This is a genomic window from Streptomyces sp. NPDC013157 (assembly GCF_042899865.1).
Classification (GTDB): Bacteria; Actinomycetota; Actinomycetes; order Streptomycetales; family Streptomycetaceae; genus Streptomyces.
Window position 1 is genome coordinate 191356 of record NZ_JBIBAK010000021.1, and the last position, 51084, is coordinate 242439.

Annotated in this window: 40 protein-coding genes and 2 pseudogenes (1 of these 42 only partly in view); 24 read left to right on the forward strand and 18 right to left on the reverse strand. The window is 68.8% G+C overall.

What is annotated here, in order from left to right; genetic code table 11:
• Positions 1-57: the end of a long-chain fatty acid--CoA ligase gene (locus ACFY6U_RS44490; RefSeq protein ID WP_390047740.1), read on the forward strand. The gene continues 1446 nt to the left of window position 1, outside the view; only the last 57 of its 1503 coding nucleotides appear in the window; its start codon lies off the left edge, out of view; its stop codon occupies positions 55-57.
• Positions 58-104: 47 nt separating this feature from the next.
• Here the strand turns inward: ACFY6U_RS44490 and ACFY6U_RS44495 are convergent, their stop codons facing one another.
• Positions 105-1370, reverse strand: coding sequence for a PucR family transcriptional regulator (locus tag ACFY6U_RS44495; protein WP_390047741.1), 1266 nt, complete (start codon positions 1368-1370; stop codon positions 105-107).
• 328 nt (positions 1371-1698) lie between these two features.
• On the opposite strand from ACFY6U_RS44495, the gene ACFY6U_RS44500 reads away from it, so the two are divergent.
• The 6 genes and pseudogenes from ACFY6U_RS44500 (at position 1699) to ACFY6U_RS44525 (ending at position 6925) form a co-directional block, all read left to right on the forward strand.
• The gene (locus tag ACFY6U_RS44500; RefSeq protein ID WP_390047743.1) at positions 1699-2910 is read left to right on the forward strand and encodes an acyl-CoA dehydrogenase family protein; all 1212 of its coding nucleotides are present in this window, start codon (positions 1699-1701) and stop codon (positions 2908-2910) included.
• Positions 2911-3093: 183 nt separating this feature from the next.
• A complete protein-coding gene (locus ACFY6U_RS44505; RefSeq protein WP_390047745.1) occupies positions 3094-4314 on the forward strand; it encodes a CaiB/BaiF CoA transferase family protein in 1221 nt (406 codons plus the stop codon).
• A 100-nt stretch (positions 4315-4414) separates the two neighbouring features.
• A complete protein-coding gene (locus ACFY6U_RS44510; RefSeq protein ID WP_390047747.1) occupies positions 4415-5200 on the forward strand; it encodes a crotonase/enoyl-CoA hydratase family protein in 786 nt (261 codons plus the stop codon).
• A gap of 64 nt (positions 5201-5264) precedes the next feature.
• The gene (locus ACFY6U_RS44515; protein WP_390047749.1) at positions 5265-5534 is read left to right on the forward strand and encodes a hypothetical protein; all 270 of its coding nucleotides are present in this window, start codon (positions 5265-5267) and stop codon (positions 5532-5534) included.
• Between the two features lie 305 nt (positions 5535-5839).
• A pseudogene (locus ACFY6U_RS44520) lies at positions 5840-5978 on the forward strand (HNH endonuclease); the annotation flags it as partial.
• A gap of 596 nt (positions 5979-6574) precedes the next feature.
• Positions 6575-6925, forward strand: coding sequence for a hypothetical protein (locus tag ACFY6U_RS44525; protein ID WP_390047751.1), 351 nt, complete (start codon positions 6575-6577; stop codon positions 6923-6925).
• Positions 6926-7177: 252 nt separating this feature from the next.
• On the opposite strand, the gene ACFY6U_RS44530 is transcribed toward ACFY6U_RS44525, so the two are convergent.
• The 3 genes from ACFY6U_RS44530 to ACFY6U_RS44540 form a co-directional block, all read right to left on the reverse strand.
• Positions 7178-7708, reverse strand: a complete 531-nt coding sequence (locus ACFY6U_RS44530; RefSeq protein WP_390047753.1) for a hypothetical protein — start codon at positions 7706-7708, stop codon at positions 7178-7180.
• Positions 7687-13944 (reverse strand): DNRLRE domain-containing protein, encoded by a 6258-nt coding sequence (locus ACFY6U_RS44535; protein WP_390047817.1) that lies wholly within the window; start codon positions 13942-13944, stop codon positions 7687-7689. The genes ACFY6U_RS44530 and ACFY6U_RS44535 overlap by 22 nt, the downstream gene beginning before the upstream one ends.
• 770 nt (positions 13945-14714) lie before the next feature.
• On the reverse strand, positions 14715-16586 hold the full coding sequence (locus ACFY6U_RS44540) for a hypothetical protein (RefSeq protein WP_390047755.1): 1872 nt from the start codon (positions 16584-16586) through the stop codon (positions 14715-14717).
• Positions 16587-17367: 781 nt separating this feature from the next.
• On the opposite strand from ACFY6U_RS44540, the gene ACFY6U_RS44545 reads away from it, so the two are divergent.
• On the forward strand, positions 17368-18744 hold the full coding sequence (locus tag ACFY6U_RS44545; RefSeq protein WP_390047757.1) for a DUF4041 domain-containing protein: 1377 nt from the start codon (positions 17368-17370) through the stop codon (positions 18742-18744).
• A gap of 31 nt (positions 18745-18775) precedes the next feature.
• Complete coding sequence (locus tag ACFY6U_RS44550) at positions 18776-19669, forward strand: phosphorothioated DNA-binding restriction endonuclease (protein ID WP_390047759.1); 894 nt, start codon at positions 18776-18778, stop codon at positions 19667-19669.
• A gap of 118 nt (positions 19670-19787) precedes the next feature.
• Here ACFY6U_RS44550 and ACFY6U_RS44555 read toward each other — a convergent pair whose 3' ends face one another.
• From ACFY6U_RS44555 to ACFY6U_RS44565, 3 genes are all read right to left on the reverse strand, one after another.
• Complete coding sequence (locus tag ACFY6U_RS44555) at positions 19788-21305, reverse strand: LacI family DNA-binding transcriptional regulator (protein WP_390047761.1); 1518 nt, start codon at positions 21303-21305, stop codon at positions 19788-19790.
• A gap of 48 nt (positions 21306-21353) precedes the next feature.
• Positions 21354-21719, reverse strand: a complete 366-nt coding sequence (locus ACFY6U_RS44560; protein ID WP_390047819.1) for a helix-turn-helix domain-containing protein — start codon at positions 21717-21719, stop codon at positions 21354-21356.
• Between the two features lie 90 nt (positions 21720-21809).
• Positions 21810-22067: a helix-turn-helix domain-containing protein gene (locus ACFY6U_RS44565; RefSeq protein WP_390047763.1), complete on the reverse strand. Its 258-nt coding sequence runs from the start codon at positions 22065-22067 to the stop codon at positions 21810-21812.
• A gap of 496 nt (positions 22068-22563) precedes the next feature.
• Between ACFY6U_RS44565 and ACFY6U_RS44570 the strand changes: the two genes are divergently transcribed.
• The 10 genes from ACFY6U_RS44570 to haaN all read left to right on the forward strand — a co-directional run bounded on the left by ACFY6U_RS44570 (position 22564) and on the right by haaN (position 36554).
• Positions 22564-23487: a hypothetical protein gene (locus ACFY6U_RS44570; protein WP_390047765.1), complete on the forward strand. Its 924-nt coding sequence runs from the start codon at positions 22564-22566 to the stop codon at positions 23485-23487.
• Positions 23484-24179, forward strand: a complete 696-nt coding sequence (locus ACFY6U_RS44575) for an ATP-binding protein (protein WP_390047821.1) — start codon at positions 23484-23486, stop codon at positions 24177-24179. Before ACFY6U_RS44570 ends, ACFY6U_RS44575 begins: the two co-directional genes overlap by 4 nt.
• A 90-nt stretch (positions 24180-24269) precedes the next feature.
• On the forward strand, positions 24270-25592 hold the full coding sequence (locus ACFY6U_RS44580; protein WP_390047767.1) for a hypothetical protein: 1323 nt from the start codon (positions 24270-24272) through the stop codon (positions 25590-25592).
• Between the two features lie 32 nt (positions 25593-25624).
• Complete coding sequence (locus ACFY6U_RS44585) at positions 25625-26287, forward strand: MobC family plasmid mobilization relaxosome protein (protein ID WP_390047768.1); 663 nt, start codon at positions 25625-25627, stop codon at positions 26285-26287.
• Positions 26284-27978 (forward strand): relaxase/mobilization nuclease domain-containing protein, encoded by a 1695-nt coding sequence (locus ACFY6U_RS44590; protein ID WP_390047770.1) that lies wholly within the window; start codon positions 26284-26286, stop codon positions 27976-27978. The genes ACFY6U_RS44585 and ACFY6U_RS44590 overlap by 4 nt, the downstream gene beginning before the upstream one ends.
• 762 nt (positions 27979-28740) lie before the next feature.
• On the forward strand, positions 28741-31257 hold the full coding sequence (locus tag ACFY6U_RS44595; protein WP_390047772.1) for a hypothetical protein: 2517 nt from the start codon (positions 28741-28743) through the stop codon (positions 31255-31257).
• A 451-nt stretch (positions 31258-31708) separates the two neighbouring features.
• Positions 31709-34477 (forward strand): cyclophane-containing RiPP biosynthesis TPR protein HaaT, encoded by a 2769-nt coding sequence (gene haaT / locus ACFY6U_RS44600; RefSeq protein WP_390047774.1) that lies wholly within the window; start codon positions 31709-31711, stop codon positions 34475-34477.
• A 127-nt stretch (positions 34478-34604) separates the two neighbouring features.
• Positions 34605-34808, forward strand: coding sequence for a HaaA family cyclophane-containing RiPP peptide (haaA, locus tag ACFY6U_RS44605; RefSeq protein WP_365800280.1), 204 nt, complete (start codon positions 34605-34607; stop codon positions 34806-34808).
• Positions 34809-34821: 13 nt separating this feature from the next.
• On the forward strand, positions 34822-35982 hold the full coding sequence (locus tag ACFY6U_RS44610; RefSeq protein ID WP_390047776.1) for an FxsB family cyclophane-forming radical SAM/SPASM peptide maturase: 1161 nt from the start codon (positions 34822-34824) through the stop codon (positions 35980-35982).
• Between the two features lie 92 nt (positions 35983-36074).
• A complete protein-coding gene (gene haaN / locus ACFY6U_RS44615; RefSeq protein WP_390047778.1) occupies positions 36075-36554 on the forward strand; it encodes a cyclophane-containing RiPP N-acetyltransferase HaaN in 480 nt (159 codons plus the stop codon).
• Between the two features lie 474 nt (positions 36555-37028).
• Here the strand turns inward: haaN and fxlM are convergent, their stop codons facing one another.
• From fxlM to ACFY6U_RS44645, 6 genes are all read right to left on the reverse strand, one after another.
• The gene (gene fxlM, locus ACFY6U_RS44620) at positions 37029-38297 is read right to left on the reverse strand and encodes a methyltransferase, FxLD system (RefSeq protein ID WP_390047823.1); all 1269 of its coding nucleotides are present in this window, start codon (positions 38295-38297) and stop codon (positions 37029-37031) included.
• Positions 38298-38339: 42 nt separating this feature from the next.
• Positions 38340-39515 carry a lanthionine synthetase C family protein gene (locus ACFY6U_RS44625; protein WP_390047780.1) on the reverse strand — a complete coding sequence of 392 codons (1176 nt, stop codon included), beginning with the start codon at positions 39513-39515 and terminating at the stop codon, positions 38340-38342.
• Positions 39512-42571, reverse strand: coding sequence for a lantibiotic dehydratase (locus tag ACFY6U_RS44630; protein WP_390047782.1), 3060 nt, complete (start codon positions 42569-42571; stop codon positions 39512-39514). The genes ACFY6U_RS44625 and ACFY6U_RS44630 overlap by 4 nt, the downstream gene beginning before the upstream one ends.
• Before the next feature lie 81 nt (positions 42572-42652).
• The gene (locus tag ACFY6U_RS44635) at positions 42653-42871 is read right to left on the reverse strand and encodes an FxLD family lanthipeptide (RefSeq protein ID WP_390047783.1); all 219 of its coding nucleotides are present in this window, start codon (positions 42869-42871) and stop codon (positions 42653-42655) included.
• Between the two features lie 196 nt (positions 42872-43067).
• Positions 43068-43247, reverse strand: coding sequence for a hypothetical protein (locus ACFY6U_RS44640; protein ID WP_390047785.1), 180 nt, complete (start codon positions 43245-43247; stop codon positions 43068-43070).
• Entirely contained in the window at positions 43244-43651 is a 408-nt protein-coding gene (locus tag ACFY6U_RS44645; RefSeq protein WP_390047787.1) for a hypothetical protein, read from the reverse strand. The genes ACFY6U_RS44640 and ACFY6U_RS44645 overlap by 4 nt, the downstream gene beginning before the upstream one ends.
• Before the next feature lie 212 nt (positions 43652-43863).
• On the opposite strand from ACFY6U_RS44645, the gene ACFY6U_RS44650 reads away from it, so the two are divergent.
• Positions 43864-44424, forward strand: a complete 561-nt coding sequence (locus ACFY6U_RS44650) for an ATP-binding protein (RefSeq protein WP_390047789.1) — start codon at positions 43864-43866, stop codon at positions 44422-44424.
• Here the strand turns inward: ACFY6U_RS44650 and ACFY6U_RS44655 are convergent.
• Positions 44305-45009, reverse strand: coding sequence for a 2'-5' RNA ligase family protein (locus ACFY6U_RS44655; protein WP_390047791.1), 705 nt, complete (start codon positions 45007-45009; stop codon positions 44305-44307). The two genes, ACFY6U_RS44650 and ACFY6U_RS44655, sit on opposite strands and share 120 nt — an antisense overlap.
• Positions 45010-45064: 55 nt before the next feature.
• Positions 45065-46405: a hypothetical protein gene (locus ACFY6U_RS44660; protein ID WP_390047793.1), complete on the reverse strand. Its 1341-nt coding sequence runs from the start codon at positions 46403-46405 to the stop codon at positions 45065-45067.
• A gap of 224 nt (positions 46406-46629) precedes the next feature.
• On the opposite strand from ACFY6U_RS44660, the gene ACFY6U_RS44665 reads away from it, so the two are divergent.
• From ACFY6U_RS44665 to ACFY6U_RS44675, 3 genes are all read left to right on the forward strand, one after another.
• Positions 46630-47511 (forward strand): Scr1 family TA system antitoxin-like transcriptional regulator, encoded by an 882-nt coding sequence (locus ACFY6U_RS44665; RefSeq protein WP_390047795.1) that lies wholly within the window; start codon positions 46630-46632, stop codon positions 47509-47511.
• On the forward strand, positions 47508-47759 hold the full coding sequence (locus tag ACFY6U_RS44670; protein WP_390047797.1) for a DUF397 domain-containing protein: 252 nt from the start codon (positions 47508-47510) through the stop codon (positions 47757-47759). The genes ACFY6U_RS44665 and ACFY6U_RS44670 overlap by 4 nt, the downstream gene beginning before the upstream one ends.
• Before the next feature lie 137 nt (positions 47760-47896).
• On the forward strand, positions 47897-48793 hold the full coding sequence (locus tag ACFY6U_RS44675; protein ID WP_390047799.1) for a hypothetical protein: 897 nt from the start codon (positions 47897-47899) through the stop codon (positions 48791-48793).
• 21 nt (positions 48794-48814) lie between these two features.
• Here the strand turns inward: ACFY6U_RS44675 and ACFY6U_RS44680 are convergent, their stop codons facing one another.
• On the reverse strand, positions 48815-49111 hold the full coding sequence (locus ACFY6U_RS44680; protein ID WP_390047801.1) for a hypothetical protein: 297 nt from the start codon (positions 49109-49111) through the stop codon (positions 48815-48817).
• 493 nt (positions 49112-49604) lie between these two features.
• Positions 49605-50636, reverse strand: a complete 1032-nt coding sequence (locus tag ACFY6U_RS44685) for a helix-turn-helix domain-containing protein (protein ID WP_390047802.1) — start codon at positions 50634-50636, stop codon at positions 49605-49607.
• A gap of 197 nt (positions 50637-50833) precedes the next feature.
• Here ACFY6U_RS44685 and ACFY6U_RS44690 point away from each other — a divergent pair, with 197 nt between their 5' ends.
• Positions 50834-50992: a hypothetical protein gene (locus tag ACFY6U_RS44690; RefSeq protein ID WP_390047803.1), complete on the forward strand. Its 159-nt coding sequence runs from the start codon at positions 50834-50836 to the stop codon at positions 50990-50992.
• A gap of 6 nt (positions 50993-50998) precedes the next feature.
• On the opposite strand, the pseudogene ACFY6U_RS44695 reads toward ACFY6U_RS44690, so the two are convergent.
• Positions 50999-51084, reverse strand: a pseudogene (locus ACFY6U_RS44695) (IS5/IS1182 family transposase); the annotation flags it as partial.

A 51084-nucleotide genomic window follows, 5' to 3' on the forward strand; every position in this document is an offset into this window, starting at 1 on the left:
ACCGGCAAGATCCTCAAGCGGGAGATCGTCCCGCCGGCCGCGTTGGGCAGGCCATGAGCGGACTTCGCGTTCACCACGACCACGAGGATCGCCGAGGTGCGCGGTCAGGACGGGTCAGGGTCGGTGCGCAGGAACGACGAGCCGAGGTACTGGACGGCGAGCAGCGCCATCTCCAGGTCCCGGCGCCCTTCCTGCAACGGACGCCCCAGGGCGTCCTCGGCTTTTCGGATGCGGTACTGCACGGTGTTCTTGTGCAGGATCTGGCGACTGGCGGTGGCAGTGTAGCTGCAGCCCGTGGCGAGGAAGATCCGCAGGGTCTCCCTCAGTCGTGCGCAGTGCTCGTCGTCGACGGCCAGAACACCGAGCACGCTCCACACCCAGGCACGGGTGTCCTCGATGTTTGTGCACATCAATGCGATCGGCGCCACCCTCGCGTAGACGGTGACCCGGGCTTCCGGCCCCGCCGCCATGGCCAGTTCCTGTGCGCGAACAGCCTGGCGATGAGTACGGCGGAAACCCTCGACGCCGGGTTCCACGTCCCCCACGGCCGCCCTCGCGGTGGGATCGCCGTCCTCGACCGCGTTCGCCAGCCTGTCCCAGGAAAGGTCACAGGACGAGCCGAAGGGCAGCCAGACCCAGGCCAGGGTCTCGTCCTGGGCGGCGAACAGCGGTCTGGAAGAGCAGCCGAGTTCTTCGCCGATCCGGCTTGTCAGCCGGTCGAGCCGGTCGAGCCCCTCACCGCCGAGGGGGGCCTCGGGCAGCCAGAGAAGCATCCCCACGTGACGGGTTTGGCGTAGGCGATAACGAAGGGCCGATTCCGCCGAGTCGGGATCGATGTGCTTCCCTGCAAGGATCTCCTGCACACGTACGGCGTGTACGCCGGTCTGGCCCAGCAGCCAACGGTCCCGTTCCAGTTGGTAGACCTCGATCACTCGTTCGCTGACGCGGTCGATGTATCCGAAGCTCAACTCCAGCATGAGGCGCGCGGTGGCCGCGCAGACATCCTCATCGGGTCCGTGACGACGGAGTTCGTCCATGCACCACCGCAGGAAACGGCAGTGGCCGAGCCGGTAGGCCCTGATGAGCGAGCCGACGGGAACATTGCGCTGGGCCAGTCGCCGTGCATAATCCAATGCGGCCGCAGGTCCTTCGACGTCGGCCAGCGGCATATCGTTCTCAAAACCGTGCAGCATTGTGGCGATATTCTCCTCGACGCTCGCCTTGAGCGTGTTGAGAATTATTCCGTCGCCTCTCAGCTGCGGTATTTCGGCAATAACGAACTCCCACACGTCCTGGCTGACTTCCGGCATGTACACAGCGACCCTCGACGCCACGACGGAAAGGCACTTTCCCGCTTCGACGCTGCCCACGGCCATATCGTCACGCTATCGCGACGGTCCCGGCAGCGCCATCCAGCACACCCCGGCAAGCCCTCCAACAGCCCATTTCCCCGGCGCGGGCGTCTTTCTGTGCGGAGGCAGTCACACCGAGTTCATCGGGTCACGGGCACGAATTCCTTCGGGGAGTTCGTGCTCCGCGTCCGATGGTTTCTCCGCGGCCGGCCCGTAGCCTCCTTTTCATGGGGGAGAACGGACCCAGGTCGACCCAAAAGGGAGCGCCGGACGGATGAACGCGAAGCGCCAGGACACGATAATGCCTGTCGACGTCACCACAGTCGGCTCCGGGAACGGTCAGCCAGTGGTGCAGCCGCCCGTGCTGGGCGGTCCCGAGCATACGGACTACTACCTGCTGAACGAGTTGCTCACGGACGATCAGCAGGCACTGCGACAGCGCGTACGTGAGTTCATGGACCAGGAAGTCATCCCCGTCATCAACCCCTACTGGGAGCGCGCGGAGTTTCCGCATGAGCTGGTGCCCAAGCTGGCGGAGTTGGGCATCGCGGGTTTCCAGATTCCCGGACACGGCTCGCCCGGGATGAGCAACGTGACGGCCGGTGTAGTGATCATGGAGCTGGCCCGCGGTGATCTGAGCATGTCCACTTTCATGGGGGTGCACTCCGCGCTGGCCATGATGTCGATCGACCTGCTGGGCTCGGAGGAGCAGAAGCAGCGCTTCCTGCCGCAGATGGCGCGTCTGGAGAAGATCGGCGCCTTCGGTCTGACCGAGCCCGCTCACGGAACGGACGTGGTCAAGCTGGAGACCACGGCGCACCGGGACGGCGACTCCTACGTACTCAACGGCCACAAGCGGTGGATCGGCAACGCGACCTTCGCCGACTACGTCATCATCTGGGCTCGCGGCGACGACGGTCATGTCGGCGGGTACATCGTGGAGAAGGGCACCACCGGGTTCGATCCCGAGTTCATCGGGGGCAAGACGGCCCTGCGCTGCGTACAGAACGCACAGATCTCCCTGAAGGACGTACGGGTGCCCGCCGAGAACCGGCTGACCGAGTGCCACACCTTCCGCGACACCGAGAAGGTCCTGCTGGCCTCGCGATTCTGTGTGGCCTGGGAGTCCGTCGGCGCCGCGATCGCCGGCTACGAGACCGCCCTCGCCTACGCCAAGCAGCGCAAGCAGTTCGGCGTACCGCTGGCGTCCTTCCAGCTCATCCAGTACCGGCTGGCCCGGATGCTGGCGGATGTCACCGACATGGTGTGCATGAACTACCGGCTCAGCCAGCTCATGGACGAGGGCAAGATGTCGATGCCACGGGTCGCGCTGGCCAAGATGCACTACACGGAACGCGCCCGGGCCATCCTCGCCGACGCCCGCGACATGCTCGGCGGCAACGGAATCCTGCTGGACTACCACGTTGCCCGGCATCTGTGCGACATCGAGGCCATCGACACCTACGAAGGCACCGACACCGTGCAGGCGCTGATCGTCGGCCGCGACATCACCGGATACAACGCCTTCGTGCCCATGGCCCCCAACGGCCGGCACTAGCACCGGCGCGCGATCGCACCCCGCGCACACGGCCTGGCCCTGCGCCTGCACAACCGGCCACGCCGGTACCCGCTTCGCCGAGCCGCCCGCCGTACGCATCCCCTGGCGGCCCGCGCGCAGGCGGCGCCGGCGACGAGGACACCTCCACGTCCGCCGGACAACCCCGCGGAAGAGGAACCTGCTATGGAGAACACGCCCTTGCTGGAGGGACTGCACGTCGTCGATATCGCCAGCTTCATCGCCGGACCGGCCGCGGCCACGATGCTCGGCGACTTCGGCGCCGACGTCGTCAAGGTGGAACCACCGCACACCGGCGACAGCTACCGCGGCCTCAGCCGGATGCCTCCCAACCCCCAGGTCGAAGGGGTCAACTACCCCTGGCAGCTGGACAACCGGAACAAGCGCAGCATCGAGCTCAACCTGAAGTCGTCCGACGCCCGGTCCGTACTCGAACGACTGGTGCGATGGGCCGATGTCCTGGTCACCAACTTCCCGCCCCGCACCCGGGACAAGCTCGGCCTGGACTACGACGATCTCGCTTCCATCAACCCCCGGCTGGTCTATGCCGATGTCACCGGGTTCGGCGAGGAAGGCCCGGACGCACACCTGCCCGGCTTCGACGTCACGGCCTTCTGGGCACGCAGCGGCCTGATGGACTTCACCCGCCAGCGCGACGCGGCCCCTGCCATCAACGCGTTCGGCTCCGGCGATCACCCCACCGCAATCACCCTGTTCGCCGGGATCATGACCGCCCTGTACCGACGCGAGAAGACCGGCCAGGGCGCACGCGTCAGCGCGTCACTGGTCGCCGAGGGTGCCTGGGCTGCGGGAATGTGGCTGCAGGCCGCCCTGCTCGGCGGGAAGCCTCCCCGGCCCGTCGACCGCTCCGACCCGCCCAACGCCCTGGCCAACGTGTACCGCACCGCGGACGACCGCTGGATCCTCCTGGCCTTCGCCAACGAGGACAAGCAGGTCCCTCTCTTCCTCAAGGCCATCGGCCAGACCGAGGCCGCCGAGGACCCCCGGTTCCACGACACCGCAAGCCGCCGCGCCCACGCCGCCGACATCGTCACTCTGCTGGACAGGCGGTTCGCCACCCGTCCCCTGGCCGAATGGCGCGAGATCCTCGACGCCGCCGGCCTCACCTACGGGGTCGTCCAGACACTGGAGGAATTCGCCCACGACCCCCAGCTCCTGGCCAACCAGATCGTGGTGCCGATCGATGACGGCAGCAGCGAACCACACCTGACCGTCAACAGTCCCGTGCATCTGGACCAGGAGTCGAAGGTTCCGCCACGCCCAGCTCCCGACCTGGGCGAACACACCGAGGAGGTCCTCACGGAACTCGGATTCGGTGCCGACGACATCGAGTCCCTGCGTACCGGCGGAGCGATCCCCGGCTAGCAGTGGCCCGAAGACAACACCCCGGCACCGCCCCCCCGAGGAGTCCTCCGCCGTCAACGGCAGACGACCCACACCGCGGGAAAGACTAGGAAACCCCACCATGACCGACAATCCCATCGCGGATGCGCCCACCGTGCGCACCGAAGAAGACGACGGCGTCCTCGTGATCAGCATTGACCGGCCCAAGGTACGCAACGCCATCGACGGTGCCACCGCGCGAGCGCTGGCCGAAGCCTTCGACCAACTCGACGCCCGGGACGACCTGTTGGTCGGTGTACTCACTGGCACCGGAGGCATCTTCAGCGCAGGGATGGACCTCAAGGCATTCGCGAAGGGAGACACCCCGGTCATCCTCGGACGGGGCTTCGCCGGCCTCACCCGAACCCAGCTCCACACCCCGCTCATCGCCGCCGTCGAGGGCTGGGCCCTGGGCGGCGGCACCGAGATGGCGCTCGCCTGCGATCTGATCGTGGCCGCCCAGAACGCCACCTTCGGCCTCACCGAGGTGACGTTCGGCCTGGTTCCCCCCGAAGGAGGAATCGTACGGCTGCCCGAACGCATCCCCCGCAACATGGCCTTGGAAATTCTCCTCACCGGCGACCCCCTGCCCGCCGAACGCGCTCATCAGCTCGGCCTCGTCAACCACCTCACCCCGCCCGGCGAGACGCTCACCAAGGCCGTGGAACTGGCCCACCGCATCGCGCGCAACGCCCCGCTGTCCATCGCGGCCGTCAAACGCGCGGTCAACGAGCGGACCGCATACGGCGATCAGGACGCGTTCCGCCAGCAGGACCAACTCGTCGCACCGGTCCTCGCGTCCCACGACGCGCAGGAAGGAGCCCACGCCTTCGCCGAAAAGCGCTCCCCCCACTGGGAAGGCCGCTGACTCGTCGGAGACCTCGGTGAGGCACGGGCCGTCCCGAACAACGAGATCATTGGAGGACGCCGGCATGATCACGCCTAAGGAGCTGGTCGGTCTGCTCCCGCCGACCTTCGAACCGGAATACATCGACAGCGCCGTCGTACCGTTCCTCATGAGCCGCCAGATCACAGCGGAACGGCCGGCGCTCCCCATGATCGATCTCGCGCTGAGCAAGGAGAACGCGGCCCCGCCTCACTTCTGGTGCATGCTGTACAGCGGCTGGGAGCCCAATCCGCCGCGTCATCCGCCCGGAATGTATCGACGTCCACCCACGGTGCTACGAGACGCCCGGGACTGACCCATTCCTGCAGACCGGCGTCGTCGCCTCCGAGGAACCGGACATGAATCCGGCCGGACCTGCCGGGGCCGCCGACTCGAAGGACCTCCACCTGACGAACCGCGCCGCCCAGCGCGTTCGGCCTCGCACGGTATGCCCAGTGCTCGCCAATCTCCATGTGCCTATTGAGCCAGGTCTGTTGGACCCGCCATCGGGCATTCGCCGAAGTCTTTCAAGGCCAGGCGGCTGGACCAGGACGCCACATTCCGCGAGGTCCTGCGCCCGCGCGTCCACCGGGGCGATGGCCGCTGCTTCCACCGAGGCCGACCGCCTACGAGTACCGGTGTGCCTTCTGCGGGTATGACGGCAGGCTCGGCCGCACACGTACGCTGGTGGGCCTTCGACGGACCGGACGACGTCGAGAACGGACTGTGCCCCTGCTCGCTGCACCACACCCTCTTCGACATCCGTCAAGCCGGAGACCTCAAGAGGAAAGCCAGCTGACCTGGGCTCACCTCCGACACATTGCAAACTTGCTCAAGCAATGCACCCGATGCCCGTCGCAGGACCTGCAGGCTGGCCCTCCTGGGAGAAATCTGGGAGAAGATCTTCTCCCAGATCCCCAGCGATACCACCTGAGACCCACCATGACCAACGCCTTGACCTGCGCAGATGCCCGCCTCGGCAGGTGCGCAACATGGTCGGACCTCATTCGGGACGAAGAGGTCGTGGGCTCAAATCCCGCCACCCCGACAGCCGAAACACCAGGTCAGGGGCCTGATCCGCTTCGCGGGTCGGGCCCCTGAGCGGTTTCTGGGGCCATTTTGGGAGCCGTTTGGGAGCCGACGTCGGTACCCGGCTCCCGGGACGGGCCCCAGAGAGGGCGGACTCCGGGAGTCCGCCAGCGACCTGTCCGCCTCAGAACAGGTGTCGGCCGTAGGTCCTCTTGGGCACCATGGCTTGTACGGGCTGTATCCCGCCCGCTTCCCGCCGCCGGAGAGCCCACACGATGCCGTTAGGCCGCGTTCGCCGCGCTGCGCGCCCCGGGCCCGCTGCGGGCCTTGCACCAGCGGATCGCGGCCCGGCACGGGATGCAGATCGCGATCGTCGCGGTCGCCCGGAAGATCACGGTCATCGCCTGGCACCTGGTCACCAAGGAGCAGGACTACGCCTTCGCCCGCCCGAGCTTGGTCGCCTTCAAACGCCGCAAGCTCGAGCTGACCGCCGGCGCCGAACGCCGGATCGCCCGCCGCGGGGCGGGCTACGACTACAACAACAAGCAACTGCGCCGCCACGAACGCGAGATCGCCGAACAGGCCGAACGCGCCTACGCTCTGCTGGCCGCTCAATGGCAGCCCACGCGCCCGACCGGCAGGCCCCGCCTGCCCGCCATCCCCGGCGCCGGCCCGTGACCTGCCCTCCTTGATGACTACATCCGTAATGTCCGAGGACCACCGACGCATACAGACCGCCGTCGTAGGCCACAAGGACTCTGATCTTGCGGTGATCCTGCCATGGACGCAGCAGAGCTGACTCGCTGGCGGCAACAGCACCCCCGGTACACGTATTGGTGCGGCATGCTGCTCGGCGGCTGCGCCGCCATGCCGGATGCGGGGCGCCGGATGACCGGCGCCCCGCATCGCTGGGCCGAGGAGTGGAGGGGCCTAGAGGACGAGGACTGTCATCCAGAGTGCCCACATTCCCAGGGTGAGGATCAGAACTGCGCTTTCGCTGAGCCAGCGCCTGATCCAGACGAGAGTGCTCTGCTCGGCCATCCCGGTTCGCAGGGCCCGGCGAGTCAGGGCGTGACCCAGCTGGCGTGATGCGAACAGCGCGCTGGGCACCGCGGCGACCAGAGAAAGTGCGATCCGCGCGTACTGCTCTGCCGTTGAATCACCCGGGACCAGCAGGAGATTTCCGACTCCGATCAAGACCGCGATCACGAACCACAGCCATGAGCGAAACGCCAGCACGTCGGAAGCGGGGTACCAAACGCCGTTCTCGTCCTTCCGACGGATCTTTCCCGGTCGAAGCTTGAGCAGATCCGCCACGGCCTCGTCGGTTTCAGCGGCCGCGATCGCCGCCTCCCGCCGATCCCCTCGTTCGGAAACGAGGAACACCAAGGTGGTCAGGCGGGTCTCACAGGCTCGCAGGATCCGCACTCGATTCTTGATCACCGCAGCCAACGTCGCCATCCCTGCTGTCGGTAGGAGCGGTACTCCCCGTATAGCCCGTACGCCATGGATGCTCCGCCGTACCACCTGTCGATTGCGTCCGCGCGTCGCGTGTAGCGGTGATGGTATCGGCGGTTCGCCTTGGCTGCTCTGCTGCGCATCCGCTTGTTGTACCTGCCGCGGCCGCGAGCTCCCTTCGCAAACCGGGCCATCCTGCGGCTCTTCGAGAGTCTTCCAAAGTAGCGGAATCCCTTGCCAGCACCGAACGTGGCGCCTCCGGCTATATCCATCCAGCCGCTCCGGTCGCCGTGGTAGACCTTGTAGGCCCCGCGAGCGACAGAGATCCCCGCGGAGATGGCGGAACAGGCCGCGCAACCGAACATGCCGGCTATCGCGAGTCCGGTGCCTACCCGGTCGATCCATTTGCCCCAACCGAACCGTCCGTCGAGGTCGTAACAGTTGAGCGGGTCGCTGCTGCAGTACTCGTAGGCGTTGGCGTTGCCGCCGGGGACGGGGTCGACGGACAGGAAGCGTCCGGTGGTGGGGTCGTAGAGGCGGATCCCCATGAGGGTGGCGCCGGTGACCGTCTCGCTGGAGCGTTGCTTGCCGCCGAGCCAGCTGTAGCGGCTGGTGGCAGTGCCGGACTCCGGGTTGCCGTACTCGTCGTAGGCGAGGGCGGTCGGCGCCTTGGAAGTGTCCAGGGGGAGCTGCACCGTCACGTCACCGTGGATGTCGGTGAGCTGCAGGACGGTGTCACCCGTGGCACTGGTGATCGCGTCGAGGTTGCCGCTGGTGCCCTGGACGTTGCGGGTGAGGGTGCTGCTGGTTTCCTGAATCCAGTCGGGGCTGTCGGTGTCGGAGCCGTAGTGGTTGGTCTTGGACGCGGTTTGGGTCCAGGTGCCGCTGCTGTTGGATTCGGTGGTCCAGGCGGCGAGGCGGCCGGCCGCGTCCAGACTCCAGGTCTGCCGGCTGTTGCCGGAGGTCTGCTGGCGGACGAGGTCGTCGGCGTAGTAGCCGATGGTGGCGCCGGACGCCTGGGTGGTGGTGCGGCCGAAGGCGTCGTAGACCGTGCCAGACGTGGTGAGTCGGTCTGCGCTGTCGTAGGAGTACGACGTGGTGGTGGCGCCGGTGGAGGTGCAGGCGGCGCCGACATCGCTGACGGACGTGGCGAGGGCCGTGCGGTTGGTGTTGTTGTCGAAGGTGTAGTCGCGGCGGGTGCAGGCGCCGTCCGGGTCGGTGTCGTCGGCCCGGGTGAGGCGGCCTGCCGCGTCGTAGGTGTAGGCGCGGCTGCGGCTCTGCCCGGCGGTGTCGGCGTCGGCCACGACCTGGCCCTGGACGCTTTCGTCCGTGGTGTCGGAGGCGACGACGCTGCTGTCGCTGTCCTGGGTGTAGATGCGGGAGGTCTCGGCGCCGGTCTCGTCCTGTCCGACGGTCAGGGTGTAGCCGCCGGGCAGGGACTCGGTGGTCAGGTCGCCGTCCGCGTCGTAGGTGGCGGCGAAGGTGCCGGCGACCGAGTCGGTGCGGGAGGTCTCCACACCGCGCGGGTCCTTGGCCGTGTCGTAGGTGTAGGTGGTGGTGGACGGGGCGGAGTCGGTGGTCTTCACCGGCCGGCCGAGCGCGTCGTACTGCGTGCTCGCGGTGTTGCCGGCGCCGTCGTTGTAGGTGATCTCCCGTCCGAGCTGGTCGTAGGCGTGGGTGATGGTCTGCCCGTTGGAGGTGACCGTGGCCACGTCACCGCTGTCGGTGTCGTACGTGGTGGTTGTGTCCGGCACCGCCGTGCCCACGCCGCCGCTGACGACGGTCGTCCTGAGACGGCCGGCGGCGTCGTAGGTGTTGGTGGTGGTGCGGGTGACCGAGTTCGCGGTCTCGGTCGTCTTGGCGGTGTTGCCCCAGCGGTCGTACTCGATGGTGCTGGTGGGCAGTTGGGTGGGGTTGGAGCCGCCGTTGGTGATGGTGCCGGCCGGGCCGGTGGAGCAGACCAGGTCGGCCCATTCGGGCTTGGCGTTGCAGGCTCCGGTGCCGGTGGCCGAGTAGTAGGTGGTCACTGTGGCCCCGGCGTCCGTGCCGGACGACTTCGGCAGCTGGGTCTTGGTGACCCTGCCCTGGGAGTCGTAGGAGGTCTTGGTCTCCAGTGCCAGCCCGTTCGGGTCGGTGATCGTGTCCGTGGGCAGGCCCTTGACCCAGTCGTACGCGGTGGTTGTGGTGCGTACGTCGGCGTCGGAGGGGTAGGCGTCGGCCCATGCCCCGACCTTGGCCGTTGTGACCTGGTTGGCGACGGTGGCCGTGCCGTCGGTGGGGCGGTTCTCGTCGTAGGTGTTGACGGTGTGCTGGCGGACCGGCCAGGAGGTTCCGGCGGGTACGTCGGTTCCGCCGGTTCCGGCGGAGAGGGTCGAGGTGAGGGTGGCCAGGTGCAGCGGGCCCTTCTCGTCCAGCATCCGCAGGCCGTCGCTGGAGTACGTGGAAACGGTTGACAGTAGGTCGGCGCGGTCGGCGCTCTGGTCGCCGGCGATGTGCAGCAGGGCCAGTTCGTCGTAGGCGTCGCCGCTGGTGGCCGAGGTCAGCGCCAGTTCACGGTTGCCGGCGGATAGTTCTCTGACGGCGTTGCCGAATCGGTCGTACTCGGTCGTGGCTATGTGCCCGCCGGGAGTGGCGGTGTTGACCTCACGGCCGGACGCGTCGGTGTAGGTGATGGTCGCCCGAGTGTAGGCCGAGGCCGCGAGGTCCGAGCCGGAGTTGGAGGTGGGGACCGAGTCGGCCGGGAAGACCGCGGTCGCATCCGACGGTACGTCCGTCTGTCCCCAGGCGGCGACGTCCGACGTGCCCATCGGGTTGGGCGACTTCGAGCCGGTCAGCGGAACGTCGTAGACCACGCTGGTGGTCGCGGTCGTGCCGTCGGTGGTGCTCTTCGTGCCCGCCGTCAGGTTCGGGCGAGACGCCGACAGCAGCATGCCCGCACCGGCCGTGGCCGCATTGCCCGCCGTGCCGTAGGTGAACGTCCACGGCAGCTCGCCCGGAGGTGTGAGGGTGGCGATACGGCCGGCGCTGTCGTAGGTGTAGGCGGTCTTCAGCGCGGGGCTGATCCGGGGGTCCCACTGCTCGCGCAGTCGGCCGCTGGTGTCGTACGAGTACTGCGACACGACCGTGGCGGTCGCCGCCGAGGCACCCGGGTCGGTCGCCCACTCCTTGATCTGCTTGACCTGACCGTTGTAGTCGCCGAAGGAGGAGCTGGTGGCGGTGGTGGATGTGGCGTAGACGAACTCCAGCATCCGGCAGCCCGCCGTCGACGGCGTGGTCTCGCAGGTGGAGGAGGACACAGCCGAGGTGGGCGCGATGACGTACTTCGGGCGGGCCAGGGTGCTGCCGGGGGTTGGCACCTCCGAGACCACCTTGGTGGTGGAGTTGTCGGTGGGCAGGTAGGTGCTGGAGACCTGCCAGGTCGTCGCCGCCGGGTCCACCTTCGCGAAGGTGGTGGTCGTGCCCTGGTCGTCCTTGAGCGTGAACGACCCGGTCAGTGAGCCGGTCAGGGTCAGGTCCTCCGAGCCGGGTTCGGGTTTCCAGCCGCCCGAGTTGGTGGCGGTGAACCCGGTCTCGTCGCCGTCCACGTCCACCAGTGCCACCGAGGTCGCCGTGGTCGCCGAGGTCCCGGAGGTCTTGCGGAGGTAGGCCCAGTCGGAGTCGGTGATCTCCGCCGTGGTGCCGGAGGTCCACTGCGGACCGAAGATCGCCACCTGGCCCTCCGCGTCCGCACCGGCCGTCGGGCGGCGGGAGGACGCGGTCCGCGACACGGACAGATCGAAGCCCGAGGCGTCCGTGTCGGACAGGGTGTAGTCACCGGTCAGCGCGTTCACCGAACCGGGACCGACGTCCGCACTCGGTGCGGTGCCGGCGTTGCGGTCCACGGTGATCGTGTGGGCCGAGGAGTAGGCCGTCGTCGTACCGTCGGTGAAGGCCGCCCGGATGTCGAGGGAGCCGTCCTGGGACAGGGAGTCGGTGACGTTCCACGTCAACGCCGCCGGGGCACCGCTGGACACCGCGATGGGCCAGGCCGGGATCGCCGAGCCGTCGGAGGACTTGGTGACGTCCACGAACGGGATGTCGGTCCAGGAGTCGGTCTCGCCACGCCGGTACTGGTAGGTCACGCCGGTGTAGGTGCTCTTGCCAGTGGAGGTCAGGCTGACCCGGCGGGCGGCGCTGTCGCCGTCGCCCGGGGTGAGCAGACCCGCGCCATCGCCGACGCCGAACGTGTACGAGGTGGTGGATGAAGAAAGGTTTCCGCCGGAGTCGATGGTCTTGGCGTAGAGCGTGTGCCAGTCCTCGCTTGGGGCGATCGAGATGGTCAGCGGGTCACCGCCGTTGCCATCGGTGGTGTCGTACACCGACTTCGGGGTGGTGGAGTCGTCCAGGCCCCACAGGTAGCCCTGACCGTCACTGGAGGAGGTGTCCAGCGTGCAGGTCACCGAACCCGACGCCTTCGCCGTCCAGGTGTCCTGCGTGTACTGGTCGCAGCTGATGGTCGGGGCGTTGGGCTTGGCGACGTTCGGCACGAAGTAGATGTACGACGACCACGAGCCGTAGTCCGTGCCGTCGTAACCGCGCACCCGCATCCGCAGGTGGGACGCGGCCAGCTGGCTCGCGGACGGGATGGTCAGCTTCGCGGTGCTACCGGAGGCCACCGAGGAGGACGTGCCGGTGTAGGAGTACGAGGTCTCGCCGCTGTACGACGGGTCATTGGTGATCTCGAACTGCGCCTTGACCGTGGAGCCGTCCGCGTCCGTCACCTTCGCCGACAGCGTCGGCGTGTAGGTGGTCACGTACCGCTTGCCGCTGTACGCGTTCACCGAACTCGGCGAGATCGCCAGCGAGCTGGTCGTGGCGTACGAGTTGTAGGTCACCACCAGCTTCGGCGCGTACCCGGAGGTGGTGTAGTTCGCCGAGCGGAAGCGCCGCCAGTTCGTGGAATCCGTCTCGTCCGAGCTGCGCAGCTGGATGCCGTTGTTCGCTGTGCCGTTGGCCCAGTCCTGGACCATGCCAGTCAGTGTCCAGTTCGACCAGTTCGCCGGGCACGAGGAGCTGTAGCCCCAGTGGCCGGTGTTGGTGGCCATGTTGGTCGTCGTGGTCGACGGCTGCGCGCCCCAGGTGAGGGTCGTGGTGTTCAGGGTGGAGGTCACCCGCTTGGCCTGGGTCACCGCGGTGCTGGAGCAGCTGGAGGAGTAGTACGAGTACAGCGACATCGTCGCCGACGTGATGTGCTTGCCCGTGAACTTCGACACGTCGAACTTCAGATACGAGCGCGCCGTGTCCGAGCCGGAGTCGTACGTACCCGACTTCAGCTCCTGCGAGGAGACCTGGGAGTCGGGGTAGTCCGGGTTCTGCACCCACGTGTCCGTGGTCACCGCGAGCGTCGAAGTGGGGTCGACGGTCACCGGATAGGTCGCGGTGGCCAGGAAGTCCTTGTCCGGGGTCAGGACCAGGGTCTGGGAGCCGTCGTCCGCGGTCTCGACCTTCGTCGCCACCTGCTCCTGGTGCGCGGACTCACCCGACGCAGGGTCCTTGCTCGCGTCCCACATCATCGGCGCTGGTGCCTCAGCGACCAGCTTGCCGTCGTTGTCCTTGAGCAGCAGGTGGCCGGAATCGGCCTGGGACAGCTTCAGCCCGTCCAGGTTCAGCGGAATCCGGTACGACACCGCGTCCCCGTCAGGCTGCTGCGTCAGCCTGATGTTCTCCGAGAAGCCCTGCGCCAGCGCGGTGACGGACAAGGTCTGCCCGCTGCCGAGGTCGTAGGAGGCCGTGCTGTCCTTGACGGTCGGGGTGGGCAGCTTGTCCTCCCAGCCCAGCCCGAACGACTCCGTGCCCTTGGCCACCGACGCCAGATCCGTGTCACCACCGTCGGAGACAGCGACGTCGGCGGCCGCCGCGGCCGGCGTGAGGTCGGAACCGGTGTCGGACAGCGACGTGTCGATGTCCTTCCAGATCCCGTCCTGCTTGACCCGGACCGGCCCCGCGTACGCCTCGGTCTCCAGCTCCCCGCTGGGCAGTGCATACGTCGTCGAGTCCGCCGTCCGGGCGGACAGCACCTCGATCTTCCGGTCCTGCAGGCGTGCCATGAGTACCGCCGACGCCTCGTCCTGCGCTTCCGCAGGCCCCGATGTCTTGGTGGCGTCCGACTGGGCAGATTCCACCGTTGCGCCGGAAGCCGGCGTGGCGAACGCGATGCCGGTGTCCTGCGACACCAGCGCGGCCTCGGCCGCGAACAGCATCACCACGCCAATGGCTATCTGCCGTAGCCGTCGCGCCTGGCACGCTCGGCCCCTTCTTGTTCTTGGTCTGTCATGGACCACAGGTCTGTGACGCACGATCAGCTCCCTCCCTGACACTCCGCAACGCGGAGCCAACAGAAACGGACTGATCTTCACTGGAGGTTCACAGCGCTCTCAGGGCGTAAAGCGGAAAGGTCAAATCCGGCCCTCGAAATCACCAAGGTCCATTAAGGAGTGCACGCTGCGGCCCTCGCGTTGAGGTGCCCTGATTGCATGTCTTTGCATAGATGATCCCGCTTACGCGGGACGATGTTGGTCGTAAAAAGGTTCCCGAGAGCACTTCAAAACTTTCCCAAGAAATGAAAGAAGAAGTGGATCAATCGGTAAGAACTCGGCAAGAGCCCTATTCATTCACCTCGCGCGGCCTGTATGGCTCAACATTATCGGAAATCAATAAGTCCGCCCAGGGGAAGCCCAGTTGAGCTTGGTTATGGGGAGTCAGTTTGCCGACGTCCTGGCGAGCGGGATGTCGGTCGGTGCTGACGGTTTCCACCGGCGGGACACCGCAGAGCGTCGTTGCGCGGCGTCAACGCCCTGCGCCAGTCTCCGGTGGTGCTTCTCCTGGCATCTGGGTCTTGCCGAGGGAAGACCGGTAGGCGGTCCGGCTGACCAACAAGCCCTACCAGATGCGCAGCGTCTGCGGGTGGCGGTCACTCCCTGAACTCCGCAACTGCTGGACGGTGGGCGACACGACCTGCGCCGTGTCGGGCTCACGCGATGATCGCGACCAGGGCACCAAGGCCCGTCAGCAGGAGCAGGAGGGGGCCCAGCGGCCGACCGTGGTCGCGTGGTCTGCTGGGCTCGGTGGGGCGCAGTTCCGGATGGTTGTGCAGTGCGGTGAGTTCCTCGGCCATGCGCACGTACGACGGTCGGATGCGGAGGCGGCGCTCCGCCGACGGCCAGCCCAGTCCGGTCAGATGCCAGATCTCTCCGCCAGTGAGACGGATCTCGACGCTGCCTTCCTCCGTGTACTCGGCTGCCCGCACCTGACCCCAGGGCGCGTGCCGCACCTTCCAGGCGCCGGTCAGCCACACCCCGGAGCTGTCCGCGGCGGCCCGCCAGTTGACCAACTTGGCTGCCAGGTCGACCAGCGTGATCAACCCGACGGCCGGAATGACATCCCAGCCGAACCCGTCCGCCATCAGTGATCGGGTGAGAGCCCAGACCCCGGCCACGATGCCCACGGTGATTGCCGAGCCGACTGCCCTGGCCACGGTGCTGGGGCCCCAGCGCATCGGCCGCCCGGTGGGCTTCAGGGTCGCGGCGACCCGGTCCACGCGCTCCTGACGGCGCGGCTTCGTTGCGCCAGGCGGTGTCGGTACCGGGCCCTGACCCTTGTCCGTTCCCGACAGGTGAACCGCGCTGACGGTGCGTATCACCACCGGGTTCGCGTCCTTGCCGGTTGTGACGAAGACCAGTTCGCCCGCTTCGTGCGGGGCACCGAACATGACGGCTTCGCGCAACTGCATGTCGAGGGCGGGGAATCCCTCCTCGTCGTACGCATTGTCGTCATACATCTCGTCGTCGTACGCCGTATCCCCTGTGCCGTAGGACTCGTCTCTGTCCGGGTTCGTCGACTCGCAGTAGCACTCGAGCAGCGGGGTGCGGCCCGAGTCGTCGTCGGCCGCATAGACCACGGTTCTCCCCTCGCGGTCGAAGCGTTCCAGCACCCGCAGGACCGGCACCGGTGCGCGCCGCAGCGCCGCCGCCCGCCGACGGGCCAGGACACCCGTCGTGAGCAGGGACAGACCAGGCAGAGCGGCGGCCAGGGTCAGCGACTGCCAGCCGAAGGCGTCGTACGGCTCGGCGGCCAGGCGCCGCCACGATCCGTCCTCCAGCACGGTCACCGTGCTGCCGATGTCGTAGTCCTCCGGGTAGTCCGCGCCGACGGTGACGCTCCGTGCCTCGTCGGTGCGGATACGTAGCGAGTCCTCGCCCTGGTGGACCACCCGCCCGGTGGTGTGCACGGCTCGGGCCGCATGGTGTTCGTCCGCGTGAATGCCGCGCAGTCCCAGGGCGACCGCCCCCGCGGCCAGAGCGAACAGGATTAGCGCTGCGGCGATCGGGACCCTTCCCCGTACCGTCGGACCGACGGGTTCCGGCAGGCGGTGTCGCGTGCCGGCGTGCCGCTCGGCGAGTTGCCGCTGTCTGCGCCGTACGGTCAGCCGGGCCCGGGCTGCGGCCCAGCCGAGTGCCAGGGCGGCTATCACGGCGAGGTTGGCGGCCTGGGAAACCCGGTCGGCACCGGGCAGTTCCACCCGCGCCACGATGGCCGCCAGGACGGGCGCGGCGACCAGGGCCAGCTCCGGGAGCTTGGCGAACCAGTACAGCAAGCCCAGAGCCAGGCCCATCTGCACCATGCCGCCCCAGTCCGGACCACACGGAGCCGCCTGGCTGCACGGCAGATCCGGCTCCGCCGAAACCGCCCACATGACGGTGGCGATCAAGGCCAGGACGGACCACTTCGGCCGAGCCCAGGACGGGGGACGCAACCGCACCCACTCCTCGGCACCGGTGGACAGCCAGGCGGCCGCACCGGCGGGAACGGATCCCGACGGTATCGGGACAGGGGTCTCGGACACGCGAGGATTATGCGGCAGGCCCCGCCGGCGCCTTCCGGCGGCCGACGAAGACCGGGGATGGCGGCAAGAAGCGAGTCGTCTCGGCCCGCCGGCCCCGTCAGCCGTCACAGCACGCGCCGGGACCCCCGGTAGCCTGCGCAGCCCGGCGGCGAGGAGGAAGGACGTCGGCACGGTCACGGCGCAGACCAGGATCCATGCGGCGGTCGCGGACAGCCCACGGCCCGCCATCCGCGCTACCCCCCGTGGCACTTCTCACCGGACGACGCTCCCTCCGCGTACGAGACTCATCGGCTCGTCGGCCAGTTCGCCCGGCCGGGGACTTCGTCGCGTTCCACCTGGAAGTCGCATCCCTCCCTCAGCGAGAGCCTCACGCATAGACACAGGATGATTACGAGGTGGAATGTGCGGGTGATCAAGTGGCTGATCACCAAGAAAATGTCACTCTACGTTTGCCGGGAATATCCGGCACCCTGTGTGCTGGGGAGTCTCAGGGGCGAGGGGGTGGGGGATGACTACATACCGTTTCAATCCGCCGCCGGGTTGGCCTGTGCCACCCGCGGGATGGATGCCGCCGCCGGACTGGCGGCCCGACCCCTTGTGGCCCCCGATGCCGGCGGGATGGCAGCTGTGGGTTCCTGAGGCCGACTCCACCACCGGCACCCTCGCTGTCGGCCCTGCCACGGGAGCCTCTGCGGTGCCGGCCACGGCCGCTCCCGGGAGCACGACCGCGGTGCCGGCTCCTCGGAAGGGAGGGCTGTTCGGGCGTCGGCGTTCGGATGCGGTGTCCGAGGCCGAGGAGCTGCGGGCGTGGATCACAAGGACACAGGGGCTGGATGCCACGCGGGTCGCCGGTCTTGTGCGGCAGGTCGAGGCGGAGGCCGCAGCACTGCGTGAGCGAACATCCGCCGAAGCCGCCGAGGAGGCCGAGGAGATCCTCAAGGACGCGCGCGAGACGGCGAAGGAGATCCTTGCCGACGCGCGCCGGACAGCGAAGGAGACCGAGCGGGTCCGCAAGGAGGCCGACCGGCACCGCAAGGACGTCTTCGACGCCGAGCGACGGCTTGCCGAACTGCAGGGCCAGATCGTCAACGCCGACGAGACCGCCATGCTGCAGGAGGCCGGGATCTATGCCTACCGGCATGCGCTGCACGACGCGATCGCCTACCGCAGCCGGCTGGACACGCTGCAGAACGAGATCAAGGCGCTCGCCCGTGTGGGCCGCGCCGTCCAGGCGGCCACGGACTGGACGGTCAACGGCTCCAAGCGCGAGGGCCAGAAGATGGTCCGCGACTTCTCCAAGCTCATGCTGCGCGCCTACAACGCCGAAGCCGACTACGCCGTGCGGTCCATGCGGCCGCACCGGCTGAGCTCCCTCGTCGACCGGCTCTACAAGAGCCGCGAAACGATCGCCCGGCTCGGTGCCACCATGCACATCCGGATCACCGACGAGTACCACAACGCGCGCGTGCGGGAGTTGGAACTCACCGCCGACTTCCTGCAGAAGAAGGAAGAGGAGAAGGAAGCCCAGCGCGAGGTACGCGCCCGGGAGCGCGAGGAGGCGGCGGTCCAGCGGGAACTCGACCGGCAGCGCGAGAAGCTGAACAAGGAACTCGGTCACTATCAGTCAGCACTTGACCGCCTGCGCGAGCGCGGTGACGAGGCGGGCGTGGCGGAGATGGAGGCCAAACTGGCCGAAATCGAGAACGCTCTGCAGGACGTCGAGTCCCGCGCGGCGAACATCCGCGCCGGCTACGTGTACGTCATCTCGAACATCGGCGCCTTCGGCGATCGCATGGTGAAGATCGGCATGACGCGTCGACTCGAACCACTGGAGCGCGTCTACGAGTTGAGCGGCGCGGCCGTACCCTTCCGCTTCGACGTGCACGCGCTGATCTTCAGCAAGGACGCGGTCGGCCTGGAGACGGAACTCCACCGGCAGTTCGCCTCGAAGCGGGTCAACCAGGTGAACACCCGCAAGGAGTTCTTCTACGCCACCCCGGCGGAGGTACGCGACGCACTGCAACGGTTCGCCGGACAGCACCTGATCGAGTTCACCGAGGAACCCCAGGCGCTGGAATGGCGGGCCGGCAGGCGCACGGGCGGCGAAGCCGGTGCGCCTGCCGCAGGCGCAGGAGGAGTTGCCACCCGGACAGCATGATGCGCGGCCAAGCATCACTACGATCACGGTCATGGATTGGCTGGAGCGGGCGGCGAAGCTGAGGCAGTGGAGCCGGGACGGGGTGCGGGCGCCGCACAAGCCGTTGCTGCTGCTGTACGCGCTGGGCCGGTTTCAGGCTGATGCCGAGGACGAGCTGCGATACACCGCGGTGGAGGCCGATCTGAAGCAACTGCTGGCGGAGTACGGCCCGGCGCGTGGGACCACGCCCGCCTATCCCTTCCACCATCTGGTCAGCGACGAGGTGTGGGAGGTACGGACCGATCGCGGCGCCGGCAGCCCCGGCACGGGGGTACGGGAGCTGCGGGCCAGCGGGGCCACGGGGCGGCTGGCCCCGGACCTGCGGCTGGCACTGCGGCGGGAACCGTCGCTGCTGGGCCGTATGGCAAGGGTGCTGCTGGACCTGCACTTCCCGCCGTCGCTGCACCAGGACCTGTGCGAGACGGTCGGCCTCGAACTGGAACTCGCGGAGACCGACGCTCTGGCAGCACCCGAGAGGCGGCAGCGGGACCGGCGGATGCGGGAACTGGTGCTGACCGCCTACGAGTACCAGTGCGCCTTCTGCGGCTACGACGGCATGATCGGCGCGGCGCCCGTCGGGCTGGAGGCCGCGCATGTGCGCTGGTGGGCGTTCGACGGCCCGGACAAGGTCGACAACGGGCTGTGCCTGTGCTCGCTGCACCACAAGCTGTTCGACAAGGGCGTCCTCGGCATAGGCGACGGCCACCGCATCCTGGTCTCGCAGAGCTTCGTCGGCCGCAGCCCCGCCGCCCGCGAGCACGTCACCGCACTCGCCGGCCGACCACTCATAGGCCCTCAACCCGGCACCCCACCCATCGCGGCAGCCCACCGCTCCTGGCACACGAGCCAGGTCTTCCACGGCAGCCCACGCCCGACCGCCGCCTGACCCGGTGTCCAATGCCGGATACCAAGGGACTGGGCGCACCAAGCATCGCTGATCGCTCCCCATGCTGCTTTCAGCGCTCGCATGTGTTTCCCGCTCCGTCGCCTCGGGCAACACTCCGCTATTTCACCGCTTCACGGCGCACTCGCAACAGCGCGTCGAGGACGCTCACCGGCGAACGAGGGCTCATCGCCAAGCGGGCATCGAGCGCTGCCTCCCACTGCTCGGTCAGCCCAAGCTTGAGGCGCTTACGCATACCAGGGGTGACATGGGCGTAGCGTGCCGAGACCGAGCCGTCGATATGGCCCATGCGCTCGTCCATAAGGACCTTCTCTGTGCCAAGGTCCTCCATCACGGTCCGGTGGGTGTGGCGGAGGCCGTGGGGTGTGAGGCCCTTGGCGATCGGGAGCCAGCAGGCGTCGGCCCGGTCGCTGGCGCCGCGTCCTCGGGCCGGGACACCGGGCCACGGCTCGCCGAGCAGCGGTACGGGACGGGCCTCCTGCGGTGCCTTCTTCGGGTACCAGCCGGAGACCGCCGGGGTGAACAGCCACGTCGCGAAACCGTTGCGGCGCCAGTGGGCGGCATGCTGCGACACCGGGCCGCCGCGCACGAAGCCCAGGTCCGCGATGGCCTGCTCCACCCTCACCCGCTTGGCTTCGGTGACGCGGTCGGGGTGGTTGAGGACGTTAGACACCGTGCCCGTGGAGACCTCGGCACGGCGCGCGACGTCGACAAGCTTCGCGCCCTGGTGGCCACCGGTGCGGGCCGCGCCCTGCCCCCGGAAGACGTAGGTCTTGCCGTGGCACGGGCAGGGTGTCGGCTTCGTGCGGGCGACATGGTTGGCGACCAGGGCCGACAGCCAGTCCATCGCGTCGATGGTGCGGTAGCTGTCGTCCTTGGGCGGGCAGCGCACCAGCTCGCCGGTGTCGAGTTCGTACAGCTGCCACTCGACACGGACGGCACCGGGGCGGGCGAACTCGGCCTCCAGGCCGACGATTTCGCCCCAGCGCATGCCGGTGTAGCCCTTGAGGACGACGGCGACGAACTCGTCGTCGCGGCCTGAGAGCAGGGCAGCCCGTTCGGCGGTCAGCAGGATGCCGAGCGGGTCGGTGACGACCTTCTCCGGGCCGCGGTCTCGGGAGCGGCCGGCGCGCTTGCCGCGTCCGCGCCGTCGGGTGGCCGGGTTGGACGTGATCAGGCCCTCGTCGATCGCGTCCTCGAAGATCAGGTGGAGCGTCGAGCGCCAGGTCTTCACGCTGGAGGCCGAGTAGACGGCCTTCTCCTTCTTCTCCCACAGGTCGACGTCCGTGCGCAGGATGCCGGCGAGCGCCTTGCCCTCGAAGTCGGGGAGCAGGTGCTCCTCGATGTGGCGCTTGTAGTTCTGCATGGTCGAGGCGGCCAGGTCCTGGGCCTCGTACCAGCGGTTCGCGTACTCGCCGAAGGTCTCATGGCCGAGTGCCGGGTCGCGCCAGTCGCCGCGGCGGTACTTGTTCTCGGCCTCGCTCGCGGCGCGCTGGGCCTCACCCTTGGTGGCGAAGCGGATCGCCTTGCCATTCTCGTCGACGACCGTGAGGTGCTTGCCGGGCGCCGTCTTGTACCGGCCGCGCCAGTAGTTCCCGCGCTTCTCCGCGAAGCCCAACTTCCGTCTTCCTCCTGTGCTCTCGGTTTGAGGCTGGGCGCGGGCGCGCTACGCGACGGTCTCGTACTGGGTACGACGAGGCGGTCGGGCCCGCAGACGCCCTGTCGGCGGAGCGGTAGTCGGCCCAGGAGGCTGGGCGGCCCGGGTTCGTGGAGTGGGAGGACTTGTGACCGTCGGACCCGCCGGCGCATTGCTCACGGATCGCTTCGGGCGCTCTTCGTGGAGGCGGACGATCCCGGCGAGGTGTTCGGCGGTGAAGCGGTAAGCGCGGCCGACTCGGGTGTGCGGGATGAGGCCGCGTCGGGCGCGGTCCTTGACCCACCAGGCGGAACAGCCAAGGGCTTCGGCGATCTCTTCGGGGCGGTAGAGACGCAGCAAGGGGGCTTCGGGCTCTGTGCTGAGGCGGTGGCGCACGAGGCCGGGCGATATCGCGGTGGGGTGCAAGAAGGGCGGGTCCTCTCTCGGTTGGGGGGAGTCTCGGTCAGCGGTTCTGGACGGGGCTCATCACGTGGCGATGGGCCCCTGCAGCAACGTGAGGGGCGGGACTCGGAGGGCTTCGGCGATTGCGACCAGGTCGTCGACGTCGCATCGACGCTGAGCACGTTCGATGCGGGACAGCATGGTGTTGGACGTCGGGTGACCGAGCAGGGTCATGCGGTCGGCCAACTGGCGCTGCGACAAACCGCGTTCGGTGCGGAGGATTTCGATGGTGCGGGCCGTCCGCATTCCTGCGGGTCCGATTCCCAATGAGCGTGCAGGCATGGCTCCATTTGTAGCGTCCATTCGCCGGTTTGGTTAACCGGCGATCGTGGTCTATGTTCCGCTCGCGCGGCTCCTCGGGCGAAGCGGATCCCCGGGTTGAGAGGGGTCGGAAACCGGTACATCGATCGCCCCTCTGACGTGGGGTGTTGTGTTGTAGCTTCCCCGTCGGCAGGAGGTCAACGGCTTCTCGATGTGATGCTTCTGGCTCGGCAGCCGGGGCAACTATTTCGGCAACCGCGAATCGTGCCCTACCCTTTTCTGGCTGCCTGCTTTTTGGGCAGCCTTTCTGCCGTGAGAGATTGCGCTGGATAGGGCTGGACTTGCACGGCCTGGGTGTGGCTATGTTGACGACACCCCCGGAAAGCGAGAGCGGCCATCAGCGTGCCCCTCGCTGCCCGAAACCGGACAACTCCCCTGCCCCTGAAGCCCGTATCGCCACGATCGACGGTGAGCCGTGGGTGCCCGCCCACCTGCAACCGAGTGAGGAACCGACCTCTTGGCCCGAATCCGCACCATCAAGCCCGAAGCCTTCGTCTCCGAGTCCCTGGCCGGCGTCTCCCTGGCCGCCGAGCGCACCTTCTTCGGCCTGCTCACCCAGGCCGACGACCAGGGCCGCCACCGCGACCACGCCGCGATCATCGCCGGACAGCTGTGGGTCCTGCGTCCGAACCACGGGCCCGAAGACGTCGAGAAGGACCTCGCCCAGCTCGCCGATGCCGAACTGATCTGCCGCTACAAGGGCCCGGGCGACAAGAACTACCTGCACGTCGTCACCTGGCACGAGCACCAGAAGATCAACCGGCCCAGCAAGAGCCGCCTTCCCGCCTGCCCCCGACACGGCACCTCGGCCGGAGTCACGCCAAGAGCTGCCAGCGTCGACGTCATGGAGCCCTCACTGCCGCCTCACGGAGCCCTGGGTGAGGGCGCACGGAAGATGCGCGAACCCGCGGTGAATCCGGGAACCGATGACGAAATAGCAGGTCAGGACGGCTTCGCGGAGTCCTCCATGGGGGCTCACGGAGGACTCCCGGAACCGTCCGTGAAGCATCACCGTCCGGATCTAGGACCTAGGATCATGGATCTAGGAAGTACCCCTTCGGGGGGCGCAAGCGCCCCCGCGCGCGACACCGTCTCGGTCAAGCAGCTCCTTGCCGAGTACGTCGCCGCGTGCAACCACCGCCCGCCGGACGCCTTCCTGAGCCATCTGGGCGGGCAGCTGCGCAAGCTGCTCGACGAGGGCATCGCCCCGACCCACCTCCGGGCCGCTCTCGAACGCCATCGGGCCAAGGGGCTGTCCCCGAGCGTCCTGCCCAGCCTCGTCCACGAGGTCATGAACGCCGCCTCCCCTGCCACGTCCGCCGTCCACAGGGCTTGGACGAACCCAACCGACATCGTCGCCGCCTACGGAGATGACCTCTGACCGCCACCCTCACCCGCGCACCCCAGCGCGTCGGCCCGCTCGCCGACCGGCTCAACGGCATCCTGACCAACCGCGGAATCGACCCCGCCGCTGCCGCCGAGGAGCCAGAGCACGAACCGGTCACCGCCCTGGAGCTGGCGGATGCCCGTATCCCGGCCCGCTACCGCTGTGCCCTGGCCGACCACTCCCAGATCACCGCCTGGGCCGGCCAGATCGCCAGGGCAGGACGCCCTGGCCCTGGCGGACCGGGTATCGCCGAGGGCCCGTCGCTGCTGATCGCCGGTCCCACGGGTACGGGCAAGACCTACCAGGCGTACGGCGCTGTCCGGGCCCTCCTGAGCCGAGGCGTCCGCCTGCGCTGGGAGGCCACCACCTCCGCCGACCTGCACGCACGGCTCCGCCCTCGCGCAGGTCACGACGGCGAACGGGATCTGCAGGCGCTCGCCCGCTGCCCGCTGCTGCTCCTGGACGACCTCGGCGCGGCCAAGACCAGCGAGTGGACCGAGGAGCTCACCTACCGGCTCATCAACCACCGGTACGAGCACATGCTCCCCACCCTCATCACCACCAACCTCCCCACCGCCGAACTGCGCACCGCGCTCGGCGACCGCGTCGCCTCCCGCCTCGCCGAGATGACCGAACGCGTCATCCTCACCGGCCCCGACCGACGCCGCACCGCGCAAGCCGTCTGACCGGCCGGCGCTCCCTCCTGCACCGTCTCGCATCGCCCGCCCGCGCTTCCGCCTGCCCTCGAACGTGAGGGCCCCTTGGAGAGCCTCTGCATGACACCTGGCACCACCACGCTCATCAACGCCAACAGCAGCGGCACATCCACATCCGCCCCGCCGCACTGGATCACCGCCCCTGCGGCCATCGCGGTGCTGCTACTCGTCGCCGCCCTGTCTGCTGCACGGCTCCTGCGCCAACGCCGACGAAAGCAGGACGCCGGACGCCGCCGTAACACCGCCGCGATCCCAATCGCCGCCGTCGCCGCGATCGGCTGCACTGCCTACAGCGCGGACACCAGCTGGCGGTTCGCCGCCGACTACCTCGACATGGGCAGCACCATCGAGCGCGCCGCGATGTTCGCCGCCGCTGAGCTCGCCCTGTTCGCCACCGCCCTGCTGGCCCGGCAGAACCTCAACGGCCCGAAGCAGGCACCCGGCCTGCCCGGCACCCTCACCTGGGTGATCACCGCCGTGCAGATCCTGCCCGCCTACGCCGAATCCGGGCCCGTGGGCGGAACGGTGCGGGCCTTCGTCGGCCCGGTCATGGCAGGCATGCTCTGGCACCTGGCCATGGGCATCGAGCTGCGCCACCACAGCCCGCACGCCGACTCCCGCAGCCTGGCCGCCGTCCTCGCCCGACAGGCACGCGAACGGCTCCTCGCCCGGCTCTCGATCGCAGACCGGGACGCGGACGCCGCCCGGATCATCCGCGAGCGCGCCCTCGACCAGGCCGTCACACTGATTCTCCGGGCAGAGGCCATGACGCCCTCGAAACGCACCAAGTGGCGAGGCCGGCGCCTCACCCACCGCCTGCACCAGGCCCTGGAGCAGGCTGACGTCGACCGCGACGAACTCCAAGACGAGCTGCTGCTGCGCAAGCTCGCCACCCGCCAACAGGCCACTGCCCTGGCCTCCAAGCCACTGCCCGTGCGCTGGCCCGATGCCACCGCGCGCACGAGGGGCGGCTCCTCGACGGCCCGCCCGCGGGCCACGGCAGAAGAACGGGCAGAGACTCCGGGCCGCCCGCCCACCAAGGTCGCGGGCGATGACACCGCCGACCGGGCAGCCCGCCCGCAACAGCCCGCCCGCACCACCGTCAGCCCGGAACCAGACCCGGGCGAGGGGCCACCGGGCGACGCTCCAGGCACGGCCTCGCGGGCGGAGTCGAATCGCCCGGGCTCCAAACCGCGCGCGACACGGGCCCTCCTCAATAAATACGCCCAGGACCTCTACCGCGAGCACGGACGTCTCTCCCGTGACCTGCTGGAGGAAGCCGTGCGCAAGGACGGCTACAGCGTGGCCAGCGACACCGCCGGAGAGGTGGTCCGCACCGTCAAAGCCGAGCTGCCGACCGCGCCCGCCGGCCACCCGCGCTGAGACGCCACCCAACATCCGAGGAAGACCGCTCAATGCACGACTCTCACCTCGAACTACACAACACCCAAAGGGAGATCACCACGCCCACGACGACGGCAGCAAGCAATGGCGATGGACCGTCCAAGGGCCGGTCCATCGCAGACGCCTCCGCCCCGGGGGTGGCGGAGGCGAGGCTCCGGCGCGAGGGCGCGCCGGAGCAGGAGGGGGTGGGCGAAGACTCTGTCGCCGAAGAGCAGCCAGTCGTCGTACGCGCTGCCGACGAAGCCGTGCTCCACCGTGTCGCCCGTCGCCGAGAACGTGATGACGAGCGCCGCGAAAAGCGCGTCGACGTGCGTTACAGCGTTGACGAGAAGTCCAAGATCCTTGCCAAGGCCAAGGCGTTGGGCATCACCGGCGCGCACCTCGTCGGCGCGGTCGTCATGGCCTTCGTCAACGGCGAGGCACACCTGCCCGACCAGCGCACGGTCTACGATGACGCGATCGACGAGTTCGCCGCCCTGCGCACCCAGATCGCCCGGATCGGCACCAACGTCAACCAGATCGCCCGCCGCCTCAACTCCGACAGCGATCCACACCCTGTGGACGCCGCCGTCTTGGAGCGAGCCGAACGCCTCCTGACCGCCGCCCAGGACGCGGTGAAGGCCGTGGACGAGGCCGCTTTCCGGGCCGCCGGGCAGAAGGCGGGCCGAGCGTGATCGCGAATATCGTCAAACCGGGCAGCTACACCCGGGGCGTGCTGATCTACCTCTTCGGGCCGGGCACAGCGACCGTGCACACCGACCAGCACATCGTCGCCTCCTGGGACGGCTTCGCCCCAGACCCCGGCCCCGAAGGCAGCCCAGGCCACACGGAACGGATGGGTCAGCTCGTCAAAGCCCTCGACCTGCGGGTCAAGCAGGCCGGCGACCAGGCCCCCGAGGGGCAGGTGTGGCACTGCTCGCTCCGCGCCGCACCCGAGGACCGCACCCTGTCCGACGCCGAGTGGGCCACCATCGCCCGCCGCGTCCTGCACGCCACCGGCATCGCCCCAGACGGTGATCCGGACGGCTGCCGCTGGATCGCCGTACGTCACGCGGATGACCACATCCACATCGTCGCCACCAAGATGCGCGGGGACCTGCGCCCGCCGCGCAACTGGAACGACTACCACCGCGCCATGACAGAACTCACCCAGATCGAGACCGACTTCGGCCTCCACCAGGTCAATCGCGACCGTGACACCTGGCCCGCCGCCAAGCGCCCCACCCGGGCGGAGACGGAGAAGGCCGCCCGCAGCGGACGCGACCGGCCCGTGCGCGAGCAGCTGCGCCTCATGGTGCGCACCGCGCTCTCCCACGCTCACAGCGTGGAGGAGTTCCTCAACCTGCTCGCCGACGCGGGCTTGCAGGTCGAAACCCGCACACTGCCCTCCGGCGACCTCAAGGGCTACAAGGTAGCCCTCGCTGACGACACCAAAACCGACTTCGAGCCCATCTGGTACTCCGGCTCCAGTCTCGCCACCGACCTGTCCCTACCCAAGATCCAAGAACGCCTCGCCGCCACCGAACCCGCCGTCCCACAGCCAGCAGGCCGGCCCCGGCCGAACCCATGGCACCAGGCCACCGCCGGTATCGACCGCATCCCCCACCACCTCGCCCAGGACGACCCGGCGGCAGCCTCGGCACACCTGGTGGCATTCGGCGAGATCCTCAACGCCCTGCCCGCCCTCGCCCCCGCTCACCTCCGCGCCGAATTGCGCCAAGCGGCCTACGCGTTCGAGTACGCGGTCAACACCCGTGCCCGCGTGGACCACCGGCATGCCCGCGCGCTGCGCGGCGCTCTGAAGACCATGCGCTCCCAACCCGCCGACGACAGCCTCGTGGCCATGCTCGTGGACGCCGCCATCCTCGTGGTCATCGCCGTGCGCCGCAGGAGTGCTCTGCAGCAGCACGACCAGCGGGTGGCTGCAGCTCAACAGACGCTGCTCCACCTTCAGGCCGTGTACGGGCAGGCCGCACCGGTCCCGCTGTCGCGGCTCGCCGAACGAAGGCCGCCGTCCGACGTCACGCGCCGATACGCCGAGCACCTGCGCAAGGCCGTGCCCGCCTACGCCGAGCAGGTCCTCGGCGAGACCGCCTGGGACGCACTGGCGGCCGTGCTCGCGGACGCCGAGCGCGCGGGCCACGACCCCACCACCCTGCTCCAACAAGCAGCCGGGCCACGCCCGCTGGACGATGCCCTCTCCCCGGCGGAGGTCCTCACCTGGCGCATCCAGCGCCTCGGTGAACGCCACGCCCCCAGCCGCTGCGCCGTACAAGCCCAAAGGGCTGTACAGCGCCCCGCTCCTCTCGCCCAGCCAGCAGCAACCACCCCCGCCCCAAAGGCGTCGCCCGCACAGCGACGGTGATCAGTTCCGCGTAGGTGCTGGGGGGAGCGACTCCAGCAAACCCCCGCGCTGCGCATTAAGCGGCCCTCGCAGCGGCTCCTGACGTCCCTCGCGACCCTCCTCCGCGTGGCATCGGCTCCTCAGCCGAGCTCGCGTCGTACCCGACACCGATGCGCACCGGTCGTTTTGGGATCCTTCCTGTCTACCTGAGGCGAAATGGTTGTCCCGTTTCACCGAAGGTTGAGCGTTCTCACCGAACTTTGATCGCCTCGGGGGCCTACTGAGCCAGGAGTCCGCGCAGGTCGGACTTACTCATCGGGGCACCACCAACGGCCCGCAGCCAGAACCGCGTAGCCCGGCTTACGCCTGACGCCGCTTCGTTGCCATCGTGCTTTACCTTAAATCGGCCTACGGGCGGAACTCTGGGCTGTTAGTTCACCTGATCGCATGAACTCCGCTGTCCTGGTTCGGCATTGCGCTGGAGCGGGTGGCAGATTCCGTGGTGCACGTCGGTGGCTCATCACTGGCGTCCGCCTCATGCCGCCGTCGGCGGAGCAGGAGCAAGCAGCGAGATGTCCAGACGCCACCGAGGCGTTGTTGGGGCTGACCGTTCTTCGGGCGTTGGCAGGTGGGCCGTACGGGGCGAGGACCGCCATACTCCCTTCCGCAGGGTGTTGGCCCGTTCCTCGTCGGCACGAGGCTTCGGCGCTCGGGCGCGTGACACGCTCCCGAGATACGGGAGCCTCTGTGCTCGCCCGGCACGCCGGGTGAAAGGACAACACCATGGTCGCGAAACGACCTGACGGCATTTTCCCGCGCATCGGCACCGACACCTACGGCCGGAACCTCGCGGACGCTATCGAGAACACCTCTGCGGAACTCGGGGTCGTACCGCCTCCGCGGCAGGCGATCATCGAGGGACTGGCCACCGCTCTCCCGGACACCGAGATCAAGGGCCTTATCGCCAGCCGCAGCGGCAAGAAGGTGCTCAAGCCCTCGGCGTTCCGTCTCGTGCAGGCGGGCGAGGAGCAGGTACTCCTGCTGATGTGTGACGTTCATGGTGCTGCAGTGGTCCCGTGGGACCTCAACGACCGCACCGTCAGCTGCTGGTCGCCGCCCGTTGCTGAGGCCAGCCAGCGCGTCAAGGACCTCATCGCCGCCGAGTTGGCGCTGAACGAAGCCAGGAAGACCGCGAAGACCGCTGAGAAGGAGCGGGAAAGCTGCCGCCGCGCGGCCGGTAACGACACGTACGCCGCGCAGGCGCTGGCGGCGGCCGCGCAGAAGCACGAGGACGCTGACCGCCGAGTGGGAGAACTCGATGGCGAGCGCCAAGCCCTCCTGACCGCCCTCGGTGGCCGGCGGCCGCGTCCTGTGGTCCGGGCGGCGGAGGAAGACGGGGAGCCGAAGGCGGCGCTCGCTCTAGCCGAGCAGCCGTACGACGTGGCCGTCCACATGCAGCGGTACGCCGCCGAGAATCTGGAGCGCGCCGGGAAGACCCGCGGCTACGACCTGGCCGAGTCCCTCGTAGACGCGGGCCAGCTCTCCAAGGGCATGAACGTCCTGCAGCAGTGGCAGATCACCCGCCCCGACGGCACGGTGTCGAAGCTGTGGCGGCTGGCCGCCGTGACCGGGAACAACCGTGCACTGGCCCGTCTCAACATCTTCCGTGTGCGGCCGGAACACCTGGTCACGGGGATGCCCCAGTCCCTCCTGCCCATGCCGAAGGGCAAGAAGGCTGATCCCGAGCTGCTGCTGCTGAGTCAGCGGGAGATCCTGAACCGCCTCTCGGACCGGCTCAACGAGGCCATCGCCAAACCGGAAACGGAGGCGACCGACCCGTCGGTCCGGGCCGGAAAGATCGCCACGGTCTCCGCGGAGATCGTGATCGGCTGCACCAAGCCGGCGGCTCTGGAACACGTCCTGCGGACCCTGAACGTCAACGACCACCTGCGCGGCATCCAGCCCTACGACGAGGACGCACGCCTGATCGCCCTGTTCGCAACGCTCGTCGACGCATACGCCAGGGAATCGCTTCTCGCGGACGCGCTCGCCGAGGCGTTCCCCGACGCGCGAGGCGCGGACCTCCTCGACCTGGTCGGGGTACGCGACGCGCTGACCGCCAACGGACCGCTCGACCCGCTGGTGCCGCTCGTGCCTGCGGGCGACGATGTCTCACCGGCTGTGCTCCGTGACATCGCGGTGCGCGCTATCACCGCGCTCGTGTTCCCCGAGATCCCGCCCGAGACCCCGAAGCGGACGAACGCGCGCACCGACACGGGGCGCTTCTGGCCGATCGTCAGGGGGACGCTGCAGGAGCCGGCGTGGAGCCAGACCAAGGCGCGGACGGCAGAGGCACGCACCCGCCTGTGGTCCGCCGCCATCGCCCAGCTGTTCCTGCACCGTGGCAACATCCTCTCCGCTCTCGGCTTCTTCGGGGTACCGGAGACCGCGAAGGGCGCCGGGCAGGACCCGCGGTCGCTCAAGGTGCTCCTCCTCGGGGCAGAGGCCGGCGACGCGACCGCCTGGGCCGCCCTCGTCCAGCGCATGGCACCGGCGCTGATCCACGCTCCGCAGCCGTTCATCACCGCTGGTCAGGGCAGTGAGGCAGGCGACAGTCGCAAGGGCGTACGGCGCACCCCCAAGAGCGCCCTCGCCGCCCTCACCCTGGCGTACACGGCAACCAGCGCCCCGGGCGTCAGCCGGGCCCTTCTCCTCGCGTTCGCGAAGGCCGTGCTGGAGCACCCGGACGCAACACAACCGCCCAAGGCGGAAGACGGTAAGCCTCTGATCTGTTACGGCGAGCGGCACTGGGTTGAGGGCTGGACGCCGATCACCGCGGGGATGGTGATCGCTCCTGACACCGAAGGCCGGCCCACCCACTACGTCGCAGACAAGGCATGGTTCGACGAGACCTTCCCCGTGGAACTCGGTCACCCGGCCCCGGGCGGCCCCGGAAGCACCACCACTTCCCCCACGGCCGGAACCAGCACGAATCCCACTGCCGCCACCGTGCAGGGCGCTCCGCCTGCCGACCCGCACGACCAGCTGGCCGCGCTGCGCCGGGAGCTACCGGCCCGGGTGGAACTCGTCGAGGGCGGCTACCAGCAGGCCGTGGACTCCGCTCACAACCTGCTGATGGATTTCGAGGAGGCGCACCGCCTGCGAGTCCAGCTCGGAGAGGACGCGCTCCCGGCCGAGCAGCGGATCGAGTGGATGGAGAAGCTGGCGAAGGTCCGGGCCGCGGCCCAGGCCAGCGTGACGACGCTCGAACAGGTGGAAGCGCTAATCCTGCAGGTCTGACCGGCACGGTAGAACCCGGGTCCTCGTGTAGCGGCGGGCTTCTCAAGACAGTCGAGGAGCCCGCCTCCCATCCTCACCAAAGTGGTGCCCGGCGGGTCACGCGACTGGTTCAGTCAGGTGGCGAGAGCGGGCAGACCGACCGAGGCGGTCAAAGTTCGGTGAGAACGCTCAACCTTCGGTGAGCGGGACAATGGTGAATAGATGAACAGGCTTACCTAAAGAAGCGTGCCGCGCCCTCGCAGCTACTGCGCGTGATCGCCAGCGGCCTTCGTGGTGCACGCCGTGGCTCAGACGCGCCCTTGACCAAGGTCTACAAGGGCTGTTCCGTTAGGAAAGTTGGGGCGTCGGACTCGGGGGTGGCCTTCGTGACCAGGTCGGTTGGCGGTGCGTGGTGTCTCATCAGCGGCACCACGGGGGAATCGGCCGCTCCCCCGGCCGCTGGGGCCTCCGTATGAGACTCCGGCGCGGGATCGCGATCGCCGTCGTCGCCGGAGGCGGCGCTGTGACCACGCTGTTGGTCGGCCTCGTCACGAACGCCGTGTCCAACCAGTCGCGGTGGCCCGGCTGGCTGGGGTGGTTACAGGAGCACGCCTGGTTCTCGTTCGTCGTGTTGGGTGTGGCGATGGCGGGGATGACGGCTCTCCTCGCCGGGCTTTCCGAGTCGCGGCCTCCCGCGTCGTCGGTGAGGCCGGAGGATGGAGCGGGGCCGCCGGGGGCCGCTCAAGTGCTGCGTTCCTTACCGCGCGACACCGCCGCGTTCACCGACCGGACCGCGGAGCTGGAGCAGCTCGTGGGCTCAGTGCGGGCCTCACAGGAGCAGGGCGAGGGGCTGCCCGTTCACGTGATCGACGGAATGCCGGGCGTCGGAAAGACCACTTTCGCCGTGCACGCCGGCCACCTGCTCTCCGAGCGGTTCCCCGACGGACAGCTCTTCGTGAACCTCAACGGGTACACGCCGGGGCGCACTCCGGTGCAGGCTGGCGAGGCGCTTGCCTCGCTTCTCGCGGCTGCCGGCGTGCCGACGCAGCAGATACCTGTCGGGGACGACGTCGGAGCGGTCACGGAGGCCCGGGCCGCCATGTGGCGGAGCAGACTCGCGGACAAGAAGGCGCTGCTGATTCTGGACAACGCGGCCAGCTACCAGCAACTGGAGCCGCTGCTTCCCGGTGGGGGCGGGTGCCTGGTGTTGGTGACCAGCCGCAAACGACTGGTGGCAAACGAGGAGGTGGTCATGTCGGTGGACGCGCTGCCGCCGGATCACGCGGTCGACCTCTTTGTGCGGCTCAGTGGGCGGCCGACCGATGCGCTGGACCAGGATGTGGTGAACGAGATGGTCCGGCTGTGCGGGTGTCTGCCGCTGGGGGTGTCTCTGCTCGCGGCACGGTTGCGGCATCATCCGTCCTGGACCGCCGAGGATCTGCGCGGGCGGCTGGTGGCGGCGCGGGACCGGCTGGGCGAGCTGCGGGCCGGGGAGCACGCCGTCACTGCGACGTTCGATCTTTCGTACCGGGATCTCGCCCCGGAGCGGCAGCGCTTCTTTCGACGGCTCGGCTTCTTCCCCGGCACCGATCTCGACGTGCACGTCGGGGCGGCTTTGGGAGAGGTCTCGGTCGTAGTGGCCCGTCGGTGCCTTGAGGCGCTCTACGACGACCACCTGATCGACGAGCAACCGGGGAGTCGCTACCGGCTGCACGATCTCCTACGTGACTACGCTCGCGGTCTCGCCGCCGAGGGGGACAGCATGGACCACGTACAGGCCGTCCAGCGTGTATGTACCTACTACCTGGCCGCTCTCGCCGTCGCGAACGGGCACATCGTGCGTAGCGGCGCCGCCGTGCCACCGGCGCCGGACGATGCCTCGCGGGTGGAAACTCCGGTCCTGGAGTCGCGGGCGGACGCCCTGGGCTGGTTGGAGACCGAGCGAGCCAACATCCTCGCCGCCGTCCGGCGGGCGAACGGCTTCTCCCTGTACGACCTCGTGGTCCGGCTCGCTGCGGCCATGGCGCCCTTCCTGCGCCAGGCCGGTCCCTGGGACCAGGCCGTCGGGCTCCATCGCACCGCCGCCGAGGCCGCCAGCCACACCGGCGACCAGCGGGCCCGGGGCGACGCTCTCGCCGAACTCGGCGTCGTACGCCGCTTCATGGCCGCCTATCCGCAGGCGGTCGACGCCCTCAGTGACGCCGTGACGGCGTACGAAGCGGTCGACGAACGGCGGGGCAAGGCGGACGCTCTCAACCAGCTCGGCATCGTCTGGTACCTGACCGCCGACAACGAGGACGCGGCGCGCGCCCAGGCCGAAGCCCTCGCCCTCTACCGTGAGCTGGGCTACCGGCTCGGACAGGCGAACGCGCTTGCCGATCTCGGCATGACACACCGGCAGCTGAGCCGGTTCGACGCCTCGCTGGAGGCGCAGAGCGAGGCCCTGACGATCTACCGGGAACTCGGTGACCGGTACGGGGAAGCGAACTCCCTGCGCGACCTGGGCGTCGTGCACTGCCTCATGGGCGCATACGACGTGGCCGAGCGACATCACCAGGAAGCGTTCGACATCTATCTGGAGCTCGACGACCGTACTCACCAGGCTTACGCGCTGAACGAGCTAGGCGTCGTCCGGCGGTTGACCGGAGACATCGAGGGAGCTCGGACGGCACACAGCCAGGCCCTGACGCACTTCACCGAGCTCGGTGAACGGTTCGGGCGCGCGAACAGCGTCCGCCACCTTGGCGTCGTGGACCGCGTTTCCGGGGACGCTGCAGAGGCGGTCCGGCTGTTGGAGGAGGTCCTGGAGACCTACCGCGCACTCGGCAGTCGCGGGGGTGAGGCCGCCTCACTGAGTGAGCTGGGTGTGGCGCGCGGCATCGTTGGGGAGTTGGACGGAGCGATTGAGGCGTTCCAGGGTGGACTGCGGATCCTGCGGGGCCTGGGCGACCGGTGCGGAGAGGCAGAGGTGCTGAACCACTGGGGGATGCTGATCCTCAACTCGGGTGAAGCGGCTGCCGCCCATCGGCACTTCGATCAGGCCCTCACGCTCGCGCGGGAAATTCGCTGCCCGCTGGAGGAGGCGCGGGCATTGGAGGGCATCGGCCGCTGTGACTGGACGGTTGACGGGCCTGGTCACGGCGTGGGCTCACTGCGAGCCGCCGTAAGCGTGTACCGGCGGCTGGGAGTGAGCGTGGCCGTGGACGACATCGAACGGTTGCTGGTGCCGCGGTCCGGTTGAAGCCGACCATGTGGCCGAATTTCCGGTGCTGGATGGGTGGTTGAGGATGCTATGTTCCCCGCTGATCTGTCGCTTCAGCCCCGTCGCACCGTGCCGCCTCCCGCATGTATCTCACGAGGAGCGTTGGATGCCGTCACCCACGTCCGTCACCGAGCCACACGCCATCACGCCCGTCAGCCCGGACTCCGCGGAGCCGACGCCAGCCGGAGCCGCCGTCCTGGACCGCGTGGCCGCGCGCGTACGGCAGCGGCTGGAGGCCGAGGAGGGCGCGACGAGCCGGTTCGGTGACGGTACTCACGCGGCCTCACTCATCTGGCCCTGGCCGTTGTGAGCACGTCCGCTCGATGACAGAACCCGAAGTCCCCGTTCCTTTCGCGACGTTCATCCTCAAGGTCGCCAACCGCTGCAACATCGACTGCGATTACTGCTTCGTCTTCAACTCCAAGGACCAGGTGGCGCGGCGCCTGCCCGCCCGAATGGACCTCGCTGTGGCCCGGTCTGCGGCCCGGCAGATCGGTGAGCACGCCTCCACGCACGGACTTCGGACCATCCACGTCGTCTTGCATGGAGGGGAGCCGCTTCTCGTCGGCGTCCGACACATGGCCGAGCTGTTGGAGGCCGTCCGGGACGAGGCGCCGACCGAGACCCGGGTTCTCTTCGAGCTCCAGACCAACGGGACGCTTCTGTCCAGTGCCTGGCTGGACCTCTTCGAGCGGTACGAGGTCGCAGTGGGCGTCAGCCTCGACGGACCGCCGCGTGCGAACGACCGGCACCGGCTGACCCACGCCGGACGGTCGAGCGCCGCCTCCGCCGTGCACGGCATCGAACTCCTCCGGTCACGACCACACCTGTTCGCGGGGCTGCTCGCCGTCGTGGACCTGGCTAACGACCCCGTAGAGGTCCACGACTACCTAGCGGCGTTCGAACCGCCCGTGATCGACTTCGGCCTGCCGCACGCAACCCACGACGATCCGCCGCACCGCGCCGACCCGAGCGTGCCCGAGTACGGGTTGTGGATGAGCAGGGTTTACGACGCCTGGCTCGCCCGGCCGGAGTACGGGCACAGTATCCGGATGCTGGAGGACATCGTGGCCCTCAGCTCAGGCGTGCGCGGCTCGGTGGAGACGCTCGGCCTGGCACCGCCGACGAACGTCGTAATCGAGTCCGATGGCTCCATCGAGGCGGTGGACACCCTGCGGTCGGTCGAGGAGGGTGCCTCCTGGCTCGGGCTCGACGTCCTGCGCCACTCCTTCGACGAAGCTCTGTCGCATCCAAAGCTGCTGCACCGGCAGCACGGCAAGGATGCGCTCGCCGAACAGTGCCGAGCCTGCCCACTCGTGGACGTGTGCGGCGGTGGCTACCTCCCGCACCGCTTCAGCGAAGCCCAGGGCTACCGGAATCCGTCTATCTACTGCGCGGACCTGGAGTACCTCATCCGACACGTGCAGGGCTCCCTGCAGCAGCACGGCTGGAACCCATACGCACGGGCTGCGGCGTCGCCGTAGGCGCGTGTGCCGTACCGCGGGGAGAGGATCACGCGTTGGAAAGAGCGAATGCAGCAGACATCGAAGCAATCGAGGAAGGACAGGAGGCGCCGATGACCGTGACGATCCGTCCCGCGGAGAAGCGGGATGTGCCTGCCGTGGCCGAGCTGATCGAGGAGGTCGAGCGGTTCTACGGGGCAACCGACACAGACATCCAGCCGATCGAGGAGCGCCGCCTCCAGGTGGAAGAGGCCCTCTTCGGCGCGCCACCGCTGGCGTCCGCCCTGCTCGTCGAGGACGAGGCCGGGGACATCGTGGGCCTCGCCGCCTACTCCTTCCTCTGGCCGGCAGCCGGCTCCACGCACTCCCTGTTCCTGAAGGAGCTCTACGTCCGCGACACCCTGCGCCGACAGGGCATCGGTGCTCGCCTCATGGACGAACTCCGCACCTTGGCCGCCGCGCGTCCCGGGTGCAGCCGGGTGGAATGGATGGCTGACCGCGACAACCCAGGCGCACGGGCCTTCTACGAGTCGCGCGGGTTCACCGAGTCCGACGGGAAGATCGTCTACCGGATCGACTCTGGCACCACGTGAGGGTGAGTGGGACTGTGAAAGTGGAGCGCTGCGAGGAGTGCGGCAGCCAGATCGTCATCGGGCTCGGATGCGACTGCCCGCCGGGCTCGTCCGCTTCGGCGGCCCCTCGTTCGGCGAAGACGTCCGTGAAGAGGGAGTGGCGTGCTCATCCGGATGACACGATCCTGATCTCCCCAGGGCAGTGCGCGCACCTGCCCGGTTGGTGCGACCACATGACCGAGGACGACGTACGGCCCCCGCGGTGGGGGTGGATCCCGAACCCTCCGCATGGGCTCTGGGGGCGGTTGAGCAGTACCTACCCGGCGACTGCCACCGTGGGCAATCCGAAGCGGATGGCCGTGCGGCGGTGCACCACCTGTGAGGCGAACCTCGCCCAGGGATGACCGCTGCCCTCCAGCACCACTGTGCTCCGGCTTCGGTGGGCGCGGCCGTACCTGCCGACAGCCGCGCCCGCCTACGTCTGGATCAGCAGGGTCAGTAGGCGATGACGAGCCGCACAGACGGCCGGTCGATCACGGCTGCGTCGGCGAGGTCGCTGTCCGGCGTGTCCGCGGGGTAGGCGGTGATCGCGGGTTCGACGGTCCTGGCCGGGCTCCAGGCACGGATCTGCGCGCAGATCCGCTCGGCGAGTTCGGCGCCGACCGGGCCGTAGCCGACGGCTCCCAGCCGGAACCGGGATTCGGTGGCCAGCGGGTCGGCGGTGCGCTCCAAGGTGAGGTAGGCGATGGAGTCAGCCTCGACGAGGGCTGGGCTGAGGGCGGGTGAGGCGGGGCGGTGCAGGCCGGCTTCCAGTGCCGCGGGCTTCGCGGTGATGCGGCAGGTCGCTCGTTCGGTGGCGCTCAGGCGCAGCCAGACGCCGTCGAACGACTCGACGGAGCCGACCATCGCGTCCGTCCAGACGACCGACTTCGGTCGGGTGAGGGCGTCGCGCAGCAGTTCTGGGGCGATGGGCTGGTCCTCGTCCCAGTAGAGCCTGACAAGTCGGTTGTCGTCGATGTAGCCGTTCCGCTCGCCGTCCTGGCCGATCACCGGGAGGAAACCGCACATCCTCACGGAGTCGGACCGCATCCGGTCCTTCTCCCGTCGGAACGCCACGGACCTGGACAGCCCGCGCCATCGCAGCGGGACCACGAGTCGTCCACCGACCGCGAGCTGGTCCCACCAGGCCGCGGGGAGGTCCCACATGCCGACCGCCGCGATCATTCGGTCGTAGGGGCCGAACTCCGGGGCGCCGAGGGCACCATCTCTCGTGACCACGCGAACGTCGGCGTACCCGTTCGCGTCCAGCATCCGGCGGGCGTAAGCCGTCACGTCGGGGGCGATGTCGCACGTGGTGACCTGTCCGGACTTGCCGGTGAGGTGCTTGAGCAGGGCGGCGTTGTAACCGGTGCCGGCCCCGATCTCGAAGACGTGGTCGCCTTCGCGGACGGCGAGCTGGACCAGCATGAAGTGCACGACGTCGGGCTGGGAGGCGCAGCTCAGTGGGAGTGCGTCCTCGTCGGGGTTCTCCTTGATGGTCACGCTCTTGTTGGCGTACGCCTCCTGGAGGGGCGCGTCGGGGAGGAAGGCGTGGCGGGGCACGGTCCGCATGGCGGTTTCAACGCGTGCGTCGCGGGGGCCAGAGACGTCCTGCTGCAAAATGGCGTCAACCAGGCGGTTGCGCAGGTCCTCGGGGGAGGCGCCGGTGGTGGTGTTCGTCGCGTCCTTCCGGAAGGTGCCCGGCCGTGCGTACGGCAGGGGCAGATCGTACTCAGGTGATCTGGTGCGGGGTGCGGTTCGCGAGCGTCATCCCGCCAGGAGCAGGCAGCGGTCCCAGGGGGCGGTGGTCGCCGTGTTGACGGGGTCGGTGAGACGGACCAGGTGAATGCCCGATGTGCCGTCCATGAGGCCGACGCCGTCCGGCAGTCCGCTGTGGTCCAGGTGCTCGTCGAGCCGGGCTCGCAGACGGGGCAGACGCGCCGCGAGTTCGTCGTCGACGGCATCGGCGGCGGCACGGGAGGCGGTCTGTATGAGCCCCGCCCAGCCGTGGCAGAGGGATGCGTCGGTGAGCTGGGCGAGCTGCTGGTCATCGGCCAGGCATCCGGCAAGGGCCTGTTCGGCCCGGCGTTGCCGGTCGCGGTCGCCGAGGGCGATGCCGACGAGTTGTTGGGCACGAGCGATGCCGGGGGTGCCATAGCACCAGGACGGACGTCCCGGTACCGAATGCTGGAGAGCGCCGCGTCGGTGATCGGCCCGGGTGACCAGGCCCGGCCACCAGGCGCGCGAGCCCGTACCGTCGCGCCACTGGTCGAGCCAGCCGCATATCCGGATGATGGCTCGTTTCTGTCCGGGCACCGTGTGGCCGTGGCGCACGGCGGTGGCCAGCAGCGCGAGAGGTCCACTGATGCCGTGGGCCAGACCGAGGTTTCCGTGTCCGCCGGGCCACCGCGGCGACGGGCGCAGGTCGGGGCTGTCGCTGCTCCACCAGCCGGGCAGGAGCTGGGACTCGACGGTGATCGGTTCGGTCAGCCGCACCAGATAGGCGAGGACGTCTCGTAGTTCCGTCCGGTGACCGCGGTGCAGGTGGTAGACCCCCAGGCCGGTCAGTCCGCTGATGAGGTCGTATTCGCCCAGGCTGGGCGGTGCGCCACGGTCGATGCGGGCGTTCGCCCGCTTGAGGCGGTCGCGAGTGACGTCGGCGAGGTGTGAGTCCAGGGTCGCCAGGGCGCGGGTGCCGGTGTCCGTGTGCGTGAAGCTGAGGACGTACGCGACGGCTGGCGCGCCCTCGTACAGGCCGCATGCCTCCGGGGCGGCCTGTATCGGGCCCTTGACCATGGCAGCGGCCCACGGCCGGAGCGCATCCGTGTCGTCTTCGCCGGTGTGGGATCTGACGGCGTGCAGCAGGGCGGCTCCCGCCGCGCCGGAGTACAGCGACTGGCCCCAGCCGGGCCTGGTGGGTGTGGGCGACGCGTCGTGGTTCATGGGTGGCTCTCCCCCAGCCGGGCGGTCCACTCGAGAGCGGACTGACGGGCCAGGCGCCGGCAGATCCGCTCGTCCTCCCGGTCCAGGCCGCGCAGCCGGTTGTGGTGCATGTGCAGCAGGGACTCCAGAACCGAGTCGAGGTCCATGTCCTTGGCGAGGTGCTCGCGATACAGCGTCAGGGCCACGGCACGGTGGTGCCACGCGTGTGCGAGCGCTTCGCCCCAGCCGCGGGCGCGGGGCGTGGTGTGGCGAACGAGTTCGATGGTCTGGTCTCTGACGCCTCGCTCGACTCGGGCCGGAGGCGCGGGACGGTTGGCCAGCCAACGCATGCCCTCGTCGGGACCGAGCAGGCCGCAGGCGATGTCCACCATGCCGGCCGCGGCCAGTGCGCGTCCGTCGAGGCCGTCGCCTCCCAGGCCCTGCAGGGCGGCGAGGGCGTAGGCCGAGTCGGCGGTGAACACCGCCTCCGCACCGCGCAGGGCGGGGCCGGGGCCGGGGCCGTAGCGGCCGATCTCCGGGGTGTACGTGTCGAACACGAGCCTGCTGCTGAGCCCCTCGTGGCGCAGCCCGGCGGCCCATCGGGCGACAAGCTCGGTGTGAGCGGAGTACTGCCCAGGGCTTCGGGTGCGGATGCGCAGGCGCAGGTGGTCGGGGTCGTGCGGAGAGCGGTAGCGGACGAACCACCACTCGGGTCCGCCCTGGAGCTGGGCCATGAACCGCGCGAGCTGGGTGCCGATCAGCTCCTCGATCTGCTCGGGGTGCGTGTAGATCTTGGCGTTCAGCCAGGGTGCCCACACCGACCCCGGTACGGGCCCGAGGGTGCTGTTGGTAAGCACAGAGAGGGGGCCGGAAAGCGGGTTAGGGGCCGGCGGGCTGGTGCTGGTCATCGGCAGGGCGATCTCGTGGACGTGACCGCCGATCCAGCCGTAGCTCTCCTCGGGCGGCGCCTCGGTGAGCACGGCCTGGTCTTCCCTGGCCAGGTGGGCGCGCAGGACGGCGACGTGGGCGGGCACGTCGAGCCGTAGTCGCCGTGTGCGGTCGTCCTCCCGCAGCTCGACGGCATCGTGGCAGTGCCACCGCTTCCGCCAGCGGCCGAGGGCGTTCGCCCACTCCTGGGTGTCCGTACCCCGGCCGGGGAGGGCGTCGGCGGTCAGGTTCCAGCGGCCAGGAGAGAGGATCACGCGCCCGTAGCGGACGCGTGGCAGGAACGGTAGCCGTGCGCCGTGCGGGCCCCAGTCGAAGCCGGTCCAGGCAGGGCCGAAGGCGCGGGTCAGGTGCGCCAGGAACCGGGCCAGGGGCGGAGGTTGCTTGTCCAGGGCCATGGCATGGAAGACCTGCGGGTCCACGACGCGGCGGCGGGAGATGCTGACCAGGTACAGGCGAGTGTGCGTGGCCGTGACCGCGAGGTCATCGACGTCGATGAGCGTCGGCACGGTGTCGGCAGGGCTGCGGTGCTCGCCCAGTGGAATCACGTGCGGGAGATAGGCGGGGATGCGGGCGACGTTCTCGGTGTGCGGGTATAGCGGCGGGAAGGAGAGCTGCGCGGTCAGCGCGTTCTCGACGCTCACGGGGACCTGACGGTAGATCTCGTCGAGTCCCGAGCCAGTGGCGACCGGTGAGAACCGGGACGTGAGCGTTCCCGCGGCGCGGGCCGGCGTCACGGTGAGCGTGAAGTCCCCACGCTCCAACGCGGGCAGACTGTCGGCGTGCAGGCGCGCGCACATCTCCACGTGAGGCGGCGCCTCCCGCGCGGCCATCGTCTCGTCGGCCAGGCGGTCGATCATGTCGGCAGTGAGGACGATCTCCCTGCCACCGTCGGCCAGGGCCTGCCAGGCCAGGGCCAGCAGCCGCTCGTCCCGCTCGGAGACCACCGGTGGCGGCGCGGTCATGCGGCTGCCGGGGTACTCGGCCGGGTAGCCGAGCCCGGACGCCGCGTCGAGGACCTCCTTGACCGGCACCAGCGTGCCGGTGCCGTACCGCTCCCAGAACGCGACCTGGTACTCCTTCCACACACCCTGACCCGCCGGTCGGCGCGTCAACCGCAGCAGCGCATCGGCGGCCCGCCCCATCTCGCGCGCGACGCTCTCGGGGATCCGTACGTCGGCGTCCAGCCGCAGGTCGATGGCGAGAGGGCTTCGGCCCGCGCCGGAGAGCCGACGCAAGAGCGGCGTCAGCGCCTCCCGTTGGGGCGCCTGGCGGTTCGCGGGAAGCCGGTTGTGCTCGTGCATGGCGCGTCGCACCGCTTCCAGTTCGTGTAGGACCCGCGCGGCCTCCGGCACGGTACCGACGTCCACGCCGTGCAGTCGCTCGATCAGGTGGGACAGCGGATCGGTGTCGGTCATCGGCGGGCGCAGGCTGGTGATCAGGAACTTCTCGCGCACCAGCGTGCCGAGCAGTGCGGTGATATGGCGTGGCTCGGTTCGGGGAAAGGCGGAGGCCAACTTCTCGGCGAGAGCGGCGAAGCGGACCGGCTCGCGCGCGAGGTCCTCGATCCAACGGACCGCGCTGGTGCGCCGGACGGTGGCCCCCATCGGTCCGCCGTGCGGGACGTGCAGGCGTCCGCCTCGGCGTGCCGCCAGGTTGTTCAGGACCACGTCCAGGCGTTCCAGCAGGTCGGGGCTCGCCTCCAGACGAGCGACGACGTCGTCCAGCCACTCGGTGTCCACCCGCGCCACGGCCCGGTGTGCGTCTCCCCATCTCGCGTACGGGGTGGAACCCACGCCGACCGGCGCCACCCCGGCGAAGAGGCCGAACGGGGTCGGCCGCCCGGTGGCTCGCAGCGCGTAGCGGACGGTGGCCAGGGCGGCGCGCCGGACCTGCTTGGGACGTGCCGGCTGCCCCGCGCGGATCGCGTCGACCCGCGTGGCAAGATCGCCGCTCGTCTGCCGGACGGCGTCGGCGAACCCCTCGTCGGCCCACACCTGCTTCAGCCATCTGCGGCAGGCGTCCGTGTCGGCCGGATCGGGCCACCATCCCGGCAGGCTCGTCAGCGGCATCGCGGCGGCCCGGAGCAGGGCCGTGCCCGTGTGCTGGTAGAGCTTTCCGTCACTTCCCATTTCCAGTGCCTCCGCCATAGTGCTGTGACCGGGGCGGGGCCGGGAGCGAAAGTGCCCGCCGGCCCCGCGTACGAGCCGCTGTCAGACGGCGCTCGCGCAGGACGAGGCGCAGGACGGCTTGCAGCCGTCACCGGTGTCGCACGCCCTGGGAAGCAGGTCGGCGTCGACCTCCGTGATGATGGTGAGGTCGATGTCGAAGGGGTCGGCGGGTTCGTCGAAGGCGCCTGCCCCGACGGACGCCTCGGCGCCGGCTGTTACCGGCGGTGGCGCGCTGATCGGGCTGAGTGTGGTTGCGGTCATCGCACTTCCTCTCGTGTCTGAAGGGTTCGAACGGTTCGTCGTACTGCTGGCCGGCCGGTGTGCGGCTCGCCGCGCCGTACACCGGCCGGGTTCCTGCATTCGCACCTTGCGGTGCGGTCCCTCTCCGGCTGATCGGATTCCGTGGGGGACGGGGATTCGGAGCATCCGGAGAGGGAGTCGAGGACGCGGGCCGTAGCTACCGGATCTGGCCTGCGTAGAGCGTGGTCAGCGCTGTGCCGGTCACCAGGACGGGCAGGAACAGCACTTGGAAGGCGCCGAAGCCGAACCGGCCGACATACTTCGCTGGGTGCCGCAACACCAATCCGATCTGGTCGAGTAGTTGCCGCAGAGGCCGCCGCCGCATGGTGGTCATCACGCCGCCGTCCTCCGTAAGAGCGTCGGGTCGGCGGCGTCGACGACCGCCCACGGCGTCGTGATCACCGCCCCGGTCCGGGCCTGCCAGGCTGCGAGGTTCGTCCTGTCCTCCTCCAGATGCCCCAGCATCACGAGCAGAGGGGTGACGATCCCTGCCGCCCTCCCCTGCTCGACCACGGCCAGGGCGTTGTGCCAGCCCTCGCACAGGGCGCGGCTCTCGAACGGTGCCGCTCGGTCGACGTATGTCTCGACCGCCTCCCAGCCGGCATCGGCGACGTACCGCCGAGTGCTGACCACGCTGTGGTCGGCGATCTCACCGAGCGACGCGGGCAGGCAGGCGTACAGCACCAGGCGCGTGCCCGGGGGCACCTCGTGCGGTGCGGTCTGCCTCGCACTGCCGCTCATTCCGAGTTACCTCCAGCCGGTTGTGGTCGAGACGCCAAGGGCCGGCGCCTCGAAGAAGAGCCTCGCTGGGGGCGGCCGACGGCGGTACGCCGTCAGGACGCCGTTCGTCCGCCGTCCGGCGGCGCGCGAAGAGGCGGAGCTGCGGCGTACCGTCGCGGCTCACGGATGGCGAGGCTGATCGGTCCAGTGCCCAACCGGAAACGAGAGCGGCGATGGACGCGGTAGATGAAGAGCGCCTCTGCAGGCAGACACCGATAAGGCGTCATTGGGTGAAGCTGGCCGACTGCGCCGAGCCTTCGGGCCTCGCGCGGCGACACGTACACGAGTCCCTCAAGGGACGTGCCTCACCGGAGCGCGTCGACGACGCCGTTCTGGTCGCCTCGGAATTGGTGGGCAATGCGGTCAGACACACCGCCGGCGGACCGGACTGCATGTGCGTGGAGGTCTACCGGGACGTAGCGGTACTGCGAGTCCACGACGCGGGACGGGATGTCTCCAAGGTCCAGGCGCGATCAGCGCAGGCGGCGCTGGATGAGCTGACGGGAAGTGGTCTCGGACTGCTGCTCGTCGGGGCGCTGGCCTCCGAATGGTCGGTCCGGCCGACCGCGATCGGTAAGGAAGTGGTCGTGGTCTTTCCTCTTGATGCCCGTGGGCTACCCGAGCGGGACGCTCTTTTGTACATCCCAGCGGTACGTCCGCCCCTCGCGGCGGAGCTCCACCAGCTGAACGGCGGACACAGAGAGCTCGACAGCGGGGAGAACACGAAGACCTGAGACCGCCTCTACGACGGGGGCGGCGGGGCGCCGACGGTTGTTGTAGGCGAGGCTCAAGTGCGGTCGGAAAGCGGACGTCGGCTTCTTCGGGGCGAGACCGGCGCTGCTTCCCGCCTTGGCTAGCGCGTGGTGCAGCCGAAGCAGGGGTTCCCACGGGCCGAGGGACAGGCGGACGGCACCGCGGGAGCCGGCCAGCGGCATGGCGCGTATGGAGAACGCGGGCGGCAGCAGCGCCTCGACGTCCCGCGCCAGGCTGTCCAGCTGATCGGGGGCGACAGCGCTCGGCCTGCCCACGCGGGCGAGGGTGATGTGCAGTCCGTCCGTCGGAACCGGGTCGAGGCCGAGAGGCGCCAGCTCCTCCTGGCAGTGTCCGGCGAGGGTCCCGAGCGGCTGGTCGTCCGGGAAGGTCAGCATCCAGTAGTACGCCCGGCTGCCGTCCGACCAGCCAGGGCGTGCCCAGTGATCGGTCATCTCGTCGAGTGCGCTGAACGCCGCCCAGTCGTGGGCCGCGGTGACCGCCGGATCACGCGTGTCGGCCGGAGGCTCGGCGGGGAACGCGGCGGGATCGGCGCTGAGCAGGGGCACCCGTCGAACTCCTTCGGCTTCACACCGCCCCGGCGTACGACGACACCGACGGCGCCTACGACGCGGATGACGCCATGACCATGACGGCTGGCTGCGAGCTCCAGGCCCGGAACTCCTCGCCATAATCGCGCACCGCCGGGTGATCACGCCACGGCCCGGCCTGCTCGCGCAGGTCACGGGAGCGTTGGTAGACGGAGCTGATCGGGGTGTCTCCGCACAGCCGTAGGGCCTCACCGCCGAGCGCCATCGCGTGGTCGATGTCGGGCGTGCGCTGCTGCAGCAGCGCGGTGGCGACGTCGAGGCGTACGAGCGAACGGCTCCAGGAGGAGGTCGAGTGCTCCACCAGATCGTCGATGTGCTCGGCGTCACGTAGTACCTGGGCCGTGTTACGCAGGGCCACGTGTGACGTGACGGCGTTGGCCAGCGTCCGGGCCCGTCCGTACGGCTCGAAGGAGATGCAGGAGGTGAGCCCGACGGGTACCTCGTGGAGGTCGGAGAGGCGGAGGGCCTGTCCGATGGCCTGCTCGACGGCACGCCGGTCGCCGGTCTTACCGAGGGCTCGGGCTCGGCCGTTGGCGAGCAGGCGGATGGACTGGGCGTGGCGTGGCGCGCGCTCGACGGCCGCGGCGGCGCAAGCGTCGGCCTCGTCGTACCGGCCGGCGTAGTAGAGGCCGAAGGAGAGGGTCCCGCGCGCCCAGAGCTCTGTGTCCAGGTCGCCGATCTCACGGCTGAGATCGCGGGCTTCGGTGCAGTACGCCTCCGAGAGCGCGAAGTCGCCCGTGTTCACCGCCATGTAGCCGAGCAGGCCGGAGGCGCGAGCGGCGAGGCGGAAGAGCTCGCGGCGTGTGCCTGGGGGCTGGCGACCGTCGAGGAGGGTGTGGGCGAGCTGCCGCACCTGGCGAGCCTGGGGGCGCAGGGCGTACGGCCCGTCCTGCTCGTACCGGCCGGCAATGCCCTCCAGGGAGGAATCCAGGAACGCGAGCGTCGCGTCGTCAGCGTTGCTGGCCGTGAGCTGCCGGGTCCGGGCGACGATGTCCAGGGGATTCTCGTCGTCCTCTCGTGGCGGAAGAGGACTCGGCGCTTGCTGGCGTGCGGGCGGCTCCTCGGAGCGGCCGGACTCGGAGTCGCCGTCGTACACCGCGGAGAACAGCTCGGACACCGGTCTGCCCAGCATGTGCTCCAGCACCCGGCAGGCGTCAGGACGGGGCAGAGTCAGTAGCTCCCCGCCGTACCAGCGGTCGAACTGGCGCGGAGAGACCTGGAGGGACGCCAGGCGAGGGTCTCGGTCGAGCTCCGCCAGCCGCACGGCGGCCCGCTCGTACTGGGCGGCGAAAGCCTCGTGCGTCGTCAGGTGCCGTTGCTGGAGCAGCTGCCGAAGCAGCGTTGTCCGTGGCATGGCCCACCCTCCTGATTCGGCGTGCGGGACCGACGTGGAGGCGCGCGCCGGTGACGGGGTCGTGGCGAGGCATCGCCCAGCGGTCTGCTGCGGCGCGCACCCGTACGAACGCGCGTCGTGACTCCTGACAGCATGCCGACGCAACCACCAACTAGGCAATATGTCTTGAGAAGTTGACCCGTACGGGCTTGTCGAGGCGGCGCCGGTACGGAGAGACTTTCGGCATGGCCTTGAAGAGAAGCCTGGTCCCGCAGTCGGTCTACCGGCGACAGCTCGCGGCACGGCTGAAGGAACTGCGTGACGCGACCGGGCTCACCCTCACCGAGGTCGCCGACCAACTGGAGGTCAACCAGGGGTCACTGAGTCGGATCGAGAACGGCGAACGCGGCACGACGCCGGTCCTCGTCCGCGCTCTGCTGGACCTGTACGGCGTCGAGGACGAAGACCGGCGCGCCGACGTGCTCGACCTCGTGCGAGCGGACAAGGAACAGCAGAAGCCCTGGTGGCGGAAATACTCGACAGTGCTCACCCCAACCCGCTACGACGGGTACCTCGCACTGGAGGCCGGCGCGACGCACCTCGCCAGCTACCAGCCGATGCTCGTGCCAGGGCTGCTCCAGACCGAGGACTACGCACGTGCCGTGATCTCCCAGATGAGGAAGGACCTGTCCCCGCCACAGGTCGAGTCCCTGGTCAGGGTCCGCATAGAGCGACAGAACAGCCGCCTGGGTGGCGAGGCCCCCGCCAGACTCTGGGCGATCCTCGACGAAGCCGTGCTGCGCAGGACGGTCGGCTCTGCAGAAGTGATGCGCGACCAGCTGCGGAAGCTGGTAGAGGCGAGCGAGCAGTCGAACGTCACCGTGCAGCTGCTGCCGTTCTCGCTCGGAGCACATCCCGGGCTGTACGGCCCGTTCGTCATCCTGACCTTCCCGCATCCCACGCCGGACCTGGTGTGGCTGGAGAACCCCAAGAACTCCGTGTATCTGGAGTCCCCGGAGGACGTGGACAACTACACGGAAATCTTCGATCAGTTGAGAGACAGCGCCCTCGACCCGTCGGAGACTCGCACCCGCATCGCACGCATCAGCAAGGAGCTCGAACGGTGAGCACGCCCAGCATGGCCGCCCCGCACGACGTCACGACAGCCCAGTACGACGTCGACCTCGCGCACGCGCGGTGGCGGAAGAGCTCGTACAGCGGAGGTGCGAACGACTGCGTGGAAGTCGCGGAACTGGACGAGGGCGCCGCAGTGCGCGACTCCAAGGACATCAGCCGCCGTCCGTTGCAGTTCTCGACGGCGGCGATGCGCGCGCTGGTCAACGGGATCGCTAACGGGTCGATCATTGACCGTTGATGCCGAAAAGCGAGCTGGCGCGTGAGAAGGAGCGGTGACAGCCGTCGTGGTGGGCGCAGGTGTCCCGGTCTCAGGACGGGCGTGGCCCTGTCGGAAAACCTTGGCGACGGTGTCCCGGGCGCCCTTATAGTCCGGGAATGATCGAAATACCGACCTTCACGGCTTGGATGGAGGAGAACCGGGCCCAAGGCTTTCCCAACGAGGCAACTGCGTGGGCGGTCTACAACGACCGGATGCATGAGGGCATGCAGGCCCTCTTCGCACATCCAGAGGTCGCGGCGAATCGTTACGAGGCTGCCGTAGCCGAGACCGCGGCGACCACCTTCCTCGAATCCATCTTCGGCACCGCCTGGATGAAGGAGAAGTTCCCCCTCGCCGACAACCGGGAGGAGCTCGGTCCTTGGGTGCAGCAGGCCCGGCAGCGCCAGGAACTCGCTAGGAGGGTGTTCGAGTTCCAGGGCGAACCGTGGTTCGCCGACTTCCTCTCCTACACCAAGACGAACGATGTCGTGTCGGCGATCTTCGAAGCAGACGTCCTCCAGACCCTCATGCGCATGCCAGCCGGCATCGCCAGGGTGACGGAGTCGGGAGTCAAGGGCCAGGACTTCGACATCCTCCTCAACTTGGCGAACATCGGTGACGTTCCCGTCGAGGTGAAGTACAAGCAGGACGACACGCCCTTCTCCCAGGCCACGGTCCGAAATACGGTCAAGGGCGCGGTCAAGCAACTGCCACGGGGCAAAATCGGGTGGCTGTTCATCCACGTCCCGACGGCCTGGGTGCGCCCCGGTCGCGCGGCCGAATATCACGAGGCGCTCTACGAGGCACTCAGGCAGACGTCGCGGATCGCTGTCGTCTTCACCGCCATCGACAAGCCCTTCCACGATGAAGAGGCGGGAAAGATCCGTCACCGGAGATTCTGGGACCTTTACAAGGACGATGGCGCGTCGCAGGAATTGTGGGGTGCTGCCCTCCTGCTACGGGATCTCTTGCACAAGCGCTGGGACTTCTTCGCTCCGCGTGCGCCGTTCTGATGTGCGCGGCCCGCATCGTCTCTATTGCGCCCAGTCCCAGACGGTGGCACGAGGCTGGGCGCCGATCTCGGACATGAACGAGTCGGTGCCGTCCGGCGGAACTGGGTTCTGCTTGGAGGCCAGCTCGGGCGCGCACACCTGCCAGTACAGGGTCCGGCTCCCGTACGGGGTGATACCCGCGTCCTGAGTGAGCATCTTGACCGGGCCGTCCACTTCGTCGGGGTACTCGCCGTCGGCATGCTTGGGCGTGTACAAGGTCTGGAATTTCTGGGTGATGGAGATTACTGCGGTGTCGGAGCGGTTCTCGTAGGCGGTCATGACATTCACACACTTGTTCGTCGCGTCGCCGTCGTGCCATTCGGTCAGGGCGACCGATCCCTGAGGAGCGCGGGCCGGGGCTGTCGCGGGCGTCGAGGAGACAGCCGGTGTGGGAGTGGCCGAAGTGCGGCTGGCTGCAGGCGTCGGCGTCGATGTGGGGGTGGACGTGACGGTCTGAGTGACCGTGACCGTGGGGGCTGCTGCAGCGGGCTGCGGGGCGCGGCTGCTACAGCCAGCGGCGAGTAGTGCGCCCGCGCAGGCGGCTATGACAGGAAGGAACCGGCGGGTCATGTCTGCCTTTCACGTTCAGCGAGATCGCGGCAGGCGCTGCTCGGCCGGTTTCTGTGGGGGACGAAAGCGGAGGGTCGCCACCTGACATTCCGTACGACGCGGATCATAGCGGCGGGTCGACCGCTCCAGCGGCCGGACCTCACTGAGTACCGCCGCCGTTTGAGGCCCCGGCCCGAGTCAGCGTTCGTAACTTCAGCGCGGGCTATTGCTGTGTCAGCATGCCCTTGCGGTTCAGCGCGTTCATGAGCTCGGTGCGTGCCTCAAGGAAGGCATCGCGCGCCCCGGACAGGTCGGCCATGGCCTGCTTGTACCGTTCGGGGTCGGTGCGCTTCCACTCTGGCGGAACCTCAACGTACACCGGTGGGCTAGGTCCGTCTTCTGGGGTGAACATGCCGTCGAGCTCGGTGTTTAGCTGGCCAAGGCTCTCTGTGAACGCGGAGTACACGCGCCCAATTTCCTGATCGAGGAACTCGACATCGTCAGACAAGATCTCCCTCAGAGCCTCTTCGACAGCATCGGTTACCTCCACCCTCACCCGGCGCATCGGCGGCCGGCTTTGCATGAACCGAAGCCACGGCGCATCGAAGGGCATCGCAACGAGGATCCGCTGCGCCTTGGCGTGATCTGGAGCACCCGCGGGAGTCTCGTCGGGGGCGACCGCCATGCTGCTGTCATCGGCTGCCGGGGATCCAATGGCCATCCACCCGGCGGAAAGTCTGCGATGGGCTTCCGGGGCGCTCCAGAACACTGTCCGGTCTCCACGCCGCACTGGGACAGCAAGGCCACTGACCGACTTCTCGTCTCTGCCGGTGGGCGCGGGGATCACGAACGGCCGCGCGGCAGCAGGCTGGACCGGGATGTCAATGCTCAGCACGCCCTTGCCGTCGCCGCGGTCGAACCAGGTCAGTTCAAGATCCTGAACCTGGGGGAAAACCCGTTCATCGATCAGTTTGCGATACGTATCCGTGTTGACCAGCGTCCGCGGCACCGGGGTGACCTCGGACACTGTCTCCACCGCGTTGGCGGTCCTCGTCTTAAAACCGATGATGAGGAGTCCGCCAGTGGAGGTGTTGGCGAAGGCGGCTACATCCTTGACAAGCTCTTCTTTGTGGTGGGCCCCCTTGTCGAGCATGTACGGCCCGGACTCCACGTCTATCCAGCCGCACTCTTCCAGACCTATGAGCGCCTCTAGGTCACCGGCCCTGAGCGCTATGCGCACGTCGTCAATATTCACCACACCCAGCATGTACGGCCCGGTCGGCGACGTAAACGCCCCAGGCCGCGCAGAGTCCCGGTTGGACCCTCGGAGAGCGCCGAAGCAGGGAGCGTTGGTCGGTTTTGAACCCTCTACTCGGTGGTCGGTATGCGGGCTGCCAGGTAGGCACTCCAGTCATCTTTGGAATATTTCACCCACCTCTGAGAGGTACTGGGGTGTATGCCGAAGATGTCGGCGACCACGATGGGCGCGAGGCTGGTGACATCGTTGACATCAACACCGACCCGGCACTGATCGGAAGGGACAAGCGGAACGACACCACCCCTGTGGAGACCAGGGTGCTGCGTCCGCAGGGCAACATCGAGATTCACTGAGCCTTTTCAGCGTTGCCGCTCCAGGGTGAGGACGGCTTTGGCGATTGACGTCATTCGATTCGGGCTGCACCGGGACCTGCGGAAGATCCGCC

Coding starts and splice junctions, on each gene's coding strand:
- ACFY6U_RS44505 (WP_390047745.1), top strand. CDS start 3,094: ATGGAGAACACGCCCTTGCTGGAGGGACTGCACGTCGTCGATATCGCC.
- ACFY6U_RS44510 (WP_390047747.1), top strand. CDS start 4,415: ATGACCGACAATCCCATCGCGGATGCGCCCACCGTGCGCACCGAAGAA.
- ACFY6U_RS44515 (WP_390047749.1), top strand. CDS start 5,265: ATGATCACGCCTAAGGAGCTGGTCGGTCTGCTCCCGCCGACCTTCGAA.
- ACFY6U_RS44530 (WP_390047753.1), bottom strand. CDS start 7,708: ATGGCGACGTTGGCTGCGGTGATCAAGAATCGAGTGCGGATCCTGCGA.
- ACFY6U_RS44535 (WP_390047817.1), bottom strand. CDS start 13,944: ATGCTGTTCGCGGCCGAGGCCGCGCTGGTGTCGCAGGACACCGGCATC.
- ACFY6U_RS44550 (WP_390047759.1), top strand. CDS start 18,776: ATGGATTGGCTGGAGCGGGCGGCGAAGCTGAGGCAGTGGAGCCGGGAC.
- ACFY6U_RS44565 (WP_390047763.1), bottom strand. CDS start 22,067: ATGCCTGCACGCTCATTGGGAATCGGACCCGCAGGAATGCGGACGGCC.
- ACFY6U_RS44580 (WP_390047767.1), top strand. CDS start 24,270: ATGACACCTGGCACCACCACGCTCATCAACGCCAACAGCAGCGGCACA.
- ACFY6U_RS44585 (WP_390047768.1), top strand. CDS start 25,625: ATGCACGACTCTCACCTCGAACTACACAACACCCAAAGGGAGATCACC.
- ACFY6U_RS44595 (WP_390047772.1), top strand. CDS start 28,741: ATGGTCGCGAAACGACCTGACGGCATTTTCCCGCGCATCGGCACCGAC.
- haaT (WP_390047774.1), top strand. CDS start 31,709: ATGAGACTCCGGCGCGGGATCGCGATCGCCGTCGTCGCCGGAGGCGGC.
- haaA (WP_365800280.1), top strand. CDS start 34,605: ATGCCGTCACCCACGTCCGTCACCGAGCCACACGCCATCACGCCCGTC.
- ACFY6U_RS44610 (WP_390047776.1), top strand. CDS start 34,822: ATGACAGAACCCGAAGTCCCCGTTCCTTTCGCGACGTTCATCCTCAAG.
- haaN (WP_390047778.1), top strand. CDS start 36,075: ATGACCGTGACGATCCGTCCCGCGGAGAAGCGGGATGTGCCTGCCGTG.
- ACFY6U_RS44625 (WP_390047780.1), bottom strand. CDS start 39,515: ATGAACCACGACGCGTCGCCCACACCCACCAGGCCCGGCTGGGGCCAG.
- ACFY6U_RS44630 (WP_390047782.1), bottom strand. CDS start 42,571: ATGGGAAGTGACGGAAAGCTCTACCAGCACACGGGCACGGCCCTGCTC.
- ACFY6U_RS44635 (WP_390047783.1), bottom strand. CDS start 42,871: ATGACCGCAACCACACTCAGCCCGATCAGCGCGCCACCGCCGGTAACA.
- ACFY6U_RS44645 (WP_390047787.1), bottom strand. CDS start 43,651: ATGAGCGGCAGTGCGAGGCAGACCGCACCGCACGAGGTGCCCCCGGGC.
- ACFY6U_RS44650 (WP_390047789.1), top strand. CDS start 43,864: ATGGACGCGGTAGATGAAGAGCGCCTCTGCAGGCAGACACCGATAAGG.
- ACFY6U_RS44660 (WP_390047793.1), bottom strand. CDS start 46,405: ATGCCACGGACAACGCTGCTTCGGCAGCTGCTCCAGCAACGGCACCTG.
- ACFY6U_RS44665 (WP_390047795.1), top strand. CDS start 46,630: ATGGCCTTGAAGAGAAGCCTGGTCCCGCAGTCGGTCTACCGGCGACAG.
- ACFY6U_RS44675 (WP_390047799.1), top strand. CDS start 47,897: ATGATCGAAATACCGACCTTCACGGCTTGGATGGAGGAGAACCGGGCC.
- ACFY6U_RS44680 (WP_390047801.1), bottom strand. CDS start 49,111: ATGACCGCCTACGAGAACCGCTCCGACACCGCAGTAATCTCCATCACC.